The following is a 41,103-nucleotide window of genomic DNA, read 5'->3' as shown; positions in this document are numbered from 1 at the left end:
ACGGGACACAGGGTTACGGCGGTCATAGCGTGGGGGAAACGCCCGGTCCCATTCCGAACCCGGAAGCTAAGACCCACAGCGCCGATGGTACTGCACCCGGGAGGGTGTGGGAGAGTAGGTCGCCGCCGGACACTATTTACGGCTCAGGCCCCGACGATGAACGTCGGGGCCTGAGCCTTTTAACGCCTAGACGGATGAAACCCTCCCTCACGTCCTGTCGCCATTTCCCAAACGCGTCCTCACGTCCTGCAGGCTTTTCCATAACGCGTCCTCACGTCCTGCAGGCTTTTCCATAACGCGTCCTCACGTCCTTTCGTCATTTCCCAAACGCTTCCTCGGCTCCTGCAGGCTTCTCGATCACCTCCTGCGGGATTCTCGGTCACCTCCTGCGGGCCGGAGCTGCCTAACGACGTTGGCTGGCGGAGCCCTGTCAGGAATAATCGTCACCATGACCCTCGCCTCGCTCGCGGCCTTCGCTGGACTCTGCCTCATTCTGTCCCTTACGCCCGGACCGGACACGTTCTTGGTGCTGCGCATCGCGTTGAACAGGCCCAGCGCAGGGATTGCGGCTGCGGCGGGCTCGGCAGTCGCCGCAATCGCGTGGGCGGCCCTGGTCGGGCTTGGACTGGCAGCGGTCCTGGAACAGTCCGCAGAGGTGTTCCGCTGGCTCAAGATCGCGGGCGGCCTCTACCTGCTTTACCTCGGCATTTCCTCGTTCCTGAAGACGCGGAAGGCCGCAAAGGCCGGCACCGAGGGTGGCGAAGAAGGAAGCGGACTTCGATACAGCAAGATCGCGGGCCTCGGCGCGGGGGCGCTATCGACGCTGCTCAACCCTAAAGTTGGACTCTTCTATCTGGCGGTCGTTCCGCAGTTCATCCCACAGGGCGGCGACATCATGGGCACGTCGCTGATCCTGGGTTCAGTGGAGGCCGTCATAGCGTTCGCCTACCTGGCCGTCGTCGCACTCATCGCTTACAAGGCGATGGGGTGGTTGCGTCGTCCAAAGGTTAGCACCGCCGTCGAGCGTGTCAGCAGCGGCATTGTCGCCGCCCTTGGTGCCGGCGTCATAGCCTCCGGCGCGAGCAGCTAGCCCAGCCACATTTATTGGGGCGGCGGGATGTGAGGAAGCGTCCGGGGAAGGGCGGCGGGATGTGAGGAAGCGTCCGGGGAAGGGCGGCGGGATGTGAGGAAGCGTCCGGGGTAGGGCGACGGGATGTGAGGAAGCGTCCGGGGTTGGGCGACGGGATGTGAGGAAGGATCCGGCGGGGTGGGGTGGCCGGTAGAGTTGGTAGCCATGGAAAATCTCTTCAGCCACGCCGCCGGCAGCGATGTGCCCGAGCCTGTAGCTAACCTGGACCCCGTCATCTGGACTGCGGTGGTTCCCGGGCCGGTGTCCCGGGCTTTCATGGGTTTCACCGACCACACGCATCTCTGGTGGCCCATGGAGACCAACAGCGTGTACGGGCCCGGCTCGTATGTGGAGTTCGAGGAGAACCTCATCCTGGAGACCGCAGACGACGGTCGTGGCGCCACATGGGGAACCATTGACGATTGGCAGCCTCCGCTGTCCTTCCACGCCTCGTGGTACCCCGGCAGCACCGCACTCTGGTCGACGGAGCTACGTGTTGTGTTCCGGGGGGTCGAGGAAGGCACAGAGGTGCGCGTAGTCCACGATGGCTGGGAAGGTGCCGAGGATCCGGCCGGCACGCGTGCCGCCTGGCAGAAGGACTGGCCGGAGGTTCTGGGCCGCTTCGTACGGTTCATGGGCGGCGCTTCAGACTAGTGCGGCTCTAGGACGGAGGTACCGCCGTGCTCCGCCGAATGACAAACCGCGTGGGGTATTCGGTGTTCACCATGGCGCTCTCGGGTCCGGTGTCGAACTCCTCGAGCAGCAGGCGCACCGCCAATGCTCCCTGCCCCCGCGGATCCTGATCGATCGTGGTCAGGCCGAACAGCTCCCCCAGTTCGTGTCCGTCCATGCCGATGACTGACAGGTCTTCGGGAACCCGGAGCCCGAAGTCACGGGCAGCCAGGATGGTTCCTATCGCCATCTCGTCCGAGGCTGCAAAGACTGCCGTTGGCCGTTCCGAAGTTCCGCCGAGAAGGTCCCGTGCGACGGCGTAGGCACCCTCGATGGTGAAGTCCGCCCTGACCACCCATGCGGAACGCAGGGGGAGTCCTGCGGCGGCCATTGCCTTCTCATAGCCTGCTCGCCGGGTCCGCGGGATCTTGAAGTCCTGCTCGTACACCGAGTCGCCCGTGAGGTGAGCGATCCGCCTGTGGCCGAGCCGGACGAGGTGGTTGACCGCCGACGCTGCCAGGCCGTGGTCGTCTATTCGGATGGTGGAAGCTCCGGGCAGCGGTCCGCCGATGCCCACGAGCGGACGGTTGATGGCCAGCATCTGGCCGATCTCCCCTTCCGTCAGCGCCAGCGCCACCGCGATGACCGCATCCACGCGCTTCCGCAGCAGGAAGTCCTGGAGAATACTCCGCCGCCGGACAGGCCCCTCTGTGATGTTGTAGAGCGTGAGGTCATAGCCGGCGTCGACGAGAGCAGCAGAAATGCCCTCCACCACGGACGAGAAGTACCAGCGCCGGACGGTGGGGACCACGAGGCCGATGTTGCGGGTACGGCCGGAGGCGAGGCTGGATGCCTGGTAGGAGGGCACGAAGCCAAGCTCGGCCGCGGCTGCCCGGGCACGCTCGCGGCTCGCGGGGGACACATGGCCCTTGCCGCTCAAGGCGCGCGAAACGGTGGCTATGGAAAGCCCGGCCCGTTCCGCAACGTCCTTGATGCCGGCCATGTCTTAGCTCTCGGTGCCCTCTACAGGGATCCGCAGCCAGACGGTTTCGCCGCTGCCCAAGGCAATCTGCTGGTCATCCCCGCCGTAACCTGAGGGAGACGAACTGCGGAGCACGACCTCGCCGGCAGGAAGTTCCAGCGGATCGGGGCCGATGTTCATGGCAACCAGGATGTCCCCGTTGAGGAATGCCAGCGACGAAGCGCTGCACCATTCCTCCGCCCAGGCGAGGGAGCCGCGTCCAAGGTCCAGTTCGCGGCGGGCGCTGAGCATGCGGCGGTAAAGGTTCAAGTGCGACGACGGGTCCCCGGCCTGGGCGTCACGGGCCAGTTTCGCGAAGCTCTCGGGCTGCGGCAGCCAGGGCGCGTCGCCGTCGCCGAAGCCGCTGTGGAGCTCGGAAGCCTTCCACGGCAGCGGGACCCGGCAGCCGTCACGTCCCAGCCGGGCGCCGCCGGTCCGTGCGAACGTCGGGTCCTGCCGCTGGTGGTCCGGGATATCGATGCCGTCAGGGAGCCCAAGTTCTTCGCCCTGGTAGAGGTAGGCGCCGCCGGGGAGCCCGAGCATGAACAGGGACGCCGCCGCGGCCCGGGTCCTGCCCAGCTCCTCGTCCGGCCGGGGGTCTTGGGGGCCGATGCCGTCCCCGTCCCGCGGCCCGGACCAGGCGTACCCGAAACGGGTGGCGTGCCGGACGACGTCGTGGTTGGACAGCACCCAGGTGCTTGGCGCGCCCACGGCGTCCAAAGACGTCAGGGACTCGGTGACGATGTGGCGCAGGCGGGGGAGGTCCATGCCCGCATGGAGGTAGGGAAAGTTGAAGGCCTGGTGCATTTCGTCGGGCCTGACCCAGTGGGCCAGCCTCGGCAGGGGGTCCACGTTGGCCTCGGCGCACAGAATACGGTCGGGACCGTACTCCTCAAGAATCCGGCGCCACGCACGGTAGATATCGTGCAGGGCCGGCTGGCCGAACATCGGGGCCTCGTGCCCGGGGAAACCGTCGGAGCTGCTGCCGTCCGCGCGTCCGCCCCAGGCAGGAAGTCCCTGGGCCTTGACCAGGGCATGGGCTACGTCCACGCGGAACCCGGAGACGCCGCGGTCCAGCCAGAAGCGCAGGATGCGCTCGAACTCGGCGTGGACGGCCTGGTTGTCCCAGTTGAAGTCCGGCTGCGATGAATCGAACAGGTGCAGGTACCACTGACCCGGAGCGCCGTCAGGTTCGGTGATGCGGGTCCAGGCGGAGCCGCCGAAGTGCGACCCCCAGTTGTTGGGCGGTTCGTTGCCGTCGGGGCCCTGGCCGTCGCGGAAGATGAACATGCCCCGTTCGGGGCTGCCGGGGCCGGCAGCCAGCGCCGCCTGGAAATCCTTGTGCTGGTCCGAGCAGTGGTTCGGGACCAGATCCACGATGATGCGCAGGCCCAGGCGGTTCGCCTCGGCCACCATGCCGTCGAAGTCCCCAAGCGTGCCGAAGATCGGGTCGACGTCGCAGTAGTCACTGACGTCGTATCCGGCGTCGCGCTGTGGTGAGCGGTAGAACGGCGAAAGCCAGACGGCGTCCACGTTGAGCTCGGCAAGCTGCGGCAACTCGGCGGTGATCCCCGCGAAGTCACCGATTCCATCGCCGTTCATGTCCCGGAAGGATCGCGGGTACACCTGGTAAATGACGGCTGATCGCCACCAGCCGTGCGCTTTGTCCTGGGCGTGGATGGGCGTCAGGGCGCCAGCCCGCGGCGACGCCGAATGCAGAAACGAGTCAACAGACATTGGGCAATCCTAAAGGCCAAAGGCACACCGATGAAAGCGTTTACACCATCAAACCGGTTGACAATCCGGGTCAATTCGACGGTCTGCAACGTCACCGGCATCACAAAGTTGGAAACGCTTCCAGCAAGAAAATGCTGTCCACCCTCCGGCGGCAGGCCCAGCAGGGAAGAGGGCGGTCTTCACGTGACATCTAGACTGAAAGCAAAGTAATCGAACGGGAGACCCATGGGCAGCATCGCCGACGAACTGACATCCATCCTGGGACCGGGGAAAGTCCTCCGGGACGAGGCCGCACTCGCTGTGTACGCGGTGGACCAGGCGCCCGTGGTGGACTACCGGCTGCCCGCCGCGGTGGTCCTGGCGGAGACCGTCGATGACGTCCGGTCCACCGTCAAAGCCTGCGCGGCCCGGAATGTGCCGCTGGTGCCCCGCGGTGCCGGGACCGGGGTATCGGGAGGCGCCCATGCCAGCGAAGGCTGCGTTGTCCTTGGCCTGGAACGGATGAACCGCATTCTGGAGCTCAGCGCGGATGACGAGACCGCCGTCGTCGAGCCCGGCGTTATCAACGCCGACCTGAACGACGCCGCTGCCGCCCACGGACTCATGTTTGCACCGGACCCGGCCAGCTTCAGGATGTCCACCATCGGCGGCAACGTGGCCACCAACGCCGGCGGGCTGCGGTGCGCGAAGTACGGCGTAACCCGGGATTCTGTGCTGGCCCTGGACGTGGTCCTCGCGGACGGATCGCTCCTGCACACCGGCCACCAGACGTTCAAGGGCGTGGCCGGCTACGACCTGACCGGGCTGTTCGTGGGCTCGGAGGGCACGCTGGGCATCGTGGTCGGCGCGACGGTCCGGCTGAAATACCTGCCCCGCGAGGTGCACACCATCGCCGCGTTCTACCCTGACTTCCGGCAGGCGGCGGCCGGTGTGCTCGCCGTCGGCAGGGCTCGTGTGCAGCCCGCCATCATGGAACTGCTCGACGGCGGGTCGCTGGCGCAGCTGGATGAGCTGCACGGCTCCGATCTCGCGTCGCGGGGAGCCTCGCTGCTCCTGGTCCAGACCGACGGCTTCGGGGCGGCCGCGGAGGCCGACGTGGTGCGGGAGGTCCTGGCGGCCGGCGGTGCCGTAGTTACTACTGAGGCCAGCGCAGAAGCAGAACAGCTGGTGGAGCTGCGGCGCAACAGCAGGGGCGTGGAGGTGGACGACGAGTACCGCGTGGGCGAGGACGTTGCCGTGCCGCGCTCGAGGCTGGTGGACTACGTGGCGGCGCTGGAAGCACTGGCCGAGGTCCACGAGGTCAGCCTGAAGGTCGTGGCCCATGCTGGTGACGGCAACCTCCACCCGACCTTCTGGATTGACCGTGTGAACGACGAGGTGGACGCCAGCGCCCTGCGCCGCCTGAACACGGCGCTCGACGCGTCCATCGTGGCGGCACTGGAAATGGGTGGGACCATCACGGGCGAACACGGCGTGGGGCAGTACAAGCTGCGCTGGCTGGGCCTGGAACAGCCCGAGCCGCTGCGGCAACTGCAGCGCCGGGTCAAGGACCTCTTCGATCCCGCCGGGATCCTGAATCCGGGTAAGGCGATCTGAGAGAGGGCTAAAGCCCGCCGAAAAGACTCAATCGTCGGCGTCGGGATACTCGTCCTCGGTCTCATCGGCCCCGTACCGCGACTCCTCCGTCTCCACGGCCAGGATCTTCAGCAGCTCCGTGTCCGGGTTCAGCATGATGGCGGCCTCATCGCGGCGGTGGCGCAGGATGGAGTCGATGTAGGACTGGACGGCCTCGGCCAGGGGGATGTGCCGCTCCTGCTTTTCGGACATGTACCAGCGGTGCTCCAGCACCTCGTGCACGGCTTCGGCCGGTTCGAGCTTTCCGGACAGGTCGCGGGGGATGGAACGGACGATCGGCTCGAAGATCTGGCTGACCCACAGGTGCGCGCTGTATTCCTCGTCCATCTCCGGGTTGTTGTCGGCCCGGAAAGTGTCCATGTCGTTGAGCAGGCGGCGGGCCTGGTTCTCCTGGGCATCGAGGCCGGTCAGGCGCAGCAGGCGGCGCATATGGTGGCCAGCGTCGACGACCTTCGGCTGCAACTGGATGGTGGAGCCGTTCTGGGTGGTCTTGATCGCGTACTCTTCGACGTCGAAGCCGAGCTCGTTGAGCCGGCGGATGCGGGCGCCGACGCGCCAGCGCTCGCCCAGTTCGAAGGACTCCTTTGCGGTCAGCTCCGTCCACAGCCGCCGGTAGCTTTCCATGATGAGTTCGCTGGTGGCCACGGGGTCCACCTTCTCCTCGATCAGCCCGCCGTCGAGAAGGTCCATGAGTTCGCCGGCGATGTTGACGCGGGCGATCTCCAGGTCGTACTCGCGCTGGCCGGTGGAGAGATCCGGGTACAGTTCGCCGGTTTCGGCGTCCACCAGGTAGGCGGCGAAGGCGCCTGCGTCCCGGCGGAACAGGGTATTGGAGAGCGAGACGTCACCCCAGTAGAAGCCGATCAGGTGCAGCCGGACCATCAGCAGCGCCTGGGCGTCGATGAGCCGGGTGAGTGTGTCCTTGCGCAGCATCTGAGAAAACAGCGCGCGGTACGGCATGGAGAACTTCAGGTGGCGGGTCACGAGGACCGGGTTCAGGGGGCGCCCGTCGGGGGTGGTGCGGCCGGTGATGACTGCCACGGGCTCCACGCAGGGCACGTCCAGGCGCGCGAGCTTGCGGAGCATGTGGTACTCGTGGCGGGCCACGTGCTCGGACGTTTCCTTGATGGCGATGACGGAACCGCCGAGGTGGGCGAACCGCACGATGTGCCGGGAGATACCGCGGGGGAGCGCGGCCAGGTTTTCCGCCGGCCAGTCCTCGAGCGCTATATGCCAGGGCAGATCGAGGAGTTCGGGGTCGGCGGCGGCAGCCGTGATGTTGAGGTTGCTTGCGACCGAGGCTGCCTTGTCGTCATTGGCGCTGGCTGCTTCGAACCGCGGCAGCTTGCCGATCTGCCCGTAGTCGGTGGGTTCGTCGTGCCACTGCGCGTTGTGTTCCTCGGTCATGGGTCAATTCTTCCGTATTTTGCGGGGGGTGCCTAAAAGGGGACGGCGGTTAAAGCCCGACGGCGGCCCTCCGGTTGGGGAGGACCGCCGCCAAGATTTTGGTTGGGAGAGCCCGTTAGGTGGTTTCGGCGGGCTCAACCACCGGAACCGGAGCCGGTGGGGACTAGTCGCCCAGGCGCTCGCCGGTCTTGGTATCGAACAGGTGCACGTGGCCGGACTGCGGGCGGACCCAGATGGACTCGCCCTTCATCGGGGGACGGCGGCCGTCGACGCGGGCCACGATGTCGTGGGTCTTGCCATCCAGCGTGGTGTGGCCGTAGACGTAAGCGTCGGCGCCGAGTTCCTCGACAACGTCAACCTCAACCTGGATGCCTTCGCCCTGGGCTGCGGTCTCGAGGTCTTCCGGGCGGCTGCCCAGCGTGACGGTCTGGCCGTGCGCCTCTTCAAGGATGTTGCGCGGCACGGGGTAAACGGTGCCGCCGAACTGGACGCCGCCGTCGACCACGGGAAGTTCCAGCAGGTTCATGGCGGGGGAGCCGATGAAGCCGGCCACGAAGACGTTCTTGGGGCGGTCGTACAGGTTGCGCGGGGTGTCCACCTGCATCAGCAGGCCGTCCTTGAGCACAGCAACCCGGTCGCCCATGGTCATGGCCTCGACCTGGTCGTGGGTCACGTAAACGGTGGTGACGCCCAGGCGGCGGGTGAGGGAAGCGATCTGGGTGCGGGTCTGGACACGGAGCTTGGCGTCCAGGTTGGAGAGCGGCTCGTCCATGAGGAAGACCTGCGGGTTACGCACGATGGCGCGGCCCATGGCAACACGCTGGCGCTGACCGCCGGAGAGTGCCTTCGGCTTGCGGTCGAGGTACTGCTCAAGGTCGAGGAGCTTTGCGGCTTCGCGGACACGCTCGGCGCGCTCTTCCTTGCTCACACCGGCGATCTTCAGGGCGAAGCCCATGTTGTCCGCAACAGTCATGTGCGGGTACAGGGCGTAGTTCTGGAAAACCATCGCGATGTCGCGGTCCTTCGGCGGAACGTCGGTGACATCGCGGTCGCCAATGAGGATCCGGCCGGCGTTGACGTCCTCGAGGCCCGCGAGCATGCGCAGGGAGGTGGACTTACCGCAACCGGAGGGTCCAACGAGGACCAGGAATTCGCCGTCGGCGATTTCGATGTTGAGCTTGTCAACAGCGGGCTTTTCAGTGCCCGGGTACAGACGCGTAGCGTTGTCAAAAGTAACTGTTGCCACAGTTATCAATCCCTTCACCGGCAGGTACGTGCCGGACGATCCGTAGTGAATGGTTCATGTAATTCAGTTGTGCCCTACATGATGACTCCCCGGCCGGGGCCGAGGAGCATCCAGTGACGCCGCACGGTTCCTGTGCGCCACATCACAAAGAAGAGTATGTCAGATTTATAGCGAATCGGACAAAATGTTACGGACGTCACATATGAGATGCGGCACAAGGCCCGTGCCGGTGCCGCGTCAGGATGCGGGAGCAACGGCCTTCCGGCGTTCCCGCAGCAGCGCCTCGAGGAGTTCGGCGACGTGGACCGGGGCCTCCACCCGGAACTGTGCCTGGGTGAAGTCGAGGCCCACCTTGACGCCGACGTCGTGCTGCCCCAGGCGGGCGAGGGCGTCCTCATCGGTGGTGTCGTCGCCGGCGAACAGGACGCCGGTGGCTCCGGTAGCCTGCCGGAGGAAGTCCACGCCCTCACCCTTGGATGCGTGCACCACGGACGTTTCCAGGACGCGCTTGCCATTCTTGAGGTAGACGCCGGGGCGGTCCTGGAGTGCGGCGCGGGCGGCCGCGACGGCATCCTCGGCAACGTCGTCCGCCGCCAGCCGGGTGTGCAGCACGACGCCGGCGGGCTTTTCCTCCAGGACGGTGCCGGGGGCGAGTTCCGCGATCTCCGTCAGGATGCCCCGGACCTCGTCGAGAAGAGACAGCTGCTCGGGGTCGAGGGTCAGCGGCGCCGAACCCGGGCCCAGCCACGCCTCGGCGCCGTGGCTTCCGATCAGCAGGGTCTCCTCCGGCGGGGAGGCGACCGCGCGCAGACTGTCCAGTGCCCTCCCGGAGATGAGTGCCGTCGTCGTACGCGGCAGTGCGGTCAGTTCGGCGAAGGCGGCAGCCGAGCGGGGGAGCGGGCGCGCGTCCCCGGCGTGGTCCACGATGGGGGAGATGGTGCCGTCGAAGTCCATGGCCACCAGCAGGTGCTCCGTGCCGGCGATGCGGCGCACCGCCTCCAGCAGTTCGGGGGACAGCGTCAGCCGGGTGCCGGCCGCGCCCGTGTGCTCTGCCTCAGGAGTCATCGCGGATTACCTTCTCGTTGAGGGCGTTCAGGAAGTCGGCCGACCAGTGGTCGACGTCGTGGTCTAGGATCTGCTTGCGCATGGAACGCATGCGGCGGGCGGCTTCCCTGGGAGTCATCTTCACCGCCCGCATCACGGCGTTCTTGAGGCCGTCGATGTCGTGCGGGTTCATGAGCAGCGCCTGCTTGAGCTGGTCGGCGGCGCCTGCGAACTCGCTGAGCACCAGGGCGCCGTCGTTGTTGGTGCGGGCCGTGACGTACTCCTTGGCGACGAGGTTCATGCCGTCGCGCAGTGCGGTGACCAGCATGACGTCCGCCGCCAGGTAGAGCGCCACCATCTCCTCCACCGGGTAGCTGTGGTGCAGGTAGCGGACCGCCGTGTTCTCGATGGTGTCGTAGGTGCCGTTGATGTGGCCCACGGTGCCCTCGACCTCTTCACGCAGGAGCCGGTACTGCTCCACCCGCTCGCGGCTGGGGCTGGCAACCTGGATCAGCGTCGCGTCGCCCACCTTGAGCTGGCCCTCATTCAGGAGCTCCTCGTACGCCTTGAGCCGGTGGCCGATGCCCTTTGTGTAGTCCAGCCGGTCCACGCCCAGCAGGATGGTCTTGGGGTTGCCGAGGTCCTGCCGGATCTGGCGGGCGCGTTCGATGATCTCGGGCTTCTGGGCCAGTTCGGTGATGTGCTGGACATCGATGGAAATGGGGAAGGCCTGGGCGCGGGCGATGTGCGTGAGATCGCCCTCGGTGTCCTTGACGTGGACCTGCTGCTGCTTGACGCTGGCGCCGAGGAAGCGCCGGGCCGAACGCATGAAGTTGCCGGCGTCACTGCTGCGTTGGAAGCCCACCAGGTCAGCCCCCAGCAGCCCGTCGATGATTGCCTGGCGCCAGGGGAGCTGGGCGAAGATCTCCGGCGGCGGGAAGGGGATGTGGTTAAAGAACCCGATCTTCAGGTCCGGCCGCGCCTGGCGCAGCATCCGCGGCACCAGCTGGAGCTGGTAATCCTGCACCCAGACGGTTGCCCCTTCATCGGCAGTACGGACGACGGCGTCGGCGAACCTTCTGTTCACCGTGCGGTAGGCGTCCCACCAGGTTCTGTGGAACTCCGGCGGTGCGATGACATCGTGGTAGAGGGGCCATAGTGTCGCATTGGAGAAACCTTCGTAATACAGCTCAACGTCATCGCTGCTGAGCTGGACCGGCACAAGGTCCATGCCGCCGTGGCTGAACGGCTCCACTGTCTCGTCCGCGGCACCGTGCCAGCCCACCCAGGCGCCGTCCGTCCGGGTCATCATGGGAGCAAGCGCGGTTACCAGACCGCCTGGGGAGCGCCGCCAGCCGGAGCCGTCATCGCCGGGCTCGCCAGGCGCGCAGCGGTCCACCGGCAGGCGGTTTGAGACCACCATGAAGTCGTACTTGGTGGCGTCCGAGCTGCCGCTCTTGGTGGCGTCCGAGCTGCCGCCGGGCACGGCCGAGCTTTCCGTTTTTGTGTCGGATTTGTCGCTTACGGCTCCGTGCATTGGGGCTCCCTAAGGTTGCTTGTGACTCTCATCAACCCTATCGGGCCGGAATCTTACGGGCTATTCGTCCGTTGGGCAGGCTGAACGATTACTTGAAAGCGCAAGCTCCAGGGTTCTCCCCTAAACTGGGGGAGTTGCCCCTGGTGGCCCGCACTTGTCCGTACGACACGAGGAACTAATGAGCCCCGCAAACGAACCCCGCAAGTCCAAAGCAGACCGCACGGCCGAGGCCCGCGAGAAAGCCCGCGAAATCCGGGAGGCGCAGCTTAAGAAGGACAAGCGGAACAAAATGCTCATTGGCTGGGGCATCGTGGTCGCCGTCGTGGCCATCCTTGCCGTCGTCGCACTGGTGGTGACCACCAGTCTTAAGAGCAACGCCCCGGTGGCGGACCAGGGTCCCACCCCCGCCAACGGCAACGTCCACGGCGGCATCACCCTGCTCAAGGGAACCGAAGTGGCAAAGTCCGCCCCCGCCAACGTGAACGTCGCGGACATTCCGTCGCCGGCGGCCTCGGCGCCTGCAACCGTCACGGCGCCGGGCGCGGAAGCCGAAAAGGGCAAGCCGGTAAAGGTCGTCCTGTACATCGACTTCATCTGCCCCGTGTGCAAGAACTTCGAGGCGACGTACAACGAGACGCTGACGAAGCTCCGTGACGAAGGCAAGATCACCGTGGAGTACCGGGCCCTGGGCTTCCTGGACAGCCGCTCCACCACCAACTACTCCTCCCGTGCGGCCAACGCCGCAGCCTGCGTGGTGAACGAATCCCCGGAGAAGTACTCGGCGTTTGTGGACACCCTGTTCGCCAACCAGCCGGCCGAAGGCAGCGCCGGACTCTCCGACGACGAGCTGAAGAAGCTGGCCACGGACGTTGGCGCCAAGAGCATCGACTCCTGCGTCGAGAACAAGACGTACCGGCCCTGGGTCAAGTACACCACCCAGGAAGCCGCAGCCATTGGCGTAAGCGGTACGCCGACGGTCCTCGTGGACGGCAAGCAGTGGGGCAAGGGCGACAGCGCCCAGACCGAGTTCCCGGCCTTCGTCGACGCGGCCATCAAGGCCAAGGCCTAAGCGGTCTTTTTTGGGCGGTGGCCCGGCACCCGGATTTCCGGGAGCCGGGCCACCTTCCGTTTAACCGCACGTCCGTTTTTACGGGCGGGCAGTCCTTGGGCTAACCTTATCTAGCGCCATAGCGGCGCCTGCCTTGACGGGCACGCCTCCTTAGCTCAGTTGGCCAGAGCACCGCTCTTGTAAAGCGGGGGTCGTCGGTTCGAATCCGACAGGGGGCTCACATTTTGGCCTTGACTGCAGTTTTCGTGCCATCTGCGGCCCGGCTGTCCGGTCACCTCATGCCCTCGAGCTGGGCACCAGCCGCCTCCATTGCTGGTCCGTCGCTGGCGGTGATGATGTCCGCGAAGTTGCTGGCATAACTTCCCAGGTCTTCGTCTACTGACGCCACCACTGCGTAGACCGGTACCGGGCCGCTGCGGGCGAGTATCCCCGAAATGATCTTGCCCTGGCCTGCTTGGGAGTCGAGCCACCCCGGTCGGCGTTCCGGGAGGTCACGTTTAAGGGTCCCGGCGAGTCGCTCCTGCCGCAGTGAGAGGAGCTGGACGGTGGCCGGGTCGGCTGCTTTTTGGGGGCCGGGCTCCGTGCGGACTGCTTCGGCGATCAGGACACCGGTGCCGTATGTGGTCGCGGCCAGAGGGTCTCGTATCTGCTCCGTGGGCATGTTCAGGCCGCTGGCCGAGACCAGTTCCACGATGGCTGTCCCGTTCTGGCTCAGGCCTGTTTACCCGGGAAGCCTGTCAGCATGGGCTGATTGGCTTCCAAGGTTCCAGACGAAACACGTTCCTACATGAATTAAACGCGGAGCGGCGCGTCCGAAGCGCACTTCCTCCACTTGATTGGCCGGTTCTTCACCATCGGAAATTGGGGCGGCGCCCATCTGCTGACGATCCAGATGCGAATGGACACATCCAAATAGACCTCGCTCGCGGCCTTTCCCGCGGTTGACGCGCAAATCTCTCATCCAGTGACAAGTAAAATCGGACGCCGATATGTGGATTTCGTCAACCGGGAGCATTGGGGGATTGTTGGCCATAGGCGCGGCAGATGCCCAACCGATAAAGCAAGTAGTAGGCCGATCACGCGCCGCATCGCGAAATGGCGAAGCTCTGGCGAGGCGAACTAACGGTTAAACGACATTTCATCTCCGATATCGTCCCAGTGGCTCGCCGCTTGGGGCGACGCGCCACCGGGCGCCGGAGGTAACTGCGCGCGTGGACAATTGGCCGAGGAAGGGCTATTTCCGGCAACCTGCTCCTGACATAGGCTGATAAGCACCACAGCTGGAATGCGGAGTTGGACCAGATGAGTATGAAGATGAGTGCCGATAGCGCCCCCGGGCTGCCGTCTGACAGTCAAGTCATCCCTGGCCGCAACATAAGTACGCAGAGCGGCTGGGTGAAAAAATGAGCATTTTCATGCGCCGACGAAGGAGACTCCCATGTTGCTTTGGATAGCCATAATTATCGCAGTTCTCTGGCTTCTCGGACTGCTCGGCAATATTGGCGGTGGGTTAATTCATCTGCTTTTGGTTATCGCCGTGGTTGTCTTGATCTTCCACTTCATCCGCGGCAGGTCCCGCGCCTAATCCCAAACGTGTTCTGCCGCGGCAAACGCCCAGGCAAAGCGAAGGGCACACCCCGTTCGGAGTGCGCCCTTCGTTGCCGTCTGGTCAGTCCTTCTTGAAAGCGTCCTTGACCTTTTCGCCGGCTTGCTTCAAATCGCCTTTGGCCTGGTCGGCTTGGCCCTCGGTCCGCAGGCTCTCATCGCCCGTGGCGGCACCTGCCGCTTCCTTGCCCTTACCGCCGGCCTTCTCTGCCGCGTTCTCGATCTTGTCGCCCAATCCCATGGTGTTTCCTCCTCTGGTTGGCAGCCGTTCGCATTCGGCTACGAACATAATAAGCATGCTTAGCAATAAATAATCAAGTGGACGTGCGGGTGCACCGCAACTCAGGACGATTCGCTGGGTGGCGTGACACAGTTGCCGCGGAGCCTGCAGGAGTGGGGAAACCCGGGGCCGAAGCGCAGCAGAATGACCTCATCCAGATTCGACTGCAACGCCCCATCTCCGTCCGGAAAACGTCAGATTCGGCGCCGGCGCGGAAGCTCCCGCAGCTACTTCTACTCCCGTGGGGTAAGCCCCGGTGCCGCCAGTTGCAGGAAGCTGCCCGGAACTTCTTCTCCGGCGCATAAAGATATTGCATTAATCATACAATGATGTATCTTTAAATAGTGATTCGGGACACACTTGGTTCCCGGGGCGCCCCTTAGGCCTCCATTGACCGGCGAAGCCCGCCTGGGGATGGCCAAGACCATCACCTCATACATCCTCAACCCGCCAGGAGTGACGACGATGTCATCCATGAAGAACCCAACCGCCCAACGGGGCCTGGCCTCGGCAGCAAGCAAACGACGCTTCCTGATCAGAATGGTCACCGTCCTGATCGGTGGCATGGTCCTGGACGGCTACGTCCTTGGCATCATCGGACCGGTGTCGGGGAGGATGGCCGAGGACCTTCAGCTCAATGCGTTCTGGCAAGGTCTGATCGCCGCGGCCGCTCTGATTGGCATCCTGATCGGATCACCGCTCGGTGGCATGGCCGCCGACAAGTGGGGCCGTAAGCCGATTTTCATGTTCGACATCGGTCTGTTCGCCATTGCCTCGGGAATGCAGTTTTTCGTCGACTCGCCGATATGGCTCATTGTGGTGCGGCTGCTGATGGGGATCGCGATCGGCACCGAGTATGCGGTCGGCTGGCCCTTGATGGCTGAGTTCTCACCCACCCATCTGCGGGGAAAGCTGATGGCCGCAATGGGGATCGCCTGGTACGGCGGCTTCATGATCGCGTTCCTGATCGGCCATCTGCTCAGTGAGTACACCGAGCTGAGCTGGCACTTCATCCTGGGTACAAGCACGTTCATCGCCGTGGCCATCTTCCTTGCCCGGCTCGGCATGCCGGAGTCGCCACGCTGGCTCTGGAGCGTGGGCCGCCAGGACGAGGCCCGCGCCCTAGCCGCAAGGTACATGCCCGACGACGCGCTGGACGACGTCCAGCACGAGGACGTTCGCAAGGGCAGCTTCCGGATGCTGTTCTCCAAAGAGTACTGGCGGTCCACACTGTTCATCTCGGCGTTCTGGTTCTGCGCCGTGACACCGTACTTCGCCATCGCCACCTTCGCCGACAGTGTGCTGGAACAGTACGGCCTCGCCGGCGGACTCGCCGGTGGAGTCGGGCTCTCCGCCGTCGCCCTGGCCGGCGTCGTGGTCACGTTCCTGCTGATCGAGAAGGTCGGCCGCCGCACGCTGACCGTTCCGCCGCAGTGGCTGTGCGCCGTCGTCCTCGCGATCATCGGACTGTGGGCCGGCGCGCCGGCGCTTGTCGTGCTCATCCTCTTCCTGGTCTTCTCGTTCTTCAATGCGGGGTACAACACGTTGACGAACGTCTACCCGGGAGAAGTCCTCCCGACCGAGATCCGAGGAATCGGAACTGGCTTCGCGGCCGCTGTCAGCCGCGTCGGGGCGGGCATCGGCATCTTCCTCCTCCCGATGTCGATGGAGTCCCTCGGGGCCGGTCCAACCATGCTGATCGCTGCCGGAGTCGCTCTCCTCGGTGCCGGGCTGTCGCAATGGCTGGCACCAGAGACGAAGGGAAAGACCCTCACCGAGGCCGCGGCAGGGTTCTCGCACTAACGACGGCGCTGCCAGTGAAGACCATCCTGACACTTCGCTGAACGGTTCGGGACGAGTTTTTGTCCAGTTGTCGCGACTTGTGAGCGCTTTAGGGTCCATTAGCTGTACAAAAACTCGGGGGAGTTGAGGGAAGTGCGACGTCGGCCGGTCACCTTGTGAGGTGACCGGCCGACGTTGTTTGGTGAGGTCAGCCGACCTGCTGGCACCCCGAGAGCTCTGGTTCCCTGTAGCACGCCCGTGTGACTCAAAAAAGCTATTGCATTAATCATACAATGATGTATCTTTAATTTGTGACTAGGGGCACACCCCGCTCCCAGCACCCCACACCTTCCTTGCCGGCGGATACCTTCTGGGCCGGCAGCCCCGGCACCCTGGATCCCCTGAGTAAGAAAGTTCAAAATCATGAAAGATGTAGTCATCGTCGGCGCTGGACTCGCTGGCCTGTCGGCAGCATGGCGGCTGCGGCACTGGGACACAGTTGTTCTGGAGTCGGAGAACCGCGTGGGCGGGAGAATCCGCTCGGAGCGCCGGGGTGCCTATTGGCTGAACTGGGGCGGGCACGTCTTTGCCGGCGCAGGATCTTCCACAGATGCCCTGCTCAACGAGGTCGGCGTGACTGCCGTCAACATTCCGGGGTCGCTCCAGGCCTTGTCGATGAACGGGAAGTTCATCCGCAAGGGGCACATCGCCACCTATCCGTTCCGGATCCCGATGTCCCTCTCGTCCCGCATCGACACGCTGCGGGCCGGTATGAAGGTTGTCAGCGGCGTCGCCAAGTACACCGGCGTTGTCCGGAAGCGTTCGGGGGAGTCCGGTGCGATGCGGCAGCAGCGCATCTACGACTTCGAGAACGACAACTCGTTCCAGGACTTCGTCGGAAACCTCTCAGAGGACGCAGCCGCGCTGTTCAAGACCACTGTTACCCGCTCGGCCGGTGACATGAATGAGATCTCCGCCGGCGCCGGCATCGGATACTTCAGCCTGGTGCTGGGTATCGGCCAGGGCCTCAGCCAGGGCATCGTCGGTGGCCCGTCCACCCTGACCGAATCGGTCGCAGCCTCCCTCGGTGACCGCATCCAGCTCGGCGCCACAGTGCAGGAGGTCGTTCACAAGAAGGAATCCGTCGTCGTCCGCTACACCCAGGGCGGCGTCGACCACGAAGTCGAGGCCCGCACCGTTGTCCTCGCGACCACGGCTGACGTGACGCACAAGGTCGGCGTGGACCTGCCGGAAAACCTGCGCGGTGCCCTCAGCCAGATCAAGTACGGCCCGCACGTCAGCACAGCCTTCCTGACCAACGAGACCTCGGCACGGCCGTGGGACGACATCTACGCCATCGCCGCGCCCAAGCACTCCTTCGCGATCGCCCTGAACCAGGCGAGCATCGTTCGCGGCACCGAGTCCGTACGCAAACCCGGCGGCAGCTTCATGACCTTCTCACCGGCCAGCCTCGGCAAGGCCCTGCTGGAGAAGAGCGACGAGGAAGTCATCAAGACCCACCTCACCGACCTCGACCAGGTCCTCGGCCACGGGTTCGCCGACAGCGTCGTCGAGGCCAAGACCGACCGCTGGAAGGTAGCGTCCCCCTACTGCTTTCCCGGCCGGGCCAAGCTCCAGTCCACCCTCATGCGGGGGACCGACCGCGTATTCCTGGCCGGCGACTACCTCGGAACCCTCTACACCGAAAGTTCCATCACCACCGGCTTCTCGGCAGCGCAGGAGGCCGCCAGCCTGCTGGCCACGCACCGCCAGGCCCCGCCGCAATCCGGGCTCTCGATCGTCGCCTAACAACGATCGACGCCTGAACCCAACCATCGTTTTCCACCCGTACTTAAACCCCCGTACTTAAGAAGAGGAATCACTCATGTCCAACGACCTCCGCGGTGTCCTGACCGCACTGTCCACCCCCTTCAACCAGGACGAGACCCTCGACGTCGAGACACTGCGGCGCATCGTTGACCGCTCCATCGACGCCGGCGTCGACGGCGTCGTGGCTGCCGGTTCAACGGGCGAGGTCGGCGCCCTCTCCTCCGAGGAGCGGCTGCTGCTCATCACCACCGTCATCGACCAGGCGAACGGCCGCGTCCCGGTCATCGCCAACACCGGTGCCACCTCCACCGCCGAGGCCATCCGGCTCTCGCAGGCGGCAGAGAAGGCCGGCGCGGACGTGCTCATGCTGATCACGCCGTACTACGAGCCGCTGTCCTTGGAGGAAACGGTCACGTACATCAAGGACGTCGCCCGGTCCGTCACCATCCCGGTCATGCTCTACAACATCCCGGCCGTCACCGGCGTCAACCTTGACCCGGCCACGGTCCGTGCGCTGGCCGAAGACGTGGACAACATCAAATACATCAAGGACTCCAGCGCGAACTGGGAACAGGCGCTGCAGCTGATCCACCACCACGGTGATGTCATCGTCACCTTCATCGGGTGGGACGTCTACCTCTACAGCGCCCTTGCCGAGGGCGCAGCGGGCGTCATGGCCGGCACGGCCAACGTCGTCCCCAACGAAATCGTCGCCGTCAGCCGCCTGATCGCCGAAGGTGACCTCACCGGCGCCCGTGAGCTGTGGAACGACCTGTACCCGGTCATCGACGCACTCCTCTCCGTGCCGTTCATCCCGGCCGTCAAAGCCGGCCTGTCCCTGCAGGGCCTTCCGGCCGGCTCGCCCCGGCGCCCGACGGCGGACCTCGACGCCGAAGACCTCGCCCGTGTTGAGCAGGCTCTCTCTGCCCTCAAGCAGACGGTGGCATAAGGCATGGGTGACTTCGCGGAGCTCCTGTCCGGTGTTTCCGACGCTATCTGGGCACCCATGGCCTATGTCGTGCTTGGGCTCGGCGTCGCCTACTCGGTTGCCACCAAGGGCGTGCAGTTCAGGAGAATCCCCGACATGCTGCGCCAGCTCCGGGAGGAAAGCGGCAGCGAAGGGGGCCTGTCATCGTTCCAGGCCCTCGTCCTCGCCCTCGCCAGCCGGGTCGGGGTCGGCAGCATCGCCGGGGTGGCAACTGCAGTCAGCGCCGGCGGGCCGGGCGCCCTCGTCTGGATGGCCGTCACGGGGCTGGTCGGCTGCATCGTCGGCTATGCGGAGGCAACCCTGTCCCAGACGTTCAAACGCCAGGTCCAGGACGAGGACCGCCGCAATGCCAACGAGGACATCGGCGGCATGCCTTACTACATCAAATACGGCCTGAAGCTGCCCAAAGTGGGGGCGCTCGTCGCGGTGCTGGGCGTCATCGGTTACGGGTTCGTCTTCCCGGGCCTGCAGGTCAACACCATCGCGGCCAGTGCCAAACTGGCTTTCGGACTGGACAGCTGGATCCCCGCCGTGCTCGTCACTGTGCTGATCGCACTGGTCATCTTTGGCGGCACCACCCGCCTGGTGAAGGTCACCCAGGCATTGGTCCCGGTGCTCGCCATCGGCTACCTGCTCCTGGCCCTGGCCGTCATCGGCATCAACATCGGCAGTGTGCCTGCCGCAGTGGCCCTGATCTTCCAGTCCGCGGTGGGCATTCACCCCGTCCTGGGCGGCATCGCCGGCGCTGCTGTGGCCTGGGGCGTCCGCCGGGCAGTCTTCGCCTCCTCTAACGGTCTCGGTGAAGCAACGTTTGCCGCCGCGGCAGCGCGCACGTCACACCCGGGCAAGCAGGGCCTGGTCCAGACCTTCAGCATCTACATCGACGTGCTGCTGATCTGCATGGCCACCGGCCTCATGATGGTCGTTTCCGGCAAGTACAACGTCTCGGACGGTTCCGGCGGTTACCTCATCAACAACATGCCGGGCGTGCCGGTCGGCGCCAACTGGGTCCAGGAAGCCATCGACACCCTGGTCCCGGGCTGGGGAGCCGGGTTCGTTGCAGTGGCCGTGCTCCTCTTCGGCTTCACCTGCCTGCTGGCCTACTTCTACGTCGCGAACTCCAACCTCCTCTACCTGCTGGACGGGAAGAACGGGCATGGCTGGAAGACCGTTCTTAAGGTCGGAACCATGGCCATCGTGTTCTTCGGATCCGTCGTGAACGCGCAGCTGGTCTGGGCGGCCGGCGACATCGGGCTCGGCCTGATCGCCTGGGTCAACCTCATCTGCCTGGTCTTCCTGTTCCCGCTGGTCCGGAAGATCTACCGCGACTACGAACGCCAGCGGAAGCTGGGCCGGAACCCCACCTTCGATCCGAAGGCGCTGGGCATCGAAGGAGCCGAGTTCTGGGAACACGAGACCGAAAAGTCGCCCGCCGCCGTCAGGTAGGCACATCCCTTAGCTAAGACAGGACATAAGGAAAACCATGACCATGACAGAAACAGCATTGTTCACCGTCCGCCGGACGGGCGACGCACCCACGCCGTCCCTCCCGCCTTTCGGCCAGTTCATCGGCGGGACGTTCGTCGCCCCGGTTTCGGATTCAACCGCCGATGTGGTGAATCCGGCAACGGAGGAGACCATCATGCAGGTTCCCTCCGGTTCGGTTGAGGACGTCGACGCCGCCGTCGCGGCCGCCGTAGCGGCCAAGGCGGAGTGGGCAGCGAAGACTCCCAAGGACCGGTCCGCCGTCCTGCTCCGCATCGCGGACATCATTGAGGACAACCGCGAACTGCTCGAAACCCTCGAAGCTGCCAACACCGGCAAGCCCGCTGCTGTGGCCGAGGACGATATCTCGAGTGCCATTGACACCTTCCGGTTCTCGGCCGGTGCCGCGCGTGCCTTCACCACGCTCGGTGCGGATGACTATGCGGAGAACCACACCTCGGTGGTCTTCCGCGAGCCCGTGGGCGTGGTTGGCGTGATCACGCCCTGGAACTACCCGCTGCTGATGGCCGCATGGAAGATTGCCCCGATCCTGGCCGCCGGCAACACCCTGGTGCTTAAGCCCTCGGAGCAGACTCCGCTGACCACGCTCAAGCTGGCCGAACTCATTGCCGCCGCAGTTCCCGCCGGTGTCCTGAACATCGTCACCGGCTCGGGCCGTGTGGTGGGCAACCGGATTTCCGAACACCCGGACGTGGACCTCGTCGCGATCACCGGAAGCGTCGGCAGCGGCCAGAAGGTCGCCGAAAGCGCAGCCGCCACCGTCAAGCGCGTGCATTTGGAACTGGGCGGCAAGGCACCCGTCGTGGTGTTCGAGGACGCCGACCTGGAAGCGGCCGCCAAGGGCGTACGCTCCGCCGGGTTCTGGAACGGCGGGCAGGAATGTGGTTCGGCGTGCCGTGTCCTGGTCCACGAGTCCGTCGCGGAGAAGTTCACCGAGCTGCTGGTCCGGGAGGTGGGCGAAATTTCGGTCGGCGCACCCGGTGCGGGTGACGAAACCGAAATGGGTTCCATGATCTCCAAAGCCCACTACGAAAGGGTCCTGGCGGCCCTGGACGACATCCGCAAAGACGGCCTGACGATCGCCGTCGGCGGCAAGGCCTTGGAGGGGCCGGGCTATTTCATCGAACCCACCGTGGTCACGGACGTGCCTGCCGGTGCCGCGATCGCGAGCACGGAGATCTTCGGCCCGGTGGTGTCGGTGGAGACCTTCAGCACCGACGAGGAGGCCATCACCCGGTCCAACGAAACCGTCTACGGGCTTGCCGCCTCGGTGTGGACCACGAACGCCACCCGCTCGCTGTCCGTTCCCCGCCGGCTCGACTTCGGCACCGTCTGGGTCAATTCGCACCTGGTCATCGCCAACGAAATGCCGTGGGGCGGCTTCAAAGGCTCCGGCTACGGCCGCGACCTCTCCATCTACGCCCTGGAGGACTTCTCCCGCACCAAGCACGTCATGTACAACCGCGGCTGAGACCAGTCTCGGGCACAACATTCTCAGGACGAATACGACTTCGCCGTCACCGGCAACGTCTACTTCCGGCGGGATACCCGGGTCATTGATCCACGCGGCAGTGATGCACGCGCCAGTGAAGCCTTGGCGAGTGAAGCCCTGACCTGCTGAGCCTCAGGGCCGCAAGCCCCTCCGTTCCGGCGCTGCGCCGGGACGGAGGGGCTTCCTTCGTGCAGACTACGCTGCGGTTAGTCGGCGTCGATCTCCTCCAGCAGGTCCTTCGCAGCCTTGCGGATGTCGTCGTGGTCGTACTGGGCCGCCCTGCCCTCCAGCGAAATGATCGCGCAGCGGTGAACCTTCTTGAGGTCCCCGAAGGGGAAACTCACGCTGCCCTTGGTGCCCTCGGATTTCTCGCTGTCAATGCCGAGATGCCACTTCGAGAACTCGTCGAAGCCGTGCTTATCGATGAAGGAGTTCTCGTCGTCCGCTGAGGGAGCGTGTTCGCTCCAGTCATCACGGACGTCCCGCTCCACCTTTCCCTTCTTGACGAGGCTGCGTGCATGCTCCAATGCCTTGCGGTTCAGTTTCGTAGCCATGTGGTGCCTCCATCTGCTGAATGGTCAGATCCAGGGACAGCTCAAGGCTAAGACCGACGACGGCGCCCCGCCAGTGCACACAGTACTGGCGGCTTATCGGCCCGGAGACTTAACTGCCTGGAGACCCGGCCGAAACGTGTCCACAACACTGGCCGCATAGCTTTGCGCCATGACTATCACAGAGTTTCTTACCCGGATGCGTGCGGCGCTCGCGGACGCCCTGCTCTTCCCGCCGGTTCCTGCCACTGCCGAGCAGGCCAACGACGTCCTCCAGGAGGTCACGCGGTGGGCGTGGCTGCCGGCGCTCAGCGGGGTCGCTGTCGGGGGCAACCACGCGCTCAGGACCCACGGAAATGCCGCCAGCCAGCCCGCGAAACAGGTGGAAAAGACCATTTAGTGTCGCGTTGGCCACACTATTCTTGACGTTGCCGCTTTATGACCTAAACTGCTTCACTGAGGTGCCTGAATGGCGCTGTGCAGCAACGAAAGTGAACAACGCTATGGCTACCGATTACGACGCCCCACGCAAGACAGAAGAAGAGTCTCCCTCCGAATCGCTGGAGGCACTCCAGGCGTCCCGCGGCGGTGGTGCCCAGACCGCCGTTATCGACGTCGACGAGAACGACACCGCCGAGGGCATCGACCTTCCCGGCGCCGATCTTTCCAACGAGGAACTGACGGTCATCGTCGTCCCCGAGCAGTCCGACGAGTTCACCTGCGGCTCCTGCTTCCTGGTCCGTCACCGGTCCCAGGTAGCCAAGGAAAAGAACGGCATGAAGTACTGCCACGACTGCGAAGGCTAAAACAGCCACTGCGCATATCCGCTTTGCAGCCAGGCAGCCTTCATAGCCAGGCAGCCGCCAACGCAAAGCCACGCGAGGCGCCGGCTCCCCATGGGGAGGCCGGCGCCTCGCTTTTTGTGCCCGCACAGCTTTTTTGGGACCTCACCAGCGCCGTTATCTGCGGTAACGGAAGCATGGAGAAAGGGCCACGAACGCCTCTCGATGCCCTTAAAAGCACGCCCGCAATCACGGCCCCGTGACCCGTATTTTGCGACATTAACGGTTGCGCCCCGAACCGGCCACATCCCTCGTATAGGGCTTTGGGTGCTCCTACTCTGGAGCTATCCAATCACTCACCCGAAAGGGGTGGCCAAATGAAAAGAATTCCCGCCTGGTTCACAGTCATTCTCATGGCTGTTGGGCTGGGCCTGCTGGCTCCGGGCTCCGCCTCGGCAGCCTCCTACTGCGGGCAGGTGTGGGGCTCGCTGGCGAAGGCAGACCAGACTCTGAGCACCGCAGCCGTCACGAACGTCCGCACGGGGCAGCACTACTGCTTCGACCGCCTGGTGATCGACCTCAAGGGCAAAGCCAAAGGCTACAACGTCCGCTACGTTTCCAAGGTGGCCCAGGAAGGCTCCGGCCTGCCGCTCAAGCTCCGCGGCGCGGCCTTCCTGCAACTGACCATCAATTCGCCTGCCTATGACAATGCCACCGGCAAGGCCACCTTCATTCCAGCCAACCGGTCCGAGGTGACCAACGTGTCCGGGTACCACACGTTCCGGCAGGTGGCGTGGGCCGGAAGCTTCGAAGGCTACACCACACTTGGCCTGGGCGTCCGTGCCCGGCTGCCATTCAAGGTATATACGCTGGACGGCCCCGGATCCGGCTCCCGGCTGGTCGTCGACGTCGCCCACTACTGGTGAGTTGCCTGCCGTAGGGGAGCAGGGCAGCTGACGGGACAAGGGGGTCCCTGAGACGCTGGCTGACTCCAATAAGAACGGCGATGCCCTGCCTCCCGGTCCGGGAGGCGGGGCATCGCCGCGTTCGCAGGTTGTGCTATTCGGGGACCACCAGCGCAGGGGTGTCCTGGCGGATGGTGTCGCCGCGGAAGTAGCCGGGCCGAAGCCGCGCCATCACCAGCATGACGACGACCCCCAGAGCCAGGATGCCCACGCCGAGCACGAACACGAGCCCCACGCCGAAGATCTCCGAACCGCTGCCGAACTCAGGCGCCCAGCTGTCCACGGCCGTCTGGATGAAGACGACGGTGAGGACCAGTCCGCCCAGCATGGGGAACAGCAGCCGCATGAAGAAGTTGCGCACGCTGGAGAACAGGCTGTGCCGGAAGTACCACGTGCAGGCGAATGCCGTGAGGCCGTAGTAGAAGCAGATCATCAGGCCCAGCGCCAGGATGGTGTCGTTGAGGACGTTCTCGCTGACCACCTTCATGACGGCGTAGAAGCCGCCGGAGATCCCGCCCGCGACCAGCGTGGCGAAGCCAGGGGACCCAAAACGCTTGCTGACCGACGCGAAACGCGGAGGCAGGGCGCCGTAGTGACCCATCGCCAGCAGGCTGCGTGCCGGGGAGGCCATGGTGGACTGCAGGGACGAGGCAGTGCCGGAGAGCACGGCGAGCGACATCAGGATGGCCAGCGGACCCATCACCGGCGAGGCCAGCGCGGCGAAGATATTCGACTGGTTGTCCGGGTTGTTCAGGCCGATGCCGTCGGCGCCCGTGCCGGCCACCATCATGGTGGCCACGATGACGGCCAGGTAGAGGGCCAGGACGGAGACCGCCGTCGTCGTTCCCGCCTTGCCTGCGGTGCCCCTGCCGCCCTTGGTTTCCTCATTCACGGTCAGGCACACGTCCCAGCCCCAGTAGACGAAGACGGCCAGTGACATGCCGGCGGTGAACTGCTCGAAGCTCTCGATCTTGGCAGGGTTGAACCAGTCCCAACTGAACGCGAGGGACGGACCGGCGTCGCCGGATGCTGCGTGCGTGAGCGCCATGACGATGAAGACGCCCAGGACCAGGACCTGGAAACCGACCATGCTGTACTGCACGAGTTTGGTGGCGTGCAGGCCCCGGTAGCTGACCCAGACGGCGAGAGCCACGAATGAGAGGCAGGTGGCAATATTGACTGCCGTGTTGGAGGTCAGGTCCGCGAGTTCGGGGTTGTTGAACACCTGGGCCAGAAAGAGGTAGAAGAAGTCCACCGCGACGCCTGCCAGATTGGACAAAACAATGATGTTGGCAGCGAGCAGACCCCAGCCGCCCATCCAGCCGACGAACGGGCCGAAGGCTTTTGTCGCCCAGGTGAACGTGGTGCCGCTGTCCGGGGAGTCGGCGTTGAGCTCGCGGTAGGCGAACGCCACCAGGATCATTGGGATGAACGCGACGATAAAGATCGCCGGCAGCTGCACTCCCACGGTCCCGACGGCGGGCCCCAGCGAACTGGTGAGGCTGTAGGCCGGAGCCACCGAGGAGATACCCAGGACGACGACGGCCAGGAGGCCCAGCTGCCCGCCCTTCAGGCCCTTGCCGGTGATGCCGTGCGTTGCTTCGCCAGCCGGGGAAGTGCTCTTCCCGTCGGGCTCGATGCTCGTGGTTTGGCTCATGACGTGCCCTTTCTAGATGGCAGCGGGCTGCTGCTGGGTGATGCAGTGAATGCCCCCGCCGCGGGCGAAGAGTTCGCGGGCATCGATGCCCACCACCTTGCGCCCGGGATATGCATCCGCGAGGATGCGGAGTGCCTTCTCGTCGTTGGGGTCGGAGAACGTGCAGGCGATGACTCCACCGTTGACCACCACATGGTTGATGTAGCTGTAGTCCACGAAGCCCTCCGGATCCGTCAGGGCAACGGGCGCCGGGACTTCGATGACCGACCATTCCCGGCCTGCAGCATCCGTGGTGGAGGACAGGAAGCTGACGATTTCGCGGCTCACCTCGTAGTCCGGGTGGGCGGGGTTCTGCTGGGAATGGACCAGCAGGGTGCCCGGGGACGGGATGGCGGCAACGATATCGACGTGCCCGCGCGTTCCGAACCGCTGTGAGTCACGGGTGAGCCCGCGCGGCAGCCAGATCACCTTTTTGGCGCCGATGGTCCTGGCCAGTTCGGTCTCCACGTCGGCCTTGCTGAGTCCGGGATTGCGGCCCGGATCAAGCTGCACCGTTTCGGTGACAAGCACCGTGCCCTCGCCGTCCACCTGGATTCCGCCGCCTTCGTTGACCAGTTCGGACACGAGGTGCCGGGCGCTGGACCGGCCGGCCACCTCGGCGGCGATCAGGGAGTCCTTGTCCCAGCTGGCCCAGTCCTGGGCACCCCAGCCGTTGAAGACCCAGTCCACGGCGCCTAGGGCGCCGTTTCCGTCCAGGACAAACGTCGGGCCGATGTCGCGCATCCAGGCGTCGTTGAGTTCCGCCGTCAGCACCTCGACGGCGGGGGACAGATAGCGTGCGGCGGTCCCGACGTCGGACGGGTCCACCACCATGGTGACCGGTTCAAACTCGACGGCGGCGTTCGCGACGGCGGCCCAGACGGAACGGGCGGCGTGCGCCGCCCCAGCCGTGTCACCGAGGGTGTAGCCGCCGGTGGGAAAGGCCATCCAGAGCCGCTCCTGGCGGGCCGTCTCGGCCGGCATGCGCCACCTGCTCACGCGCTTACCCCGGTCTCTACAAGCGCGGCGGGAGTGCCGAACGGTTCCTCGGGGCGGACCGGTTCGGTGAGCCGGGCGTAGGTGTCGGGGCGCCGGGTAGTCAGGAACGGGAACAGCGTCAGCCAGTCTTTGCGCTGGTCCAGGTCGAGGTCGGCCACGAGGACCGCCGACTCGTCGCGGGGCGCCTGGACCAGGATGCGGCCGTAGGGGTCCGAGATGAAGGAGGAGCCGTAGAAGTTCAGGCTGCCCTCCTGGCCCCAGCGGTTCGGGACCACCATGAACAGGCCGTTGGCGATGCCGTTGCCCACGATGACCTGCTGCCAGAGCGGCTGGGTGTCAAAGTCCGGGAACAGCGGCTCGGAACCGATCGCCGTCGGGTACACCAGCAGCTCGGCGCCGCCGAGGGAGTACATGCGGGCCAGTTCGGGGAACCATTCGTCCCAGCAGGTGGGCATGCCCAGCCGGGCGCCGCGAAGTTCTGCCGGGGCATGGACCTGGTAGGCATCCTCTGCGGCGGGACCTTGGCGGAAGAACTTGTCCTCGTAGTAGCCGGCGGTCACCGGGATGTGCAGCTTGTGGGTGCGGGCCAGGAGTTCGCCGGTCGGGGACACGAGGATGGAGGTGTTCAGGCCCAGGCCGTCATCCGAGCCGTCCGGGTTGCCGGCGCGCTGGTAGAGCGAGGCGTGGACGGTGATGCCGTTCCGGCGGGCGGCCTCGGCGGCAAAGCGGAACGTGGGGCCGGTCAGCAGGTCCTCGGCGGCGTCGGAGGGGCGCGGCCGGTCCTGGCCCTGCCGTGCAAGGTCATTGTCCGGAACCTGGTCTGCGGGGTAGCGGGAGAGGGTGAGCTCGGGCAGGAACACCACGGTGGCGCCCAGCCGGGCGGCCCGGTCGATGCCGTCGTTGAGTTCCGCGCGGAGTGCGGCGGTGCTGCTGTGCCAGCGGTGCTGCACAACGCCAACCCTCAAGGCGGGACGGCCGGACGGCGCTGTCCGGGCGAGGGAAGCAGGCGCGTTGAGGCAGGTTATTTCGATCATGATGATGATTACTCCAGTGAGACGACGGTCACTAAATGAATGACGTTCATTTAGTATGCACGTGCAGCGCGGACGTGGCAAGGGTTATTTGAATGCCGATCATTTATGACCCGCGAAGTAGTAAGTAAGCTGATCGTGAAATTCGGGCACCGGCGCTCCCCGTCCCGGGGCGGCTGCGGTAGCGTCGAAACCACTGGACCAATCGAGGAGGATTCATGAAGGCTTCACCGACACTGACCAACAACATGCAGGCCGTCCTGACGGACCTGATCGAACTGCACATCCAGGGCAAGCAGGCGCACTGGAACATCGTTGGAACCAACTTCAGGGATCTGCACCTTCAGCTCGACGAGATCGTCGACGCCGCCCGGGCCTTTGCCGACGACATCGCGGAGCGCATGCGCGCCCTGCATGCCCTGCCGGACGGCCGCAGCGCCACCGTGGCGAAGTCGACCCACCTTCCCTCGTTCCCTGACGGGCTCATCAACACCAAGGATGCGATCGACCGCATTGTGGCAGCGCTCGAAGCGGCCGTAGGCACCATGCGCAAGGTCCATGACGAGGTGGATGAGGAAGACCCCACCACCGCAGACCTGCTGCACACCTTCATCGAAAAGCTTGAGCAGTACGCGTGGATGGTGGGCGCCGAGAATATGAAGGCGTCGGCCAGCGTCACGCACCCTGACACCAAGTAGCCGGCCGGCGGGAAAAACCGCGCCGACGGAAACGGGCAGCCCCGGAGAACTTTCTCCGGGGCTGCCCGTTTCTGTGCCGGCTACTGGGCATGCGGTGCGGGTTGCGTGCGCTGCCGGCTACTTCGCGCGCGGGATGCGGCGAAGTACGACGGCGGCGAGCACCGACGCTCCTGCCATCAGTACCAGCGCGATCGCCGCGGTGATGTGCACGCCGGAATCGAAGGCGGCCCGGGCGGCCGCCGTGAGCCCCTCGGCCAGCGGGGCCGGGAGTGACCCGGCGAGCTCCACGGCCCCCGCCAGGGTCTCCCTGGCCTGGTTCGCCGACCCTGCCGGGACCGTCTGGGCAACGGTCTCCGGCAGGGCGAGATGCTGCTGGTATGACGCGGTCAGGATGGACCCCAGGATGGCTGTCCCGAGGAGTGAGCCCACTTCGTAGCCGGTCTCCGAAATGGCCGCGGCTGCCCCGGATTTTTCCGCCGGCACGGCGCCGAGAATCAGATCGTTCGAGATAGTCTCGGCAGAACCCACACCCAGCGCCAGGATGAGGAGGGCGGCCAGCAGCGCGGTGGGCCCGGCGTCGTGATCCCCAAACGCCACGATGCAGTAGCCGGCGGCGCTCAGCGCCAGTCCCGCGGCCACCACAAAGCCCGGCCGGACCTTCCGGACCAGCGGAACCACGAGCAAACCCGCCACCACGGTGGCCGTCAGGGCCGGCAGCATGGCAGTGCCCGACTCCGACGGTGACATGCCTTCGAGCAACTGCAGGTGCTGGGCCAGAAACAGGATGAAGCCGTTGTAGGAGAACAGCGCCAGAATGTTTGCCGTGATCGCCGTGCTGAACACGCGGTTCCTGAACAGCGAGATGTCCAGCAGCGGCGACGCGAGGACCTGCTGGCGGCGGACAAACACGAGTCCCATGGCCAAGCCAAACGCCAGAACTCCGAACGACGTCACGCCGGGTCCATGGGTGGCCAGTTCCTTGATGCCGAAGACCACGGGCACCATGGCCAGCAGCGACAGCGCCACGCTCGCCAGATCCACGCGGCCGGGATTCGGATCCTTGGATTCCGGAATGAGGAAGCGGCCCAGGACCAGTGGCGGCAGCATGATGGGCACGGCCACGAGCAGGACGGCGCCCCACCCGAACTGCTGCACCAGCCAGCCGCCAAAGATCGGCCCCAGTGCTGCGCCGCCCGAGAACCCTGCGGCCCAGATGGCCACGGCCAGCCTCCGCCTGCCCGGCTCCCGGAAGATGTTGCGGATCAGTGACAGCGTGGATGGCATGAGCATGGCGCCGAAGAATCCGAGGGCCGCGCGGCCGGCAATGAGCCATTCGGCGCTCGGGGCGAAGGCCGACGCCGCGGAGACCGCCGCAAAGCCCGAAATTCCGACCAGCAGCAGCCGGCGGCGCCCGATCCTGTCGCCGAGGCTGCCCATGGCAACGAGGAGTCCGGCGAGGACCAGGGCGTAGGCATCCACCACCCACAAAAGCTGCACGCCCGAGGGCTCGAGGCTGCGGGCGATGGCGGGAAGCGCGAACGTCAGTGCAGTGTTGTCCACGGCCACGAGGAGGACCGGAAACATGAGCAGGGCCAGGGCGAACCAGTCGCGCACGCCGCCACCGCTGGCCTGGGGTGCGGAAGTGCGCGCCGGGCGAAGGGTTGAGTGCATGGTCATGAAATAACTATACCGTCCGGACGGTATAGTTATAACCCGCGGTGGGAAACGGGCATGATGGAAGCCATGCCCAGAAAACCGGTCGCCCGCGGCGCAGTGCTCGATGCGTTTGAATCCCTCCTGATCGAGGTGGGGGAGCGCGCCGCCACCCTTGACGCCGTGGCCGCCCGTGCCGGCGTGTCCAAGGGCGGGCTCCTGTACCACTTTCCGAACAAGGAAGCGCTGATCGGTGTCCTGCTGGACCGCCTGGACGAGTTCGCGGAAGCGGATGCCCAGGCCATGGCTGCGGCTCCCGAGGGCGCGGCCGCCTACTTCATCAAATCGTCCGTCTGGGCGGACACCCCGTTGGACCGTGCCATCGTGGCTGCGACGAGGCTTGCCGAGGTGGCACACGAGGAGACGCGGCGCCGGTTCGCCCACATCCAGCAGCGGTGGCTGGATGAGATCGCCCGCGACGTCGGCCCGGGCTTGGCCAAGGCGGTCCTGTACATGGGTGACGGGCTGTACTTCAACGCCATGCTGTCCGTCGGGCCGGCAGCGACGCCGTCCGAGGCGGCGGCCGACGTCGAAAGCCTCCTGGCCGCGCTTGACCGGCTCAGGGGGTAGGCCGGCCGCGGGGTGCTCCGCCGTCGGGGGTGTGCCAGCCCACGCTGCCACAGTTTGCAGACACGATCCCGGCGTAGGACAATAGCCTCTGTGACAGCTGTCACCGCTCAATTGAATAAGCCTTTGATCTGCGGCGGGAGAGTCCTGCAAGTAGGTACAAGCAGGCGCCGTAGGAGCAAAACCTCCCCAGGAATCTCTCAGGCCCATGTACCGCCGCGGCAAGGCAACTCTGGAAAGCAGCAGGCTGCCCGCTTGAAATGATCCGCCTTCACGCGGACGGTTCAGGGCATGCTGTGCTCACCGACGGTGCAAGCGGAACTGTGCGAAAGCGCAGCGACGCGGAAACTCTCAGGTCCAATACAGAGCGGGGAGGAACCCGAATCAATGTGGCGTACCCTGCGTCGCCTTAGTTATGGAGTTCCTTTTGACCGTTAATTCAGCCTCCTCGTCCTTCGTCGACCGGCATATCGGCGCCCGCCGCCAGGCCGACGTCGAAGCCATGCTCAAGGCCGTCGGCTACGACACCGTCGACGCGCTGGTTGATACGGCAGTGCCCAACGACATCCGCCAGGACTCCGCGCTGAAGCTCGCGCCGGCCCTGAGCGAAGTGGAAGCACTCGCAGAACTCCGGAAGCTCGCGGCCAAGAACAAGACCGCCGTCCAGATGATCGGCCAGGGCTACTACGACACCGTGACGCCCCCGGTGATCCGCCGCAACGTCCTTGAGGCACCCGCCTGGTACACCGCGTACACCCCCTACCAGCCGGAGATCTCCCAGGGCCGCCTTGAGGCCCTGCTGAACTTCCAGACCATGGTCCAGGACCTGGTGGGCCTGCCCATCGCCAACGCCTCGCTGCTGGATGAAGCGACCGCGGTGGCCGAGGCCGTGCTGCTGATGCGCAGGGCCAATAAGACCGCAGGTCAGAAAGCAGGCGCCCACGACGGCAAGACGGTCCTGGATGCGGACTGCCTGCCGCAGACCATTGCCATCGTCAAGGGCCGCGCCGAAGCCCTCGGCTTCGAGGTGGAGGTGGCGGACCTCTCGAAGGGACTGCCCGACGGCGACATCAACGGCGTTGTCCTCCAGCAGCCCGGTGTCTCCGGCCGCGTCTTTGACCACAGTGAGGTCATCGCCGCCGCCAAGGAGCGCGGCGCCCTGGTGACGGTGGCCGCTGACCTGTTGGCTCTGACCCTGATCACGCCTCCGGGCGAGCAGGGCGCGGACATCGCCGTCGGCTCCGCCCAGCGCCTGGGCGTTCCGCTGTTCTACGGCGGCCCGCACGCCGCCTACATGGCCGTGCAGAAGGGTCTTGAACGCTCCCTGCCCGGCCGCCTGGTGGGCGTCTCCAAGGACTCCGCCGGCGTTCCCGCGTACCGCCTCGCGCTGCAGACCCGCGAGCAGCACATCCGCCGCGAGAAGGCCACGTCCAACATCTGCACGGCGCAGGCGCTGCTGGCCATCGTTGCCTCCATGTACGCCGTCTACCACGGTCCCGAGGGCCTGAAGGCAATCGCCGAAACCGCCCACGGCCACGCGAAGACCCTGGCTGCATCGCTCAAGGCCGCCGGCCTGGACGTCCTGCACACCAGCTTCTTCGACACCGTGACGGTTTCCGTTCCGGGCAAGGCCGCCGGCATCATCGCCGCCGCCGAGCAGAAGGGCATCAACCTCCGCAGCATCGACGCCGACACCATTGGCATCTCCACCGATGAAACAACGACGCCGGCCATCGTGGCCAACCTTCTCGCCGCCTTCGGCGCCGGGGCAGTGGAGGCGACTGACGGTTTCGCCCTGGACGCCGCCGTCGAACGTTCCTCCGCGTACCTGCAGCACCCGGTGTTCAACACGCACCGCTCCGAAACCCAGCTGCTGCGCTACATCCGCAAGCTCTCCGACCGCGACCTGGCCCTGGACCGCACCATGATCCCGCTGGGCTCCTGCACCATGAAGCTGAACGCCACGGCCGAGATGGAAGCCATTTCCTGGCCTGAGTTCGCCTCGATCCACCCGTTCGCCCCGGATTCCCAGACCGAGGGATGGCGTGAACTGATCGCCGACCTCGAGGCGCAGCTGACCGAGATCACCGGCTACGACCAGGTGTCCATCCAGCCCAACGCCGGATCCCAGGGCGAGCTCGCCGGGCTCCTGGCCATCCGCGGCTATCACCTGTCCCGCGGCGACCAACAGCGCAATATCTGCCTGATCCCCGCCTCGGCGCACGGCACCAACGCCGCCTCGGCCGTCCTGGCCGGCATGAAAGTGGTCGTCGTGGCCACCGCCGCCGACGGCACCATCGACCACGCGGACCTGTACGCCAAGATCGAGGCGCACAAGGATGCGCTCTCCTGCATCATGATCACCTACCCGTCCACGCACGGCGTGTACGACGCCGACGTCCGTGAGGTCTGCGACGCCATCCATGCGGCCGGCGGCCAGGTGTACATCGACGGGGCCAACCTCAACGCGCTCGTCGGGCTCGCGCAGCCGGGCAAGTTCGGCGGCGACGTCTCGCACCTGAACCTGCACAAGACCTTCTGCATCCCGCACGGCGGCGGCGGACCCGGCGTCGGCCCGGTCGCGGCCAAGGCCCACCTGGCCCCCTTCATGCCGGGCAACGCTGCTGATCCGGCCAACGGCGCGGACGGCACCCCCATCTCGGCCTCCAAGTACGGCTCCGCCGGCGTGCTGCCCATCTCCTGGGCGTACGTGAAGCTCATGGGCGGCAGCGGCCTGACCGAGGCCACCAAGTCCGCGCTGCTCGCTGCGAACTACGTTGCCGCCAGCCTCAACGATTTCTTCCCCGTGCTCTACACGGGCGAAGGCGGCCTCGTGGCACATGAGTGCATCCTGGACCTGCGCGAGCTCACGGCCCGGACCGGCGTCACCGCCGAGGACGTGGCCAAGCGCCTGATCGACTACGGCTTCCACGCACCCACGCTGGCGTTCCCGGTGGCCGGTACCCTGATGGTCGAACCCACCGAGTCCGAGGACCTGGGCGAGATCGACCGGTTCATCAAGGCCATGATCGCCATCCGCGGCGAGATCGACCAGGTCGCCAGCGGCGACTTCACCGTGGAGAACAGCCCGCTGCGCAACGCACCGCACACCGCTGCGGCTGCGATCAGCTCCGACTGGGACCGCGCCTACCCGCGGGAGCAGGCCGTCTTCCCCGTGCCCACGCTCAAGCAGGACAAGTACTTCCCGCCGGTGGGCCGCATCGACGGCGCAGCAGGCGACCGCAACCTGGTCTGCTCCTGCCCGCCGATCGAAGCCTTCGAGAACTAGATTCGTCCGGTGGTTGAGCCTCTCGAAACCCGGGTGTTGAGCGTGTCGAAACCCCGGGCCCATAGGCTCGACCACCGCCCCACCTAAAGGACCCCTCAATGACTGAGAACTACACTGCCCTTTACGAGGAGCACAAGAAGCTGGGCGCCTCGTTCACCGACTTCGGCGGCTGGCAGATGCCGCTCAAGTACGGCTCTGAACTCGCCGAGCACCACGCCGTCCGCAACTCGGCCGGCATCTTCGACCTCTCACACATGGGCGAAGTCTGGGTCACCGGCCCGGACGCCGCCGCGTTCCTCGACTACGCCCTCGCCGGCAAGATCTCCGCCATGGCCGTCGGCAAGGCCAAGTACTCCCTGATCTGCAACGAGGACGGCGGCATCATCGACGACCTCATCGTGTACCGCCGGCCGGTGGACGCCGAGGGCCACGACCGGTTCCTGGTTGTGCCCAACGCCGGCAACGCTAAAGTGGTGGCCGAGGCTCTCGCCCAGCGGGCTGGATCTGCCCGGGAAGGCGGGTTCGAGGTTGCCGTCGACGACGTTTCCGCCGCCACATCACTGATCGCCGTCCAGGGTCCGAAGGCCGAAGGCATCCTGCTCCGCCTGGTCCCGGCAGAACAGCACGAGCTGGTGACCGGACTCAAGTACTACGCCGCCGTCGAGGTTTCCTTCCTGGTGGGCGGCGCCAGCCGGACCCTGCTCCTGGCCCGCACCGGGTACACCGGTGAAGACGGCTTCGAGATTTTCGTGGAGAACGACGACGCCGCCGCACTTTGGCAGTCGATCGTCGCCATCGCGGACGAGGGGGAGCTGACGCCGTCCGGTCTCGCCTCCCGCGATTCGCTCCGCCTCGAGGCCGGCATGCCGCTGTACGGCAACGAGCTCTCCCTCGAGGGCGATCCGTTCGCCGCCGGCCTCGGCCCCGTCGTCGCGCTGTCCAAGGAAGGCGACTTCGTGGGCAAGGCCGCGCTGGCAGCCAAGAAGGAAGCCGGCGCCGGTTCCACCTCGGGCCGCAAGCTCGTGGGTCTCAAGGGCCTGGGCCGCCGCGCCGGCCGTGGGCACTACCCGGTGCTCAAGGACGGCAACGTCGTCGGTGAAGTCACGTCCGGCCAGCCCAGCCCGACCCTCGGCTACCCGGTTGCCATGGCCTACGTCGACGTCGCCTACGCCGAACCCGGCACGGCACTGGACATCGACCTGCGCGGCAAGGCGGAGCCGTTCGAAGTCGTCGCACTGCCTTTCTACAAGCGCTCCAAGTAGCCCGCTGGTAGAGCCTGTCGAAACCGGCGGCGAAACCGTTCCCGGCTCCGGGGCCGGCTGGCCCCAGTTTTCACGCGTGCTGCTCCTTCGTCGCTTTGACGCACGCTTTCGAAAACCGCGGCCAGCCACCCCTCGAGGGCCGCTCACCTTTGGCCGGTAGTCAGGGCACAACCGTCCTCCGGACCAGCGCCTTCGAAAGCCAAAGGTGCTGGGGGAGGGGCCGCGAACCGCTGGTTGAGCCTGTCGAAACCGAGCTCCTCAGGATCATTGCTTTGGAACGCCGAAGGTGCTGGAGAGGAGCCGCCTACCCGTGGTGGGCTCCTCAGAGACGCGGAAGCCACGGTTGCTGCCCGGAGAACTCTTGGCCCCGAAAACTGAACCGAGTAGCGGCGGGTGAGGGGATTCCGGAAGCGTGCGTCTAAGGGAGCGTCGCGTCCGCTCAGCGGGCGCCTTCGCGACCGAGCACGCGGAGGATTTCCCTCACTCTCCACCCAACGCACTCCCCGCTGTACGGAAACATACGATTTCGAAAGTTAGGAAAAACAAATGGCAAAAGTTGCCGCTGAACTGCAGTACTCCGACGAACACGAGTGGGTCTCCCGCGAGGACGGGAACGTTGTGTCGATTGGCATCTCCGCCGTGGCCACCGACGCCCTCGGCGACATTGTCTACGTGGACCTGCCTGAAGTCGGCTCGGCCGTGACCGCGGGGGAGACCTGCGGCGAGGTGGAGTCCACCAAGTCCGTCTCGGACCTGTACTCCCCGGTGACGGGTGAGGTTACGGAGATCAACCCGGTTGTCGTCGAGGACCCGGCTCTGATCAACAATGATCCGTACGGCGCCGGCTGGCTGTTCAAGGTGGCCGCTGATTCCGAGGGTCCGCTGCTGTCGGCCGAGGAATACGCTTCGAAGAACGGCGGCGAGCTGTGAGCGCGGCGGGTGCCGCAGGCACCGAGACCGTGGCTTTCGAGCAGGTCGTATCCCCGAGCCTGAATGCGGAACTCGCGGAGCTGGACCCGGAGATCGCGGCCAAGATCGACGACGAGCTTGGCCGCCAGCGCTCGGGCCTGGAGATGATCGCGTCGGAGAACCACACCGCCGCGGCCGTGATGCAGGCACAGGGGTCGGTGCTGACCAACAAGTACGCCGAGGGCTACCCGGGCAAGCGTTACTATGGCGGCTGCGAGCACGTTGACGTGATCGAGCAGCTTGCCATCGACCGGGTGAAGGCCCTGTTTGGTGCAGGGTTCGCGAACGTGCAGCCGCACTCCGGCGCGCAGGCCAACGCCTCGGTGATGCACGCGCTGATCAAGCCAGGGGACACCATCATGGGCCTGAACCTGGCCCACGGCGGCCACCTGACCCACGGCATGCGGATCAACTTCTCCGGCCGCCTTTACAACGTGATCCCATACCAGGTCCGCGAAGAGGACCACCGGATCGACATGGCCGAGGTGGAGCGCCTGGCCCAGGAACACAAGCCGCAGCTGATCGTCGCCGGCTGGTCCGCCTACGCCCGGCAGCTGGACTTCGCCGAGTTCCGCCGGATCGCCGACTCCGTGGGTGCCTACCTGATGGTGGACATGGCGCACTTCGCCGGGCTGGTTGCCGCCGGACTGCACCCGTCACCGGTCCCGCACGCGCACGTCACGACGTCGACGACGCACAAGACCCTCGCCGGTCCGCGCGGCGGCATCATCCTGACCAACGACGCCGACATCGCCAAGAAGATCAACAGCGCCGTGTTCCCGGGCCAGCAAGGCGGACCGTTGGAGCACATCATCGCCGGCAAGGCAGTGGCGTTCAAGATCGCCGCGTCCCCGGAGTTCAAGGAGCGCCAGGAGCGTGTCCTTACCGGTGCCCGGATCCTGGCTGATCGCCTGGTCCAGCCGGATGTCACCGCCAAGGGGATTAACGTGATCTCCGGCGGCACCGACGTTCACCTGGTGCTGGTGGACCTGCGCAACTGCGAACTCGATGGCCAGCAGGCCGAGGACCGACTCGCGGAGATTGACATCACCGTCAACCGCAACGCCGTCCCGTTCGACCCGCGCCCGCCGATGGTTACCTCCGGCCTCCGGATCGGCACCCCGGCTCTCGCGACGCGTGGCTTCGGTGAAGCCGCCTTCGCCGAGGTCGCGGACATCATTGCGGAGGCCCTGATTGCCGACGCCGGCGCGGACCTTTCGGGCCTGCGTCACCGTGTGGAGGCACTCGCCGAAGCCCACCCGCTCTACCCGTCAGTACAAGACCTCGCCGCGGCAAAAACCGCGTAGCGTGGATTAAATGGAGCACGACGGCGGGCGGCCGCCACAAGCCGCCGACCGCCGTCGAGTCTCCCGGCGGCAGGACCGTCAACCGCGGCTCTGCAGCCTACCGGCAGGACCATCTGCTGGATCACAGCATTAGTTAGGAACCGACCATGGCCGTTGGCGTCTTCGACCTCTTCTCTATCGGAATAGGCCCATCCAGTTCCCACACGGTGGGTCCCATGCGGGCTGCCGCGGTATTCGCCGAGGAGCTTAAGGCGTCCGGCAAGTTGCAGGACGTGGCGTCGCTGCGGGTGGACCTGTACGGCTCGCTCGCGGCGACCGGGCACGGGCACGGAACCATGACGGCGATTCTGCTCGGCCTGGAGGGCTTCCATCCCGAGCTGATTCTTCCCGGTGAGGTCGAGGAACGGCTGGCGTCGATCGACGCGACCGGAACCCTGCAGCTGGCCGGGTCCGTCGCCCTGCCCTACGGGGTGAAGGATATGGTCCTGCGGCCGCTGACCGTGCTGCCGAGGCACACCAACGGCATGACGTTCGCCGTGTCCGACGCCGAGGGGACCGTGCTTCACGAGGCGACGTTCTTCTCCGTGGGCGGCGGCTTCATTGTCCGCGAGGGCGAGGAGGACGCGGCCCAGCAGGAGCTCGATGAGTCCAAGAAGGAGCTGCCGCTGCCGTTCCGGACCGCCGCGGAACTGCTGGAGCACTGCGGCGCCCAGGGCCTGTCCATCGGTGAGGTCATGCTGGTCAACGAGCGCGCCTCCCGTTCGGAAGAGGAGATCCGGGAGGGCCTGCTGCACATCTATTCGGTGATGGAGGGCTGCGTGGCAGTCAGCCTGAAGCGTGAGGGGCTGCTGCCCGGCGGGCTCAAGGTCCGCCGTCGTGCGCCGGACTGGCACGAACGGCTGCTGAAGGAGAGCCGGGACCATGATCCCGACTACCGGGACCCGAAGTACTGGCAGGAGTGGGTGAACCTGATTGCCCTGGCAGTCAACGAGGAGAACGCGTCCGGCGGGCGGGTGGTGACGGCGCCGACGAACGGCGCGGCCGGCATCATCCCGGCCGTTCTCTACTACGCGCTGCACTTCGCGCCCGGGATGGACCAGGCGACCCAGGAGGACCGCGACGACGTGGTGGTGCGTTTCCTGCTGACGGCCGGTGCCGTCGGGGTGCTTTATAAGGAGCAGGCGTCCATTTCCGGTGCGGAGGTGGGCTGCCAGGGTGAGGTGGGCTCGGCGTCGTCGATGGCGGCTGCCGGGCTTGCCGAGGTCATGGGCGGCACGCCGGCGCAGGTGGAGAACGCCGCTGAGATCGCCATGGAACACAACCTGGGCCTGACGTGTGACCCGATCGGCGGGCTGGTCCAGGTGCCCTGCATTGAGCGGAATGCGATCGCTGCCGCGAAGGCCATCAACGCGGCCAAGATGGCGTTGTGGGGCGACGGCTCGCACCGGGTCTCGCTGGACGAGGTCATCGTGACCATGCGCGAGACCGGCAAGGACATGAGCTCGAAGTACAAGGAAACCGCGATGGGCGGCCTCGCCGTCAACGTCGTCGAGTGCTGACCTAGTTGTTGAGGGCCGCCCAGAGGTTGAGGCTCGCCGCGAAGATGATCCACGACAGGTACGGCAGCATCAGCAAACCGGCGGCGCGTCGGATCGGCCCGAACATGAGTACGGTGGCGGCGACGGCCAGCGCCAGCACAAAGATGATGCCCAGCGCCAGCCAGAGCGCGGCCGAACCCCAGACCGGATACAGCCCGAAGAACACGGGCGTCCACGCCAGGTTCAGGGCAAGCTGCACGCCGTAGACGGTGAGCGCAGCCCGGCGGTTCGGGCTGCGGCTCCGCCAAACGAGCCAGGCCGCCACCGCCATGGCCGTGTACAGCACGGTCCAGACCGGCCCGAACACCCAGTTGGGCGGAGACCACGGCGCCTTGTCAGCCGCCGCGTACCAGCCGGTGACGTTGCTGATGGTCGCCTGCGAACCCAGCCAGGCCACCAGGGCGGAGGCTGCCAGGAATGCCACGAGTACGGCCAGTTCGACGGTGGTGCTCCGCGGCTTGGGGTGCCGGCCATCACCTCTGGTGCCGGCGCCTCTTCCGGCTCCTGCGGCCGGCACGCGCTCGCTGCTGTCCATTGCTCTACAGTTGCCAAGGGCGCAGCCAGAGTCAAGGCGGTTATCTCACCGCGCCGGCCGGCGTCACCGCGGCGGGCGGCCAGATTGTCAGGCGGGCATGCCACCATGGGAACCATGGGCGAAGGCTACGATCCCGGCTTCCTGCGTGAGGCCCTTGACCTGCCGGGCCCGGACGCGTCCACGGTCCTCCTCGACTACACCCACTTCTCGGTGCGGCTGTTGCCGGCACGCAGGCTCGCAGCCGTGACCGGCGTCAACATCAACGGACAGGCACTGGTGCCGCTTGGGCGCGAGGGAACCTGGCACTACGACCCCCGGGTGCCGCGGGGGCTCCAGGCCGGACCGGAAGTTTACCAGCACAACGACCTCGACCGGGGCCACCTTGTCCGCCGCCTGGACCCCGTCTGGGGTGATGACAGCACCGCACAGACCGCAAACCAGGACACCTTCACCTACCCGAATGCGGCGCCGCAGGCAGCTGCCTTCAACCAGGGCAAGGAACTCTGGGCTGGCCTGGAGGACCACGTGCTCAACCATGCCGGCCAGTACGACGCCAGGATCAGCGTCTTCACCGGACCCGTCCTGGACCCCGGCGACCTCCCCTACCGGGGCATCCAGATACCCCGCAAATTCTGGAAGATCGCGGCCTGGACCATGGATGGGCGGCTGGCCGCGGCCGGTTTCCTGCTGGACCAATCCCCGCTCCTCGGCCCGGAGGAACTGGCCCGGGCCGTCAGGGAACGCCTGCTGGCGGACGAGCCACCGCCGCTGGGGCCCTACCGCGCCTTCCAGGTCCCCATCCCGCACATTGCTGACCTGACCGGGATGGTGCTGACACGCCTGGCCGGCGCCGACCGGTTCACGGCCGGCACCCCGGAAGGCGGGCCGGGCCCGGCAGCGATAGCGCTGACGGACCTTCGGCAGGTGCGGCTCTGACCAGGATCACGTGCCCGCCGCACGCGGTCCGGGAGGCCGGACGGATAGACTTGAGGCTGCTTCTCCGGCATCTGCACGAAACGTAAGCGAAGATTGGACACGGCACACTTGCGAGAATTCACTGCCCGCTTTGCCACCTCCGAAGAGGTTGCCAACTGGGACTCCCACGTCACCGCGAATCCGAACGGCGGAAACCTGCTGCAGTCGGAGGCCTTCGCCGAGGTC

Annotated in this window: 36 protein-coding genes, 1 tRNA gene, 1 rRNA gene and 1 riboswitch (1 of these 39 only partly in view); of the genes, 24 read left to right on the top strand and 14 right to left on the bottom strand. The window is 65.9% G+C overall.

The window, feature by feature from the left end:
• The first annotated feature begins 14 nt into the window (after positions 1-14).
• The 3 genes from rrf (at position 15) to AC57BR_RS03015 (ending at position 1,783) form a co-directional block, all read left to right on the top strand.
• Positions 15-131, top strand: a 5S ribosomal RNA gene (gene rrf, locus AC57BR_RS03025).
• 317 nt (positions 132-448) lie between these two features.
• Entirely contained in the window at positions 449-1,090 is a 642-nt protein-coding gene (locus AC57BR_RS03020) for a LysE family translocator (protein WP_496358272.1), read from the top strand.
• Positions 1,091-1,294: 204 nt separating this feature from the next.
• The gene (locus AC57BR_RS03015) at positions 1,295-1,783 is read left to right on the top strand and encodes an SRPBCC family protein (RefSeq protein WP_496358271.1); all 489 of its coding nucleotides are present in this window, start codon (positions 1,295-1,297) and stop codon (positions 1,781-1,783) included.
• Between the two features lie 7 nt (positions 1,784-1,790).
• Here the strand turns inward: AC57BR_RS03015 and AC57BR_RS03010 are convergent, their stop codons facing one another.
• Together AC57BR_RS03010 and AC57BR_RS03005 are read right to left on the bottom strand one after the other, a co-directional pair.
• The gene (locus AC57BR_RS03010) at positions 1,791-2,804 is read right to left on the bottom strand and encodes a LacI family DNA-binding transcriptional regulator (protein WP_496358270.1); all 1,014 of its coding nucleotides are present in this window, start codon (positions 2,802-2,804) and stop codon (positions 1,791-1,793) included.
• A gap of 3 nt (positions 2,805-2,807) precedes the next feature.
• Complete coding sequence (locus AC57BR_RS03005) at positions 2,808-4,559, bottom strand: glycoside hydrolase family 13 protein (RefSeq protein ID WP_496358269.1); 1,752 nt, start codon at positions 4,557-4,559, stop codon at positions 2,808-2,810.
• A gap of 225 nt (positions 4,560-4,784) precedes the next feature.
• Here AC57BR_RS03005 and AC57BR_RS03000 point away from each other — a divergent pair, with 225 nt between their 5' ends.
• On the top strand, positions 4,785-6,155 hold the full coding sequence (locus AC57BR_RS03000) for an FAD-binding oxidoreductase (RefSeq protein WP_496358268.1): 1,371 nt from the start codon (positions 4,785-4,787) through the stop codon (positions 6,153-6,155).
• A gap of 27 nt (positions 6,156-6,182) precedes the next feature.
• Here AC57BR_RS03000 and AC57BR_RS02995 read toward each other — a convergent pair whose 3' ends face one another.
• From AC57BR_RS02995 to AC57BR_RS02980, 4 genes are all read right to left on the bottom strand, one after another.
• Positions 6,183-7,601: a DUF4032 domain-containing protein gene (locus AC57BR_RS02995; RefSeq protein WP_387104983.1), complete on the bottom strand. Its 1,419-nt coding sequence runs from the start codon at positions 7,599-7,601 to the stop codon at positions 6,183-6,185.
• Positions 7,602-7,764: 163 nt separating this feature from the next.
• Positions 7,765-8,847, bottom strand: coding sequence for an ABC transporter ATP-binding protein (locus AC57BR_RS02990; protein WP_102973130.1), 1,083 nt, complete (start codon positions 8,845-8,847; stop codon positions 7,765-7,767).
• A 237-nt stretch (positions 8,848-9,084) separates the two neighbouring features.
• Positions 9,085-9,912 (bottom strand): trehalose-phosphatase, encoded by an 828-nt coding sequence (gene otsB / locus AC57BR_RS02985; protein ID WP_496358267.1) that lies wholly within the window; start codon positions 9,910-9,912, stop codon positions 9,085-9,087.
• A complete protein-coding gene (locus AC57BR_RS02980) occupies positions 9,902-11,314 on the bottom strand; it encodes an alpha,alpha-trehalose-phosphate synthase (UDP-forming) (protein WP_496358290.1) in 1,413 nt (470 codons plus the stop codon). Before AC57BR_RS02980 ends, otsB begins: the two co-directional genes overlap by 11 nt.
• Before the next feature lie 292 nt (positions 11,315-11,606).
• Here AC57BR_RS02980 and AC57BR_RS02975 point away from each other — a divergent pair, with 292 nt between their 5' ends.
• Together AC57BR_RS02975 and AC57BR_RS02970 are read left to right on the top strand one after the other, a co-directional pair.
• Complete coding sequence (locus tag AC57BR_RS02975; RefSeq protein ID WP_496358266.1) at positions 11,607-12,497, top strand: DsbA family protein; 891 nt, start codon at positions 11,607-11,609, stop codon at positions 12,495-12,497.
• A gap of 144 nt (positions 12,498-12,641) precedes the next feature.
• Positions 12,642-12,715 (top strand) — tRNA-Thr (locus tag AC57BR_RS02970).
• A 53-nt stretch (positions 12,716-12,768) separates the two neighbouring features.
• Here the strand turns inward: AC57BR_RS02970 and AC57BR_RS02965 are convergent.
• Positions 12,769-13,212: a glycerate kinase gene (locus tag AC57BR_RS02965; protein WP_496358289.1), complete on the bottom strand. Its 444-nt coding sequence runs from the start codon at positions 13,210-13,212 to the stop codon at positions 12,769-12,771.
• A gap of 723 nt (positions 13,213-13,935) precedes the next feature.
• On the opposite strand from AC57BR_RS02965, the gene AC57BR_RS02960 reads away from it, so the two are divergent.
• Positions 13,936-14,082 (top strand): lmo0937 family membrane protein, encoded by a 147-nt coding sequence (locus AC57BR_RS02960; protein ID WP_139362912.1) that lies wholly within the window; start codon positions 13,936-13,938, stop codon positions 14,080-14,082.
• Positions 14,083-14,166: 84 nt separating this feature from the next.
• Here AC57BR_RS02960 and AC57BR_RS02955 read toward each other — a convergent pair whose 3' ends face one another.
• Positions 14,167-14,343 carry a CsbD family protein gene (locus tag AC57BR_RS02955; RefSeq protein WP_137320645.1) on the bottom strand — a complete coding sequence of 59 codons (177 nt, stop codon included), beginning with the start codon at positions 14,341-14,343 and terminating at the stop codon, positions 14,167-14,169.
• Positions 14,344-14,856: 513 nt separating this feature from the next.
• Between AC57BR_RS02955 and AC57BR_RS02950 the strand changes: the two genes are divergently transcribed.
• The 5 genes from AC57BR_RS02950 to AC57BR_RS02930 all read left to right on the top strand — a co-directional run bounded on the left by AC57BR_RS02950 (position 14,857) and on the right by AC57BR_RS02930 (position 21,959).
• Positions 14,857-16,185: an MFS transporter gene (locus AC57BR_RS02950; RefSeq protein WP_496358265.1), complete on the top strand. Its 1,329-nt coding sequence runs from the start codon at positions 14,857-14,859 to the stop codon at positions 16,183-16,185.
• Between the two features lie 402 nt (positions 16,186-16,587).
• Positions 16,588-17,973, top strand: a complete 1,386-nt coding sequence (locus AC57BR_RS02945; protein ID WP_496358264.1) for a protoporphyrinogen/coproporphyrinogen oxidase — start codon at positions 16,588-16,590, stop codon at positions 17,971-17,973.
• Between the two features lie 76 nt (positions 17,974-18,049).
• Positions 18,050-18,943 (top strand): 4-hydroxy-tetrahydrodipicolinate synthase, encoded by an 894-nt coding sequence (gene dapA / locus AC57BR_RS02940; RefSeq protein WP_496358263.1) that lies wholly within the window; start codon positions 18,050-18,052, stop codon positions 18,941-18,943.
• A gap of 3 nt (positions 18,944-18,946) precedes the next feature.
• Positions 18,947-20,428 (top strand): alanine/glycine:cation symporter family protein, encoded by a 1,482-nt coding sequence (locus AC57BR_RS02935; RefSeq protein WP_496358262.1) that lies wholly within the window; start codon positions 18,947-18,949, stop codon positions 20,426-20,428.
• A 37-nt stretch (positions 20,429-20,465) separates the two neighbouring features.
• The gene (locus AC57BR_RS02930; RefSeq protein WP_496358261.1) at positions 20,466-21,959 is read left to right on the top strand and encodes an aldehyde dehydrogenase family protein; all 1,494 of its coding nucleotides are present in this window, start codon (positions 20,466-20,468) and stop codon (positions 21,957-21,959) included.
• 227 nt (positions 21,960-22,186) lie between these two features.
• Here AC57BR_RS02930 and AC57BR_RS02925 read toward each other — a convergent pair whose 3' ends face one another.
• On the bottom strand, positions 22,187-22,534 hold the full coding sequence (locus AC57BR_RS02925) for a hypothetical protein (protein ID WP_496358260.1): 348 nt from the start codon (positions 22,532-22,534) through the stop codon (positions 22,187-22,189).
• Positions 22,535-22,703: 169 nt separating this feature from the next.
• Here AC57BR_RS02925 and AC57BR_RS02920 point away from each other — a divergent pair, with 169 nt between their 5' ends.
• From AC57BR_RS02920 to AC57BR_RS02910, 3 genes are all read left to right on the top strand, one after another.
• The gene (locus tag AC57BR_RS02920; protein ID WP_496358259.1) at positions 22,704-22,931 is read left to right on the top strand and encodes a hypothetical protein; all 228 of its coding nucleotides are present in this window, start codon (positions 22,704-22,706) and stop codon (positions 22,929-22,931) included.
• A 103-nt stretch (positions 22,932-23,034) separates the two neighbouring features.
• On the top strand, positions 23,035-23,337 hold the full coding sequence (locus AC57BR_RS02915) for a DUF4193 domain-containing protein (protein ID WP_076798765.1): 303 nt from the start codon (positions 23,035-23,037) through the stop codon (positions 23,335-23,337).
• Between the two features lie 353 nt (positions 23,338-23,690).
• Complete coding sequence (locus AC57BR_RS02910; protein WP_496358258.1) at positions 23,691-24,239, top strand: AMIN-like domain-containing (lipo)protein; 549 nt, start codon at positions 23,691-23,693, stop codon at positions 24,237-24,239.
• Positions 24,240-24,372: 133 nt separating this feature from the next.
• On the opposite strand, the gene AC57BR_RS02905 is transcribed toward AC57BR_RS02910, so the two are convergent.
• The 3 genes from AC57BR_RS02905 to AC57BR_RS02895 are packed head-to-tail and all read right to left on the bottom strand — an operon-like array spanning position 24,373 to position 28,007.
• Entirely contained in the window at positions 24,373-25,935 is a 1,563-nt protein-coding gene (locus AC57BR_RS02905) for an APC family permease (protein ID WP_496358257.1), read from the bottom strand.
• A 12-nt stretch (positions 25,936-25,947) separates the two neighbouring features.
• Positions 25,948-26,973, bottom strand: a complete 1,026-nt coding sequence (locus tag AC57BR_RS02900; protein WP_496358256.1) for an agmatine deiminase family protein — start codon at positions 26,971-26,973, stop codon at positions 25,948-25,950.
• Complete coding sequence (locus tag AC57BR_RS02895; RefSeq protein WP_496358255.1) at positions 26,970-28,007, bottom strand: nitrilase-related carbon-nitrogen hydrolase; 1,038 nt, start codon at positions 28,005-28,007, stop codon at positions 26,970-26,972. The genes AC57BR_RS02900 and AC57BR_RS02895 overlap by 4 nt, the downstream gene beginning before the upstream one ends.
• A 215-nt stretch (positions 28,008-28,222) precedes the next feature.
• Here AC57BR_RS02895 and AC57BR_RS02890 point away from each other — a divergent pair, with 215 nt between their 5' ends.
• Positions 28,223-28,702 (top strand): Dps family protein, encoded by a 480-nt coding sequence (locus AC57BR_RS02890; protein ID WP_496358254.1) that lies wholly within the window; start codon positions 28,223-28,225, stop codon positions 28,700-28,702.
• Positions 28,703-28,819: 117 nt separating this feature from the next.
• Here AC57BR_RS02890 and AC57BR_RS02885 read toward each other — a convergent pair whose 3' ends face one another.
• Positions 28,820-30,379, bottom strand: coding sequence for an MFS transporter (locus tag AC57BR_RS02885; RefSeq protein WP_496358253.1), 1,560 nt, complete (start codon positions 30,377-30,379; stop codon positions 28,820-28,822).
• A 66-nt stretch (positions 30,380-30,445) separates the two neighbouring features.
• On the opposite strand from AC57BR_RS02885, the gene AC57BR_RS02880 reads away from it, so the two are divergent.
• The 6 genes from AC57BR_RS02880 (at position 30,446) to AC57BR_RS02855 (ending at position 39,368) form a co-directional block, all read left to right on the top strand.
• Positions 30,446-30,985 (top strand): TetR/AcrR family transcriptional regulator, encoded by a 540-nt coding sequence (locus AC57BR_RS02880; RefSeq protein ID WP_496358252.1) that lies wholly within the window; start codon positions 30,446-30,448, stop codon positions 30,983-30,985.
• Positions 30,986-31,109: 124 nt separating this feature from the next.
• Positions 31,110-31,208, top strand: a riboswitch (glycine riboswitch).
• A gap of 189 nt (positions 31,209-31,397) precedes the next feature.
• Positions 31,398-34,271, top strand: a complete 2,874-nt coding sequence (gene gcvP / locus AC57BR_RS02875; RefSeq protein ID WP_496358251.1) for an aminomethyl-transferring glycine dehydrogenase — start codon at positions 31,398-31,400, stop codon at positions 34,269-34,271.
• Between the two features lie 98 nt (positions 34,272-34,369).
• Positions 34,370-35,533 carry a glycine cleavage system aminomethyltransferase GcvT gene (gene gcvT, locus AC57BR_RS02870; protein WP_496358250.1) on the top strand — a complete coding sequence of 388 codons (1,164 nt, stop codon included), beginning with the start codon at positions 34,370-34,372 and terminating at the stop codon, positions 35,531-35,533.
• A 546-nt stretch (positions 35,534-36,079) separates the two neighbouring features.
• Positions 36,080-36,463: a glycine cleavage system protein GcvH gene (gene gcvH / locus AC57BR_RS02865; RefSeq protein WP_476908271.1), complete on the top strand. Its 384-nt coding sequence runs from the start codon at positions 36,080-36,082 to the stop codon at positions 36,461-36,463.
• Positions 36,460-37,809, top strand: coding sequence for a serine hydroxymethyltransferase (glyA, locus tag AC57BR_RS02860; protein ID WP_496358249.1), 1,350 nt, complete (start codon positions 36,460-36,462; stop codon positions 37,807-37,809). The genes gcvH and glyA overlap by 4 nt, the downstream gene beginning before the upstream one ends.
• Before the next feature lie 146 nt (positions 37,810-37,955).
• Positions 37,956-39,368, top strand: coding sequence for an L-serine ammonia-lyase (locus tag AC57BR_RS02855; RefSeq protein ID WP_496358248.1), 1,413 nt, complete (start codon positions 37,956-37,958; stop codon positions 39,366-39,368).
• A 1-nt stretch (position 39,369) separates the two neighbouring features.
• On the opposite strand, the gene AC57BR_RS02850 is transcribed toward AC57BR_RS02855, so the two are convergent.
• A complete protein-coding gene (locus AC57BR_RS02850) occupies positions 39,370-39,942 on the bottom strand; it encodes a TspO/MBR family protein (protein WP_496358247.1) in 573 nt (190 codons plus the stop codon).
• Between the two features lie 114 nt (positions 39,943-40,056).
• Between AC57BR_RS02850 and AC57BR_RS02845 the strand changes: the two genes are divergently transcribed.
• On the top strand, positions 40,057-40,878 hold the full coding sequence (locus AC57BR_RS02845; protein WP_496358288.1) for a DNA/RNA non-specific endonuclease: 822 nt from the start codon (positions 40,057-40,059) through the stop codon (positions 40,876-40,878).
• 108 nt (positions 40,879-40,986) lie between these two features.
• Positions 40,987-41,103: the 5' portion of a lipid II:glycine glycyltransferase FemX gene (locus AC57BR_RS02840; protein ID WP_496358246.1), read on the top strand. The gene runs 957 nt beyond the window's last position; 117 of the gene's 1,074 nt are visible here — the first part of the coding sequence; the start codon lies at positions 40,987-40,989; the stop codon falls past the right edge of the window.

The sequence above is a fragment of the Arthrobacter sp. BGA-UO-ETr-C19 genome, from assembly GCF_059568005.1.
This window is presented reverse-complemented; position numbering and strand designations above follow the sequence as displayed.

What these genes read in the sequence shown, in the direction of transcription:
- otsB (WP_496358267.1), bottom strand. Translation starts at nt 9,912, where the DNA reads ATGACTCCTGAGGCAGAGCACACGGGCGCGGCCGGCACCCGGCTGACG.
- AC57BR_RS02925 (WP_496358260.1), bottom strand. Translation starts at nt 22,534, where the DNA reads ATGGCTACGAAACTGAACCGCAAGGCATTGGAGCATGCACGCAGCCTC.
- AC57BR_RS03020 (WP_496358272.1), top strand. Translation starts at nt 449, where the DNA reads ATGACCCTCGCCTCGCTCGCGGCCTTCGCTGGACTCTGCCTCATTCTG.
- AC57BR_RS02935 (WP_496358262.1), top strand. Translation starts at nt 18,947, where the DNA reads ATGGGTGACTTCGCGGAGCTCCTGTCCGGTGTTTCCGACGCTATCTGG.
- AC57BR_RS02920 (WP_496358259.1), top strand. Translation starts at nt 22,704, where the DNA reads ATGACTATCACAGAGTTTCTTACCCGGATGCGTGCGGCGCTCGCGGAC.
- AC57BR_RS02945 (WP_496358264.1), top strand. Translation starts at nt 16,588, where the DNA reads ATGAAAGATGTAGTCATCGTCGGCGCTGGACTCGCTGGCCTGTCGGCA.
- AC57BR_RS03015 (WP_496358271.1), top strand. Translation starts at nt 1,295, where the DNA reads ATGGAAAATCTCTTCAGCCACGCCGCCGGCAGCGATGTGCCCGAGCCT.
- AC57BR_RS02895 (WP_496358255.1), bottom strand. Translation starts at nt 28,007, where the DNA reads ATGATCGAAATAACCTGCCTCAACGCGCCTGCTTCCCTCGCCCGGACA.
- gcvT (WP_496358250.1), top strand. Translation starts at nt 34,370, where the DNA reads ATGACTGAGAACTACACTGCCCTTTACGAGGAGCACAAGAAGCTGGGC.
- AC57BR_RS02980 (WP_496358290.1), bottom strand. Translation starts at nt 11,314, where the DNA reads ATGGTGGTCTCAAACCGCCTGCCGGTGGACCGCTGCGCGCCTGGCGAG.
- AC57BR_RS02975 (WP_496358266.1), top strand. Translation starts at nt 11,607, where the DNA reads ATGAGCCCCGCAAACGAACCCCGCAAGTCCAAAGCAGACCGCACGGCC.
- AC57BR_RS02995 (WP_387104983.1), bottom strand. Translation starts at nt 7,601, where the DNA reads ATGACCGAGGAACACAACGCGCAGTGGCACGACGAACCCACCGACTAC.
- AC57BR_RS02950 (WP_496358265.1), top strand. Translation starts at nt 14,857, where the DNA reads ATGAAGAACCCAACCGCCCAACGGGGCCTGGCCTCGGCAGCAAGCAAA.
- AC57BR_RS03000 (WP_496358268.1), top strand. Translation starts at nt 4,785, where the DNA reads ATGGGCAGCATCGCCGACGAACTGACATCCATCCTGGGACCGGGGAAA.
- AC57BR_RS02890 (WP_496358254.1), top strand. Translation starts at nt 28,223, where the DNA reads ATGAAGGCTTCACCGACACTGACCAACAACATGCAGGCCGTCCTGACG.
- AC57BR_RS03010 (WP_496358270.1), bottom strand. Translation starts at nt 2,804, where the DNA reads ATGGCCGGCATCAAGGACGTTGCGGAACGGGCCGGGCTTTCCATAGCC.
- AC57BR_RS03005 (WP_496358269.1), bottom strand. Translation starts at nt 4,559, where the DNA reads ATGTCTGTTGACTCGTTTCTGCATTCGGCGTCGCCGCGGGCTGGCGCC.
- AC57BR_RS02905 (WP_496358257.1), bottom strand. Translation starts at nt 25,935, where the DNA reads ATGAGCCAAACCACGAGCATCGAGCCCGACGGGAAGAGCACTTCCCCG.
- AC57BR_RS02855 (WP_496358248.1), top strand. Translation starts at nt 37,956, where the DNA reads ATGGCCGTTGGCGTCTTCGACCTCTTCTCTATCGGAATAGGCCCATCC.
- AC57BR_RS02885 (WP_496358253.1), bottom strand. Translation starts at nt 30,379, where the DNA reads ATGACCATGCACTCAACCCTTCGCCCGGCGCGCACTTCCGCACCCCAG.
- AC57BR_RS02850 (WP_496358247.1), bottom strand. Translation starts at nt 39,942, where the DNA reads ATGGACAGCAGCGAGCGCGTGCCGGCCGCAGGAGCCGGAAGAGGCGCC.
- AC57BR_RS02915 (WP_076798765.1), top strand. Translation starts at nt 23,035, where the DNA reads ATGGCTACCGATTACGACGCCCCACGCAAGACAGAAGAAGAGTCTCCC.
- AC57BR_RS02930 (WP_496358261.1), top strand. Translation starts at nt 20,466, where the DNA reads ATGACCATGACAGAAACAGCATTGTTCACCGTCCGCCGGACGGGCGAC.
- AC57BR_RS02845 (WP_496358288.1), top strand. Translation starts at nt 40,057, where the DNA reads ATGGGCGAAGGCTACGATCCCGGCTTCCTGCGTGAGGCCCTTGACCTG.
- gcvH (WP_476908271.1), top strand. Translation starts at nt 36,080, where the DNA reads ATGGCAAAAGTTGCCGCTGAACTGCAGTACTCCGACGAACACGAGTGG.
- AC57BR_RS02910 (WP_496358258.1), top strand. Translation starts at nt 23,691, where the DNA reads ATGAAAAGAATTCCCGCCTGGTTCACAGTCATTCTCATGGCTGTTGGG.
- AC57BR_RS02960 (WP_139362912.1), top strand. Translation starts at nt 13,936, where the DNA reads ATGTTGCTTTGGATAGCCATAATTATCGCAGTTCTCTGGCTTCTCGGA.
- AC57BR_RS02880 (WP_496358252.1), top strand. Translation starts at nt 30,446, where the DNA reads ATGCCCAGAAAACCGGTCGCCCGCGGCGCAGTGCTCGATGCGTTTGAA.
- gcvP (WP_496358251.1), top strand. Translation starts at nt 31,398, where the DNA reads ATGGAGTTCCTTTTGACCGTTAATTCAGCCTCCTCGTCCTTCGTCGAC.
- dapA (WP_496358263.1), top strand. Translation starts at nt 18,050, where the DNA reads ATGTCCAACGACCTCCGCGGTGTCCTGACCGCACTGTCCACCCCCTTC.
- AC57BR_RS02955 (WP_137320645.1), bottom strand. Translation starts at nt 14,343, where the DNA reads ATGGGATTGGGCGACAAGATCGAGAACGCGGCAGAGAAGGCCGGCGGT.